Source organism: Corynebacterium afermentans subsp. lipophilum (genome assembly GCF_030408375.1).
GTDB lineage: Bacteria > Actinomycetota > Actinomycetes > Mycobacteriales > Mycobacteriaceae > Corynebacterium > Corynebacterium lipophilum.
In genome coordinates, this window is record NZ_CP046530.1 from 1,063,919 (window position 1) to 1,121,589 (window position 57,671).

The window sequence follows — 57,671 nt, forward strand, 5'->3', positions numbered from 1 at the left end:
AAACCGATCAGGAGCGTGGTCTTGACACCGATGCGCGAGGAAATGAATGCGCTGAAGAACATCGCCAGCGCGGTAATAAGCAGGTAGCTGGTAAACAGCAGCATCGTTTGAGTCGGGGAGGCGTCAAGCTCCCGGCTAATCGCCGGCAGGATCGGGTCCACCAACCCGATGCCCATGAATGACACCGCGCAGGCGAAGGCCAGGGCCCACACAGCGACGGGCTGTTTAAGGATTGAATGGTTTTCCGGTGTGTGCGGCGAGTCTGTCACGCGCGACCTCCTTCTCGTTGTTTCAACTCTGCGGTTAGCTCCGGCAGAAGCTCCGCCGCGCGCTTGAGCGTCGCGACGTCCTCCGGCTTCAACGGCTCGAACACAGGGGCTACCGCCTCGGCTGCTGCTGCCCTGTAGCTGCGTAGAACCTCGCGGCCGGCGTCGGTGATGGTCAGCGCTGTTGCGCGGGCATCGTCGTCGGCGGTGTGTCTGGCGGCGTAACCGTCGTTCACAAGCCGCTTCATGGCCTGGCTCATGGAGGGCTGGCGGATGCCTTCCCGTGCTGCAAGCTCTCCAATCCGGAGCCCCGGCTCGCGCTCGAGGGCCGCAAGCGCGCGCATGGAAACGTTTGAAAGCTCCATGCCCGACGCCTGGTACGCGGCGCGGGCAAAGTGGCTGCCGGCCGCGACAAGGTCGACGGCGAGGAGGGACAGGTCGGCGGCGGACTGCATAGACGCACTATATACCAGTTCTATATAGGTTGCGAATATAGGCAGGCTATATACGTGTTCGCCGACGTGGGGAGTCCGGCGGGCGGTGACGGTAGACTGTCACGTAATGCGGTTGCTTGCTAGTAAAGGCCCAAAGTTGGGTTGCAAAGTATGTAAACCGCACTCGACCCGTTTTCGCCGTGGAATGCAGGAGGCCTGCACTGTGCCGTTTAGCATGTTCGATAATCCAATTACCAGCAGCGGGTACATCACCCCCGCGATGGCCGAGGCCTGGTCGGTCCGCGCCAGCGTCCGCGCCTGGTACGAGGTGGAGGCGGCGCTGGCCGCAGCCGAGGCCGACGCGGGCATGATCCCCCGCGAGGCCGCGGAGGCGATCGGCGCCGCCGTCGAGCCGAGCGACGAGGTCATCGCCGCGATCAGCGCGGGCGCCTCGGGCAACCCGTTCACCCGCGGCCTCGACGCGCTGCGCGGCAGCCTGCCCGAGCACGCGAGCCGCTGGGTGCACTACGGCGCCACGACCCAGGACATCATGGACACCGCGCGTGCCCTGCAGATCCGCGAGAGCCTCGGGCTGGTGCAGGATGAGCTCGGGGAGCTTGAGCGCGCCCTCGTCCACGGCGCGCATGAGCAGGCCGGCACCGTGATGGTGGCGCGTACCAACGGGCAGTTCGCGCTGCCCACCACACTGGGCTACCGCTACGCGCGCTGGGCCGAGAGCGTGCGTCGCTCCCGCCGGCGGCTCGACGAGACCACGCCGCGGGCAACCGTCGCCCAGTTCTCCGGCGCCGCTGGCACCTACGCCTCGATGGGCGAGCGGGGCTCGCAGGTCGCCCGTGGAGTGGCGGCGGAGCTCGGCCTGCCGTTCGCAGAGGTGGCGTGGCACGCGGAGCGCGACACCATCACCGAGCTGTGCGCCACCCTGGCGATCGCGGGTCAGACGCTGGCCAAGATCGCGGAGGACCTCTTCGACATGCAGCGTTCCGACTTCGCCGAGGCGGCGGAGGAGATGGACGTGCACTTCTCGGGGTCATCGACAATGCCGCAGAAGCGCAACCCGTTCGACACGATGAAGATCTCCGTCGCGGCACGCGTGGCCGCCGGCAGCGCCGCCACCGTGCTCACCCAGCCGCCGAGCTCGCTCGAGCGTGATCACCGTGCCCTCGAGGTCGACCGCGACGCTGTGCCGCGGATCTTCGCGGCGGTGCACGGTGCCGCAGCGAAGCTGGTGCACCTGCTCGCCGCCCTGCGCTTCGACACCGAACGGCTCTACGCCAACGCGGCGGCGGAGGGCGTGCTCACCGTGACCGAGGGGATCATGATGGCGTTCGCGCCGCGGATCGGGCACGGGCGCGCGCACGACGTGGTGCAGGAGTTTGCCACCGAGCACCGCCGCAGCGGCGTCGGACTCGAGGAGTTCGTGGCGAACTACGGCCCGTTCGGCGGCGACGGCGCCATGGGACAGGAGACGTTGGCCGAGCAGCTCGCGGGCATCGACCTCGAGGCGATCCAGCGCCCCGAGTCGTATACCGGCCAGGCCGAGCGGATCGCGCGCGAGATCTAGCGCGCACCACAGCTGTGGCGAGACCGAGCCGAGACCGGCGTCGGGCTACCGCGAGCCCCCGCCGGCACCCTGGGCGGGGGAGATGAACACGTCGAGCTCGTCGAGGATCTGCTCGACGGAGCACACGGTCGCCTTCTCCTCGTCGACGCTGCCGGGGGCGCAAGCAGCGACCAGCGCTTCGAGGAGCGCGACGAGCCCTGCGCGGGACTTGAACGTGCCGGAGCGGTGCGAGCCTGAGATCAGCACGTGGGTGGCGAAGCGGCGCAGCGGGGTCGCGGGCCGGTTGGTGATTAGGACGACGGGGTGCCCGTCATCGCGAAAGATCCGCATTGCGGTTTGTACTGCCTTCGAGTGGCGGTCGAACGCCGAGGCAAGCAGTACTGCGTCTTCGGGCAGGTGGGCGAGCTCGTGGGCGAGCGTGGGGCCGTCGTGAAGCAATGTGATCCCGCCGCGGTAGTAGCGCAGCAGGAGGCCGAAGTACTCCAAAAGCGGGTGGCCGGTCGCGGCGGCGAGCAGGTAGAGCGGTCGCTGTGGGGCGCCGATGAGCTCCACGACCTGTGCGAAGACGGCGCGGTCAAGCACCTGCTCGGCGTTAGTCAGCGCGGCCGCGGCGGGAGCGAAGACTGACTCGCCCGCGTCGGTGTGGGCGGAACCCACGCGCTGCGAGGGGACGTCGAAGTTGGCGGCGACCTCCGCCTTCAGCTGCCGGCTGAAGGCGCGGAAGTCGCTGTAGCCGAGCTTGCGCACGAAGCGGGTGACCGACGAGGGCGAGACACCCGTAGCCTGGGCGATGTCGTCGAGGTCGAGCATGGCTAAGTGCGGAAACGTCTCCTCGAAATAGCGGTGGAGCACCTGCTCGGTGGGGGTGAGGTCGCCGGCCAGCGCCAGGCTGGACAGAAGCGTCTCCGGTTGCTGCGACGGCGCCATGCGCTCAAAACCCTCCCACCCGTGCCCCCCCTGACTGGAAGGGCCGCTACAAGGTAACTACGTTGCTCGCGATCATCATAACTACCGTGCCTACCGCCATCGGCACCGCGGTGCGGCGCACCAGCTCGAAGGGGCTGACCTTCGCGGCGCTGGCGGCGGTGATCACCACGCCGGCGATCGGAGAGACCGCACGGAACAGCCCGCCTGCGAGCTGCATGGGCACCAGCAGCGAGAGTGAGGAACCGCCGAGCCCCTCGGCCACGCCCGGCGACAGTGGTGCGAACGCGGAGAACGAGCCCACGCCCGAGCCGGTAAGCACGGTGACCACGCCGACGATCAGGGTGAACAGGATCGCCGTGAGCCACAGCGGCACGCCAACGGACTTCGCACCGTTGACCAGTGCGTCCATCGCGCCGGTGGACATCAGGCCCTCGGCGAAGAACTCCGCGCCGATGATGAGCGCGACGACGGTACCGAACATGCGCCCCATGCTCTTGAACATCTCGGTCGCGGTCGCGAAGGCCTCCTTGCTGCCACGCTGGCGGATCAGCTCGACGAGGACGGCCAGCAGCCAGACCAGGATGAACACGCTCACGGTGGAGATTTCCACGCCGAGCGAGGAGATGGGGCTGAGCACGATAAGCAGCACCACCGGCAACAGCAGGAAGATGGCGTACCACCGGGGGGCGTTCACGCGGGCGGTTTCGTCGTGGGTGGCCACGCTGCCGTTGGGGATCGCCTCACGGGCGTCGTAACGCTGTTGCAGGTAGAAGTGCGCGATCACAACGGCGATGATGCCCGGCAGCGCGACCGGCAGCTGGTAGTGGAGGAAGTATTCCACCGGCGTGATTTCGGCCGTCTTCGCGGCGAGGATCTCGGTGCCGGTCGCAGGCCCGATGGGAAACGCCGTGGTGGTCACGATCGCGGCCACGCCCGCGGCGGGGCTGACCCCGGCGGCGACCATGATCGGCAGGATCGTCACGATGAGCAGCATCGCCAGGCCGGCGGCGCTCGGGACGACGATGATCAGCGCCTGACCGAGGAGGTAGCCGAGGACGAGGACTAGGTAGGGGTTGCGGATTTTTTGCATCGGCTTGGCGGCGATGTCCACGAGCGCGTGAGTCGCGCCAATCCTGTCCATGTAGGCGGAAAAGCCGGCGGCCGTCATGATGATCAGCCCGACGGAAGAAAGCTGCTTCTTTGCGATGGCCTCGAAGAGCGCGAAAATGTCGAGCCAGGAGTTTCCGGTGGCGGCCTCGCCCTCCACCAACTGCGTGTCGGGGGTTACTGCCACGGTGGCGGTGAGCAGGATGAGCCCGGCGGCGATGAGCGTCATGACGGGGCTATACCCCTTGATCATCAGCGTGCCGGCCGCAACGGTCACCACGATGGCCAGAATTATGAGTGCGACGTGCATCAATTACTTCCTCGTCTGCATCTGGGCGGCGCGCGGTGGGCCGCCCCATTGGGGGTGACACAATTCTTTCATATAGCGCCATAAATGACAGGTTTCTATCATGAAATGATCAAGTGAGCTGCGCCACTGGCAGCACCTGGCAGCGCACAACGACAAACGTGTAAGGGAGAACCGCAATGTCAACAGCCGTCGCCCACCACGGGCAGCATGTCCCGCCTGGCGAGTGCCCGCCGGATTGCGAACGCGACAACGCCCCGGAAACCGTGGCCAAGCAGCGAAAGCTTTCCGACGCCTGGCGGATCTTCATCTGCCTGGTCCTCATCTTCGTCGGCGCGGGCGGGGCCTCCGCAGTGCAGACCGGGGGAGGATCGATCGAGGTCACGGGGCTGAAGATCGCCGGCAAATCGGGGGCGACCGTCACGGCGGACTTGTTCCGGCCGAAAGCGGCGACCGAAGACAACAAGGCCCCGATGGTGGTAGTCTCCCCGGGTTTCCAGCGCACGAAGGAAACACAGATCTCTAACTCGCTCGAGCTCGCCCGGCGGGGCTTCGTCACGCTCGTGGTGGACCCGTACAACCAGGGCGAGTCCAGCGCGCAGGCCCCCGACGATGACGACTCCGCGCTGATCACCGCGGTCGACTACGTCACCCACAACCTGGGTACCTTCAACTACGTCGACGCGGACCGCGTGGGCATCACCGGCCACTCCGCTGGCGGCAGCGCGGTACGTACGGCCGCGAATCACTACGGCCAGCTGATGGACGACGCGCTTGACGCGGCGAAGGATCCGGCCAGCGACGGCGGGGAGACAATCACCGATGCGGAGCGCGAGTACGCCCAAAGGCAGAACCCCATCGCGGCGGCTTTCATCTCGGGGTGGCTGCGGAACCTCGACGACAAGAAGTTCGCGCACGTGCATTCCAACCTGGGGCTTGGCTACGCGCTTTACGACGAAGGCGCCTACCGCAACGTCAATGGCGATGGCGACCTGCGCAACGCCCCCGAGGCCATTGCCATGGTCAACTCCGGGATGGACAAGGACCACAAGGTCGACTCGGTGGAGATCGGCCGCGGCTATGGCAGCGTGGAGGACAAGACGTACCGCGTGGCGTACAACGATGAGACCCTGCACCCGCTGCAGCCGCTGACGCCGAGCGCGATCGCCAGCCTGCTCGACTTCTTCGACACGACCCTGGGCGCGCCCGTCTCCCTCGACAGCCACAACCAGACCTGGTGGGTCAAGGAGCTGTTCAACCTGCTCTCGCTGGTGGCCGCGTTCGCCATGCTGTTCCCGCTGACGCGGGCGCTGCTGCGCACCGACTTCTTCGCTCCCGTGGCCCAGCGCCTGCCGCAGGCGCCGTTGCGGCCGCGGGGCAAGGGCGCGATGCGGTTCTGGGTGGTGTTCTTTGTCACCGCGGTGATTGCCTACGTGACCTTCATGCCGCTCGCCGACCTTTCCCAGCACCTCTTCTCGGACGCGGCGAACAAGGTGAGTACGTGGTTCTTCCCAGCGCGCATGGTGAACGCGGTACTTTTGTGGGCCGTGGTCAACGGGCTTATCGGGCTGCTGATCTTTTACCTGACCCGGGACAAGACCACCTACCCAGAGGGCGAGCGCGCCCGCGCCTGGGGCATCACCATGTCGTGGCGGGACTTCGGAAAGACGGTCCTGCTGGCGATCACCGTGCTCTTTGTCTACTTCTCCGTCCTCGCCGTGGTCTATGCCGCTTTCCACACCGACTACCGCTTCCTGGTCATCGCGTCGCGCCCCCTGAGCATGCGATGGTTCCTTATCGCCTGCGAGTACGTACCGGTGATGTTCGTGTTCTACTTCGCCAACTCGCTGCGCGCCGGCGTTGGCACCCGCTACCGCGACGTGCCGGCGTGGCAGACCTACGTCATCGCAGTGATCGCGAACTCGCTCGGACTGGCGGCGATCTTCGTGGTGCAGTACGTGGTCTTTGCCGCCACCGGCACGGTGCACTGGACCGAAGACTGGCTGTACGTGAACATGCTGCAATCGATCCTGCCGATGATGATTCTGCTACCGATTATGAACAAGCAGTTTTACTCGCTCACCGGGCGCGCGTGGCTGGGCCCGCTGGTGCTCACGCCGCTGTTTATCACTATGTCGCTCGGCGGCAGCGTCGCCTACATCCCGGGCCTTGCCTAGCGGTAGGGACCCTGTCTGTATAAGGAATATGGTTGTACTGAATTACTGACGTACTGAATCGCTGAATGCCACGCTAGGTAAGGAGAACCCCATGACCCGTGCACTCAAGACCTCCGCCCTCGCGGTCGCGTCCTTGGCCACCGCCGTGACGCTCAGCGCGTGCGGCAGCTCGCACAACGGGACTTACACCGGCGATGTGACCAACATTGAGACCGGCCAGAAGGAGGGCACCGCGACCCTCGAGCTCGGCAACAAGTGCCACTGGAGCTTTACGGACAACGACGGCAACACCGACGACGCTCGCTGCGAGTCGTCCAAGGGTGGCAAAGAGCTCAAGCTTGCCGACGTCAAGACTGGCAAGGACCGCAAGTACGACGGCCAGTTCAACGGCGAGACGCTGATCCTGCAGCCCACCGACGACAACAAGCAGATGATGGTGCTGACCAAGACCGGCAAGTAGGCGGCGAATAGCCCGAGCCGCGATTCACGCCGAAGCTCGCTCCTGCGATATAATTTCGGCGACGCAATCGCGACACCGCCCCAGTAGCCCAATTGGCAGAGGCAACGGATTCAAAACCCGTCCAGTGTGAGTTCGAGTCTCACCTGGGGCACAACTTTTTCCGCCACCGAACCGTCTAAGCTTGGTTCGCGTGACTGCAAAGAAACGCTTGTTGCTTATCGACGGCCACTCGATGGCCTTCCGCGCCTTCTACGCGCTGCCCGCGGAGAACTTCTCCACCTCCGGCGGCCAGCACACGAATGCGGTCTACGGGTTTTTATCCATGTTCGCCAACATCCTGGCGGACGAGAAACCGACGCACGCCGCCGTCGCCTTCGATGTGGGCCGTAAGACGTTCCGCACGGAGCGTTTCCCGGAGTACAAGGCGCAGCGCGAGTCCGCGCCGCCGGAGTTCAAAGGGCAGGTGCCGATCATCGAGGACGTGCTGGGCGACCTCGGCATCACCACCTTGAGCAAGGAGAACTTCGAAGCGGACGACATCGTCGCCACGCTGGTGACCCAGGCGCGCGCGGAGGGCGACTTCGAGATCGTGCTGGTCAGCGGCGACCGCGACTACATCCAGCTTGTGGACGGCACCACAACCCTGATGTATCCCACCCGCGGCGTGTCCACTATGACCCGGTTTACGCCTGAGGAAGTGGAGAAAAAGTACGGGCTCACGCCGGCGCAGTACCCGGACTTCGCGGCGCTGCGCGGGGATCCGTCGGACAACCTGCCCAGTGTGCCGAAAGTGGGGGAGAAGACCGCCACCAAGTGGATCACGCAGTACGGCAGCCTGGAAGGGCTCATCGAAAGCGCCGACGAGCTCAAGGGCGTGGCCGCGAATAACTTCCGCGAGCGCATCGACCAGGTGCGCCTCAACCGCGAGCTCACGCAGATGGTCACCGACGTCGAGCTGCCGGTCGCCCCGAACGATCTGGAGCTCAAGCCGGCGGACGTCACCCAAGTCGCCTCCCGCTTCGACGACCTCGAGTTCGGCGTCAACCTCCGCGAGCGTGTTCTCGCCGCCGTGCCTACCGACGGCGCCGCGCCCGAGACAGAGACTGTCGAGCTTGAAGACGTCACCATCGACGACGAGCCGCTGGACACCTGGCTCAATAGCCGTCAAGCCGACGGTCTTGCCGTCTATGTCTCCGGCAATGCCACGCCCGGGCAGGGTGATGTGGTGGCGTTGGCGATCGTCGATAAGCAAAGGCACGGTGTGTCTAAGCTCGCCGCGGATTTGAGCGCCGAGGAGGACGCCGCGGTAAAGCGGTGGCTCGAGTCGGACGCGCCGAAGTACATGCACGAGGCGAAGGCGGCGTACCACATGCTGCGCGGTCGCGGCATCGAGCTCGCAGGCATCGCGCACGACACCGCGATTGCCGCCTACCTGCTGAGACCCGGACAGCGCACCTACGCGCTGGAGGACATCTACCAGCGCCATCTGCAGCGCCAGCTCAACGTCGGCTCGGATCAGATGAGCCTGCTCGGCGATACCGCGGACGTGGATGCGGCCGCGGCGATCTTGGAGCTGTCCGCGGAGCTGACGAAGGAGCTGCGCGAGATCGACTCCTACGAGCTCTACGCGGACCTGGAGCTGCCGCTTGTCACCGTGCTCGCCGAGATGGAGCACACCGGCATCGCGGTGGATCTGGACGTGCTGGAAAACCAGTGCAAGGAGCTCACGCTGAAGGTGGAGCAGATTGAGCAGGAGGCGCGCCAGCTTGTGGACGAGCCTTCGCTGAACCTGTCTTCGCCGAAGCAGCTGTCGGCAGTGCTCTTTGACAAACTGGAGCTGCCGAAGACGAAGAAGACCAAGACCGGGTACTCAACCGCCGCAGGTGAGATCGAGGCACTGGCGGAGAAGAACCCGCACCCGTTTTTGGACCATCTGCTGGCGCACCGCGAGCACCAGAAACTCAAGTCCACTATCGAGGGCCTGATTAAGACGGTGCAGCCGGATGAGCGCATCCACACCACGTTCAACCAGACGGTGGCGTCCACAGGCCGGCTCAGCTCCGCGGAGCCGAACCTGCAGAACATCCCGGTGCGCACCGAGGCGGGCCGCGCGATCCGTTCCGCGTTTGTGGTGGGCGAAGGCTACGAGTGCCTGCTCACCGCGGACTACTCGCAGATTGAGATGCGCGTGATGGCGCACTTAAGCCAGGACGAGGGCCTGATCGAGGCGTATAGGGCAGGGGAGGACCTGCACAACTTTGTCGGCTCGCGCGTGTTCGACGTGCCCATCGACCAGGTCACCCCGGAGCTGCGCCGCCGCGTCAAAGCGATGTCCTACGGTCTGGTCTATGGCTTGTCGGCGTACGGGTTGTCCAACCAGTTGTCTATCTCCGCCGGCGAGGCGAAAGACATTATGGCCAGCTACTTCGAGCGCTTCGGCGGCGTGAAGCGCTACCTGGATGAGGTAGTGGAGCAAGCGCGTCGCGACGGCTACACGTCCACCGTGTTCGGCCGCCGCCGCTACCTGCCGGAACTGAACAGCGACAACCGGGTAGCACGCGAGAACGCCGAGCGGGCCGCCCTGAACGCGCCGATCCAGGGCACGGCCGCCGACATCATCAAGGTGGCCATGCTGCGCGTGGACGCGGCGTTGGAAGGCAAAGAGTCCCGCGTGCTGCTCCAGGTCCACGACGAGCTTGTTGTCGAAATCGCCCCGGGCGAGCTGGACGAGGTGCGCGGGATTGTGGAGCGCGAGATGGACGACGCTATCGAGCTGCTCGTCCCGCTGGAGGTCTCCGCGGGCACCGGCGCCAACTGGGACGCGGCCGCGCACTAGTCAGTTGGCTCCACAAACGCCAAGGCGGGTAGGAACGATATCGATTCCTACCCGCCTCGCGCACGGCACCCCTCCCACGGCCGTGGTCCCCTCCGTGGAGCTTCCCCCTGCAGCTCCGAGTGCATATTCAGTTGTGAACCTCCCCTCGGGGGAAGGGGCCACCGGGGGCGGCCATGACCCGGCTGGGGCTTAGATTTCACCCCTGGCCAGGTCGTTCCCCGAAAGCCAAGCGCGACCTTACCGTTGGGTAAGGAAAGGCTCAACGGACGTACAGGATAAGCCCAGAATCGAACATTCCGTTAACTGGATCACATGAATAGTTGGACGGCTGGCCAGCAACAAAAAGCGCTCAGTTACGCGGCGTTTACTTCCGTGTAACTGAGCGTTTCGCCCCCGGTTTGTACCCCCGTTTTGCTATAGCAGGTCGTTGAGTGACCGCCGCTTGTTGTCGTCTTCGGAGGACTCGACTTCCTCCTGGAGTGCGTCCTTGAATTCGTCGTCCTCCAGGTTCGATTCGGTGGCTAGTTCGTCGACCTCTGGGCCGTCCTCGGCTTCGACTGCGTCGGCGCGGCGCTCGCCCTCGTCCTTCAACTCGCTGCGGTGGCGCAGATAGGTCACCGTCATCACTGCCATCACGAACAAGCCGAGGTAGCCCAGGATCGGATACAAGCTGCTCACCAGCGGCTGGAAGCCGGCGAAGGAAAGACCGAAGCCGACGATGCAGGCGATGGCGTACACGGGGTAGAAGCGCTCCGGCTTCTTGCGGGTGAGGCGCTTTGCCAACGCGTAGAACATGCCCAGGCAGGTGTTGAAGACCATGAGGAAGATCACCCAGGTCATGATGAAACCGAGTACGGGGTTCACGTTTTCGATCACGGCGAGCAGCGGCATGTCGTTGCCGTTGACGGATTCCACCTGGATCAGCAGCGATGCCACGAGCAGGGCCAGCATCACCGCGTAGATCACCCCGCCGAGGATGCCGCCAAGCCGGCTGCTCTTCGTGTCGAACTCGTCGCCGGCCATGACCAGCGCCATGGACACGCCGCACAGGGCGTTCAGGCCGGTGTGGTTGAGCGCTCCCAGCCACCAGTACGGGGTGCCGTCGGCGCGGGAGACCTCCTGCTGGGCGTAGTTGCCCACCTCGCTCCAGCTCACGTCCACCTGGGTGAACGAGTAGATGCTGCCAATCAGCACGAACACCACGAGTAGTGGGGTGGCCCAGCCGATGACGGAGGAGACCTTGTCCACGTCGAACCGGCCGACGATCAGCATGAGTGCGAGCATGGCTACCGCACCCACCCAGATAGGCCACCCAAACGACTGTCTCAGGTTCGACCCGGCGCCGGCGAACATGACAAACCCGACGGAGAACATGCACGCCACCGCGGACCAGTCCATGATGAAGGCCGCGGGCTTCGAGGTGACGTTGTAGAAGACCTCGTTGTGCTCGCGCGCCAGGAAATATGAGCCGAAGGTCATGAACGCCGTTGCGGCGAACAGCATGGTCACACTTGCGAGAATCACGCCGTAGAACCCGTCGGTGCCGTAGGCGACAAAGTACTGCAGCGCCTCCATGCCGGAGGCGAAGCCGGCACCGACGACGATGCCGACGAATGAGGCAGCGACTGCGAGGCTGCGTTTCCACATAAAAGTTTGCTCCAATTGCGTTACTGGTGGCATGTATTGGTGTCTGCTAATGCTAGCGGTTAGGGCAAACCGGAGGGGCGTCGGAAAGCACCTGCGAATCATTTGCTCTAGCTGGGCAAAGTGTCTACACTCGTGCGGGCGTGTCTACGCGCGAGCGCGGTGCCCACCGTAATAGGAGGGTGAGGTGGCCGTTGCGGCGCGAGATCGGCGCACGCGAGCTTACGGCTTCTAGCAGCGGGTTTACGTGGCCGAGAGAGACGCTCCTGTCCAATCACGATCTCCTATTTTTTCGGAGCACATAGAACTTATGCGCACTTCCAACGCACCCCAGGTAGCCATCAACGACATCGGTGGCCCTGAGGAATTCCTCGCCGCAGTCGACGAGACCATCAAGTACTTCAACGATGGCGACATCGTCACCGGCACCGTGGTCAAGGTCGACCACGACGAGGTCCTGCTCGACATCGGCTACAAGACCGAGGGCATCATCCTCACCCGCGAGCTGTCCATCAAGCACGACGTCGACCCGGAAGACGTGGTCGAGGTCGGCGATGAGATCGACGCACTTGTCCTGACCAAGGAGGACAAGGAAGGCCGCCTGATGCTGTCCAAGAAGCGCGCTCAGTACGAGCGTGCTTGGGGCACCATCGAGGAGCTGCAGGCCAACGACCAGCCGGTTACCGGTACCGTCATCGAGGTTGTCAAGGGCGGCCTCATCCTCGACATCGGCCTGCGCGGCTTCCTGCCGGCATCGCTGGTCGAGATGCGTCGCGTCCGCGACCTGGATCCGTACATCGGCCAGGAGCTCGAGGCGAAGATCATCGAGCTGGACAAGCACCGCAACAACGTGGTCCTGTCCCGCCGCGCTTACCTGGAGGAGACCCAGTCCGCGGTCCGCTCCGACTTCCTGCACCAGCTGCAGAAGGGCCAGGTCCGCAAGGGTGTCGTGTCCTCCATCGTCAACTTCGGTGCGTTCGTCGATCTCGGCGGCGTCGACGGCCTGGTGCACGTCTCTGAGCTGTCCTGGAAGCACATCGACCACCCGTCCGAGGTTGTCGCCGTGGGCGACGAGGTCACTGTCGAGGTGCTCGACGTCGATCTCGACCGCGAGCGTGTTTCCCTGTCGCTGAAGGCGACCCAGGAGGATCCGTGGCGCGTCTTCGCCCGCACCCACGCTGTGGGCCAGATCGTCCCGGGCAAGGTCACCAAGCTCGTCCCGTTCGGCGCGTTCGTCCGCGTCGAGGAGGGCATCGAGGGCCTCGTCCACATCTCCGAGCTGGCTCAGCGCCACGTGGAGGTCCCGGACCAGGTCGTCAACGTCGGCGAAGAGGTCATGGTCAAGGTCATCGACATCGACCTGGACCGTCGCCGCATCTCCCTGTCCCTCAAGCAGGCTGACGAGGACTACGTCGAGGAGTTCGATCCGTCCCGCTACGGCATGGCCGACTCCTACGACGAGCAGGGCAACTACATCTTCCCGGAGGGCTTCGACCCGGAGACCAACGAGTGGATGGAAGGCTACGACGAGGCTCGTCAGGCATGGGAGGCACGCTACGCCGAGGCAGAGCGTCGCCACCAGGCCCACACCGCCCAGATCGAGCGTCACCGCGCCGCTGCCGCCGAGGCCGCGGAGCAGGAGGGCGAGCAGGCCAACTACTCCTCCGAGTCTGCAGCTGCAGCTCCGGCAGCTGACCAGGCTGAGGAGAACATCGGCTCCCTCGCCTCCGACGAGCAGCTCGCGGCTCTGCGCGACAAGCTCGCTGGCAACTAGTCGCTCACAAGTTCGCGACTAGGGGTTCCGATCAACCCGTTGCCTAAGCACGAGCTTGCGAGTGCTTAGCATCTCGCTTAGCGACGAGCGCCCCGCACACCACATCGGTGAGCGGGGCGCTTTGCTATGTTCGGCCCCATGAAGAAAGTTGGCCTGACAGGCGGTATCGGCAGCGGTAAATCCACGGTGGCGCGAATGCTTGGCGGCACCGGCTTTGCCGTGGTTGACGCCGACCAAATCGCGCGCGACATCATGGCCCCCGGCTCACCGGTACTGGACGAGGTCGCCGCTGCGTTCGGCGCAGACCTCATCGGCGACGACGGTGCACTGGACCGTGGGGAGCTCGCGCGGCGCGCGTTCGCCACCACGGAGGACACGCAGCGCCTCAACGCTATTACGCACCCTGCCATCCGTGCTGAGTCCGAACGTCGCTTCGCTGCCGCCGAAGAAGCGGGGGAGCAGGCCGTCATCTACGACATGCCGCTCCTCGTGGACCTCGGGCTGAATCAGGACATGGACCTCACCGTTGTCGTGGATGTGGACAAGGAGGAGAGGATCCGAAGGCTCGTCGATAAGCGAGGGCTCGACCAGGCCGACGCGAGGGCCCGCATGGCGCAGCAGATCGACGATGCGGCACGGCTCGCGGCAGCAGACGTCGTGATCGACAACAACGGGCCGCTTGAGGCGCTCGAACCGCAGGTGGATGCACTTATTAAGAAAATCAAAGATTAGTGAATTGTACTGTCGCATTTAACCGGTGTGACACGTTTCATTTACCTTGCTGTTTTAGCTTTCTGTGCATGGGAACGTGGAACACGGGGCCGTTCGACAACGACTCTGCTCATGATGCCGTTAACGCACTGGTCAACGGCACGTTCTGCATGGCCCAGTTCCGCTTCGAATGCGGGCTCGGATCCTTGGATACGGACGAGGCGGAATCCGTGATCGCGCTCGCCGCCCTCATCAACGGCCATTTGCCGGAGGGGCTCGAGGGGACGATCGACTACACGTTTACCCTGGATGACAAGCAGTGGATCCGCCGCCGCGCGCAAGCGGTGTTACGGCCCGGCGGATCCGCGTTGTACTCCATGTGGGAAGAAGCCGGCGAGCTGCAGGAGTGGCTGGAGACCTCCCGCAAGTACGCCGCCTAGGCTCTCGGGAGCCCTTGCCTATCGACGAGCAATGCCTCGCCCGACGCACTTGGCGATAGACTGGCCGGCATGGCTTTTGCTGCTGAACATCCCGTCCTCGCGCAGTCCGAGTTCCGCCCAGTGGGGGAGATTGAGCGTCGCGAAAAACCCTTCGAGGTCGTCTCCGAGTTCGAACCCTCCGGCGACCAGCCAACGGCGATTGCACAGCTGGATGAACGGCTCAACCGTGGCGAGCGCGACGTCGTGCTCATGGGCGCGACCGGTACCGGTAAGTCAGCCACCGCCGCGTGGCTCATTGAGAAGCAGCAGCGACCCACGCTAGTCATGGCGCCGAACAAGACGCTGGCGGCGCAGCTGGCCAACGAGCTGCGCCAGCTGCTGCCGAACAACGCGGTGGAGTACTTCGTGTCGTACTACGACTACTACCAACCGGAGGCCTACATCGCGCAGACGGACACCTACATCGAGAAGGATTCGTCCATCAACGACGATGTGGAGCGTTTGCGCCACTCCGCTACTTCCGCGCTGCTGAGCCGGCGCGACGTGGTTGTGGTCTCCTCGGTGTCCTGCATCTACGGCCTCGGCACACCGCAGTCCTACCTGGACCGCTCCATTGTGCTGCGTGTGGGCGAGGAGGTGGAGCGCGACCGGTTCCTGCGCCTGCTAGTGGACGTGCAGTACGAGCGCAACGACATCGACTTCAAGCGCGGCACTTTCCGTGTCAAGGGCGACACCGTGGACATCATCCCGGCCTACGAAGAGGTGGCGGTGCGCGTGGAGTTCTTCGGCGACGAGGTGGACTCGCTGTACTACATCCACCCGCTCACCGGCGACGTGATCAGCCAGGAAGATGAAGTGCGCATCTTCCCGGCCACCCACTACGTGGCCACGGACGAGCGCATGGAAAAGGCTATCGAGGCCATCAAGGAAGAGCTCGCGGACAGGCTCGAGGAGCTGGAGAACAAGGGCAAGCTGCTCGAGGCGCAGCGCCTGCGCATGCGCACCGAATACGACCTGGAGATGATCCAGCAGGTTGGGTTCTGCTCCGGCATCGAAAACTACTCGCGGCACATGGACGGCCGCCCGGCGGGCTCCGCGCCAGCGACGTTGATCGACTACTTCCCGGAAGATTTCCTCACCATCATCGATGAGTCCCACGTCACCGTGCCCCAGATCGGCGGCATGTTTGAAGGCGACATGTCGCGAAAGCGCAACCTGGTGGAGTTCGGTTTCCGCTTGCCGTCCGCGGTGGACAACCGCCCGCTGACGTTCGACGAGTTCGAGGCCCGCGTGGGGCAGACCGTGTACATGTCCGCCACGCCCGGCGACTACGAGCTCGAGGCCGCCCAGGGCGAGTTTGTGGAGCAGGTGATTCGCCCGACCGGCCTGGTGGACCCGAAGGTCACCGTCAAACCCACGAAGGGCCAGATCGACGACCTGATCGACGAGATCCGCACCCGCACCGCCAAAGACGAGCGTGTCCTTGTGACCACCCTGACCAAGCGCATGGCCGAGGACCTCACGGATTACCTGCTGGACAACGGCGTCAAGGTGCGCTACCTGCACTCGGACATCGACACCCTGCAGCGCGTGGAGCTGCTGCGCCAGCTGCGTTTGGGCGAGTACGACGTGCTCGTGGGCATCAACCTGCTGCGCGAGGGACTGGACCTGCCGGAAGTCTCCCTCGTTGCGATCCTGGACGCGGATAAGGAGGGCTTCTTGCGCTCGACCAAGTCGCTGATCCAGACGATCGGCCGCGCGGCGCGAAACGTCTCCGGCGAAGTGATTATGTACGCCGACCAGGTCACCGAATCCATGCAGGAGGCCATCGACGAAACTGAGCGCCGACGCGAGAAGCAGATCGCCTACAACGAAAAACACGGCATCGACCCGCAGCCGCTGCGCAAGGCGATCGCGGACATTTTGGACCAGGTGTACGAAGATGCGGACACGGATGCGTCGGCAAGCTTGAGCTCCGATACGGCCGTTGCGGAGCGCGCGGACGTGTCCAACATGGCCTCCGACGAGGTGCAAAAGCTTATCGACGACCTGACGGTCCAAATGCGCGACGCCGCCGGCGAACTCAAATTTGAACTTGCCGGAAGACTCAGGGACGAGATTGCGGATCTCAAACGAGAGCTGCGTGGTATTAAAGACACAGGAAATTAGCGAAAGGAACCTGCTTTGCACACCTACAAGTCGATCGCTGTCGGCACCGACGGCTCCGCCACCTCCATGGTCGCAGTGCGTGCCGCAGCCAGCCTCGCCCGCGTCTACGGCGCTGAACTAACCATCATCTGCGCCCACTACACCGCCTCCGGCTCGATGCTGAACTCCACGAACGCGGAATTGTCCCGCGTGGACATCGTCACCGCCACCAACGCGCGCGAAATTCTGCGCAAGGCGGACGAGATTGCCAAGGAGGAGCAGGCCGGAAAGATCAACCTGGTGTCCAAGGGAGGACAGCCCGCAAACGTGCTGGTAGAGGCCGTCGGCGAGTACGGCGTCGACCTGCTCGTGGTGGGTAACAAGGGCATGCGCTCGATGGCCGGGCGCATTTTCGGCAACATCCCCGGCAACGTGGCCAAGAAGGCCCCGGTGGACGTCATGCTCGTGGATACCCGGGCAGAGGGACACGACTAAACCTCCAAGGGGTACACTGACCACGCTAACCGCGTCGCATTTTTGAAAGGTGATTTCACATGGCCGATTACTACAAGACCATCGTCGTCGGCTCCGACGGTTCCAAGTCCTCTCTGCTGGCCGTTGAGCGCGCCGCGAAGATTGCCGCCTCGTTCGGCTCCACCCTCGTCATCGGCACCGCTTACTACGAGAACGAGGAAGAGGCCGGGAAGACGCTGCGTCAGGATTCCGTGACCATTTTGGGCGACCAGAAGGCACTGGAGAACCTCGAGAGTGCAGCTGAGCACGCCCGCGCCGCTGGCGCCCCGGACGTGCAGACCGCGACCCGCCCGGGCACCCCGGTGCAGGCGCTGATGGCCATCGTCAACGACAACAATGCTGACTTGCTCGTGGTGGGCAACCGCGGCATCAACTCCCTGACCGGCCGCCTGCTGGGTTCCGTGCCGGCGGACGTCGCGCGTCAGTCCGACTGCGACGTCATGATCGTTCACACGGTCAAGTAAATTTATTCGCCGACCACCGTCAGCGTCTGCGTGGCGCGGGTGACGGCGACGTAGAGGTCTTGCCACCCTTGTGGCGAGGCCTCTTTAATTTTGCTCGGATGCACCACCACAACGTTGTCGAACTCCAGGCCCTTCATCTCGCCGACGTTGTCCGCGTCAATGACGGCGGTCAAGCCTTCGCGCCTTACGACGTCCTCCGGTCTGCCCACAAACTGCACCGGCACACCGGATTCGCGGATCGCCTCCGGTACGGCGGCGTCCGGGTCGATCTCGGCCAACAGCTCGGCGGCGTAGTCCGCGATCTCCTTCGGCGTTCGGTAGTTCACTGTGAGCTCGTGGAGGCGGAACCGGTTGCCCACGAAGGGCGCCAGCGCGTTCGTCCAATCGTCCACGCCGGCGGGGGAGGACGTCTGGGCGGTGTCGCCCACGAGCGTCATCCACCGCGACGGGCAGCGGCGGAACACCATGCGCCACTCCATGGGGGACAACTCCTGCGCCTCGTCGACGATGACGTGTCCGTACGCCCACGTCTGGTCCGCTCGTGCGCGCTGTGCGGTTGAGCGGGTGTCAGTCTCCCGCTGGCGGCTGGCGAGTGTCTCCGCGTCGATGACGTCTGCGGCGGAGAGGATCTCGGCTTCGAACTGGTCGTCGTCGTTGTCCGTGGATTCGGACGAGGACAGCACATCGAGCGCGCCCTCAGCTTCGGCGACGAGCTCGCGCCATTCCTCTTCTTCCTTCCGGCGCTGCTCTTCGGGGTCGACGGTGCCGATGAGCACGGCCAGCTCGTCCACAAGCGCGGTGTCCGCGCGGGTAAACGGGGAGCCCGGCGCACGGTACAAGGCGTCGCGGGTGTAGTCGTCGTAATCGTGCGCTACCTCGGCGATGGCGTCCTTGTCGGTCAGTAGCGTGCCCAGCACCTCGACGGGGTCCAGTTCCGGGAAATGCGTGTCGATGAGTTGCTCTACCTGGGGGTCGTCCGCGAGGTCGTCGTGAAGCTGGTCCACATCCGCGTCCGAGAGCAAGTTCGCACCGCCGAGTGGGTCCTCGCCGATGCGCTTCGCCAGCGCCTCCGCGAGTAACTGCGTTAGGTGCTCAGCGAAGTAGGCGCGCGCCTGGTTATGGGGGCGACGGGAGCGCCGCGCCCTCGTGCGGGCGGCCTTGACCATCTGTGGGGTGGCGTTGACCGGCACAGAGTCGAAGGTGAGGCGCACCGGCTCCTCCGGCACCGTCTCGTAGGCCTGCACAGCTCGCTTCAGGATGGTCACCATCTCCTCGGAGCCCTTCACCTCGCGCGCGGCGATGGAGTCCTCTCCGGTGGGGGCGAAACCCGGCACGAGCTGGTCGGCGGTGGCCAGCACCACACCCGTCTCGCCGAGCTCCGGCAACACGCGGGAGATGTATTCGAGGAACGTCGGGTTCGGGCCGACCACCAGCACACCGGTGCGGGTGAGCTGCTCGCGCCATGTGTAGAGCAAATACGCGATCCGGTGCAGCGCCACCGCCGTCTTTCCGGTGCCCGGTCCGCCCTGGACCACCATGACGCCGCGGGTGGTGTCACGGATGATCTCGTCCTGCTCGCGCTGGATCGTTTCCACAATGGAGCGCATGTGGCCGGTGCGGGCTTCGTTCATCGCGCGGCGCAGCGCCGCCTCGGAGCCGACGCCCGCATTGGAGGTTTCCGCGCCGTCGCCGGAGAGCACCTCGTCGTCAACCGCAGTGACTGTGCGCCCCCGCATGCGGATGTTGCGGCGCGTCTCCACGCCCTCCGGGTGCGCGGTGGTCGCCAGGTAGAACGGGCGGGCGAGGGGAGCGCGCCAGTCCAACAGGAGGGTGCGGTAGTTGTCCTCCCTGTCGTCGATGCCCATGCGCCCGATGTAGCGCCGCTCCAGGTCCGGCCGGCCCGGCACCGGGTTTTCCGGGTCGTCGTCGGCGACGTCGATACGGCCGAAGACTAAGCCGGTCTCGGCCACGTTGAGCGCATCCAGCTTTGCGTTGAGCCCGTGGTACTCCGTTTCGCGGCGCACCAGGGCGTCCGAGTCCGGGTTGTCCGGGTCCACGTCGCGCTGCACTTCTTCAAGGCGCGCTTGAGCTCGCGCCACCTCGCTATCCAAGTGCGCGAAAAGCTGATCCACGTACGTTTGTTCTGTTTCCTGCATCCTCACAACAAACGGCCCCGGGACTGGGAATATTCCCAGCCCCAGGGCCGCCAAGTAGCTGAAGTAGTTGCGGCTCTTAGGCGAACTTCTTCTGCGCCTTCTTCACCAGCTTCTGAGCCTTCTTCTCGGCCTTCTTCGCCTTGCGCTTCCACTTGAGCTTGGTGATCCAGGACGGGTTAGCGTCCAGCTTGTCCCAAGCGTCCTGCAGGGCGTCGACCGCGTTCTGCGCCTTGTCCTGGGCCTTGGCGGAAGCCTTGTTCACCTTGCGCTTCGCCTTGAACTTGTCCAGGGCGGACGGCTGCAGGTCGTCCAGCTGGTCCTGGAGGTCGCCGACGACGCTGTTGACCTTGCGCTTCGCCTTGAACTGCTGGATCTTGGACGGCTTGATGTCGCCGTACGCGTCCTCGGCGGTGTCGGTGGCCTTCTCAGCAGCGTCGTCCAGCCAATCGCCCGCGTCGGACAGGAAGCTGGACGCCTGCTTCTTGGCGTCGCCGAGCCAGTCGTTGGCAGCGTCGCCGGCCTTGGAGGCCTTCTTCTTCCAGTCGCCCTTGTTGTCGTCGACGTAGTCGGTGACCTGGTCGGTCGCGTCGGAGAACCAGTCGGACGCCTTGTCCCAAGCCTTCTCGGTCTCAGACTTGGTCGGCAGCGCCTGCTTGACGTTCTTCTGCGCGGCCTGGGCAGCGTGCTGGGCGCGCCACTTCAGGTCCGGCTTGCCGTTGTTGTCCACGGTGGCCAGCAGTACACCGCCGGCGAGGCCGAGGTCCGTCAGGGCACCGGTGCGGCGGCGTGCCTTCTCGTCATCGTCCTCAGCCTCCCAGAATGCGTGGCGGCCCATAACGGTCGGCAGCGCAGTGGCGGCGAGCAGGGTGGCGGACAGGCGCGGGAACTTGCCGATGGCGAAGGACGCGCCAGCGCCAGCCTTGGTGGCACCGACGATCTGCGCGGCAGTCTCCGGGCTCTTCGGCAGGAAGCCGCGGTACTCGCGCGGGGTGAGGGCGCGCAGCTTCTTCAATACGCTGTCCGCGCTGTCCTTGTGGCCAGCCGGGTTCAGCAGGGTCTCGACACCGTCGATCACGTAGACCGAAGCCAGCATCGGGCGTGCGATTTTACGGATCATACTTTTACCCAATCCTTACTTTTTGTAGCTGAATGTGCTCCCGTCGAGTGTAGCGATTTTGCGCCACCCCGGTAGCGGGTTTTGTCCTTACCAGCGGCGATCCCACCAGTCGTCCAGGTGCGGACGCTCTTCGCCGAGCGTGGTGGGTTTACCGTGGCCCGGCCAAACGACGGCCTCGTCCGGGTAGACGTCGAAGACCTTTTCTTTGACGTCGTTGAACAGGCGGACAAAGTCGCCCTCGGACTGGGTTTTGCCCAGCCCGCCGGGAAACAGCGAGTCGCCGACGAACAGGTTGACGGTGCCGTCGATCTCCGCCGCCAGGCAGGCGCCGCCCGGGGTGTGACCGCGCAGGATGGTCACGGGCAGGCGGTGGCCGGTGAACTCGATTGTGTCGCCGTCGTTGAGCTCCACATCCGCCGGGGCAGGAATCGCCGGGGCGTCCAAAAACGGCGCGTAGTGCTTCGCGCCAGTGGCCTCGAGCACCTCCTTGAGGGCCCGGGTGTGGTCGTGGTGGCGGTGCGTGGTTAACACGGCGGTGACCTTCACGCCGGCGTCGTCGGCCATCGCCTGAAGTTCGGGGGCGTTCGCAGCTGCGTCGATAAGCAACCCCTGCCCCTCGCTGCAGAGGAGATAGCAGTTGTTGTCCATGTCGGAGACAGAAATATGGCGAAGAGAAAGCATGCGGCCAAGACTAGTGAGGAATGTTTGTCCGCACCGCTGCGTTGGTAGCGTCTTGGGAGTACTAATCGACGAAAGCGAGAGTGACGTGGCCGAAAAGCTGACAGTGCGCGGCGCGCGCGAACACAACCTCAAGGGCGTGGACATTGAGCTGCCCCGCGACAAGATGGCGGTGTTTACCGGCCTGTCCGGCTCCGGCAAGTCCTCGCTCGCCTTCGACACAATCTTCGCCGAAGGGCAGCGCCGGTACGTGGAGTCGCTGTCCTCCTACGCCCGCATGTTCCTGGGGCAGATGGACAAGCCGGACGTGGACTACATCGACGGGTTGAGCCCCGCGGTGTCCATCGATCAGAAGTCCACCAACCGCAACCCGCGCTCCACCGTGGGCACCATCACGGAGATCTACGATTACCTGCGCCTTTTGTACTCGCGCGCCGGCACTCCGCACTGCCCGGTGTGCGACGCGGTGATTGAGCGCCAGACCCCGCAGCAAATCGTGGACCGCGTGCTCGAGCTGGAAGAGCGCACCAAGTTCCAGGTGCTCGCGCCGATTGTGCGAAAGCGCAAGGGCGAGTTCCAGGATCTTTTCGCCGATCTGTCCTCCCAGGGCTACTCGCGTGTGAACGTGGACGGGGAGACCTACCAGCTTTCGGACCCGCCGAAGCTGGAAAAACAGATCAAGCACAACATCGACGTGGTGGTGGACCGCCTCACCGTCAAGGCCAGCCAGAAGCAACGCCTGACGGATTCCGTGGAGACGGCGCTCAAGCTTGCCGACGGCCTTGTCGGCTTCGACTTTGTCGAACTGGACGCCGACGACCCGGACCGCGTGCAGATCTTCTCTGAGAAGATGGCCTGCCCGAACGGCCACAAGCTCAACGTGGAGGAGTACGAGCCGCGCGCGTTTTCCTTCAACTCGCCGTTCGGTGCCTGCCCGGCCTGCGACGGCCTGGGCGTGCGCAAAGAGATCGACGTGGACCTGGTCATCCCGGACCCGGACGCACCCGCGGTAGATGCGTTCCAGCCGTGGAACTCCAGCCCGAACAAGAAGTACTTCACCAAACTCATTGAGGCGTTGGCGAAAGAAGAGAAGTTCGACGCCAATGCGCCACTGAGCTCGCTGACCAAGACGCAGCAGAAGCACCTGATCCACGGCTCGTCCACGAAAGTGAATGTGCGCTACAAGAACCGCTACGGGCGCCAGCGCTCCTACACCGCGGCCTACGAGGGCATCGTGGGCTACCTGGAGCGCAAACTGGAGCAGACCGAGTCCGAAACGCAAAAGGAACGCCTGCTCGCCTACACCCGCGAGGTGCCGTGCCCGACCTGTAACGGCGCGCGCTTGAAGCCGGAGATCCTGGCGGTGCGCCTGGCATCGACCACGCACGGGGAGCGCTCTATCGCGGGCCTGACTGAACTGTCGATCGAGGACGCCTCCGAATATCTGGACAACCTGGTGCTGGGGTACCGCGAGGAGATGATCGCCGGTGCCGTGCTGCGCGAAATCCAGGCACGCCTGCATTTCCTTTTGGACGTGGGGCTGAACTACCTCACCCTGGCCCGCTCCGCCGGCACGCTGTCCGGCGGCGAGGCGCAGCGCATCCGCCTGGCCACCCAGATCGGCTCCGGCCTGGCTGGTGTGCTCTACGTGCTGGACGAGCCGTCCATCGGCCTGCACCAGCGCGACAACCAGCGCTTGATCACTACCTTGAAGAAGCTGCGCGACCTAGGCAACACGCTGGTCGTGGTCGAGCACGACGAGGACACCATCCGCGAGGCCGACTGGCTCATCGACATCGGCCCGCGCGCCGGCGAGTACGGCGGGGAAGTGGTCTACCAAGGCAAGCCGGAGGGCATCCTCAAGGCCAAAGACTCCATCACGGGCGACTACCTGTCCGGCCGCAAGGTTATTGAGGTACCGGAGCGCCGGAGGGACGTCGATAAGCAAAGGCAACTGAAGATCATCGGCGCACGCGAGAACAACCTCGATAACGTCAGCGTGGACATCCCGCTCGGCGTACTCGTGGCCGTGACCGGCGTGTCCGGCTCCGGCAAGTCCACGCTGGTCAACCAGATTCTGGCGAAGACGTTGCAGAACCAGCTCAACGGCGCGCGCCAGGTTCCCGGCCGCGTGAAGAAGGTCGAGGGGCTGGAGCACCTGGACAAACTCGTGCAGGTGGACCAAAGCCCGATCGGGCGCACCCCGCGCTCCAACCCGGCGACGTACACCGGCGTGTTTGACAAGATCCGCAACCTGTTCGCCGAAACCCAGGAGGCGAAGGTGCGCGGCTACAAGGCCGGGCGCTTCTCCTTCAACGTCAAGGGCGGGCGTTGCGAAGCCTGCCACGGCGACGGCACCATCAAAATCGAGATGAACTTCCTGCCGGACGTGTACGTGCCGTGCGAGGTGTGCGAAGGCGCGCGCTACAACCGCGAGACGCTCGAAGTGCGCTACAAGGGCAAGAACATCGCTGAGGTGCTGGAGATGCCCATCTCGGAGGCCGCTGAGTTCTTCGAGCCGATCAACTCCATCCACCGCTACCTACAGACGCTTGTGGACGTCGGGCTGGGCTACGTCCGGCTCGGCCAGAGCGCGACCACACTGTCCGGCGGCGAGGCGCAGCGCGTGAAGCTCGCCGCGGAGCTGCAGAAGCGCTCCAACGGGCGCACGATCTACATCTTGGACGAGCCGACGACGGGTCTGCACTTCGAAGACATCCGCAAGCTCATGCTCGTGCTCAACGGCCTGGTGGAGAAGGGCAACACGGTGCTGGTCATCGAGCACAACCTGGACGTGATTAAGTCCGCGGACTGGATCGTGGACATGGGGCCCGAAGGCGGCTCCGGCGGCGGCACTGTGGTCGCGCAGGGTACACCGGAGGACGTCGCAAAGGTGCAAGGCTCCTTCACCGGACAGTTCCTGCAGGACGTTTTAGTCAAGGGGTAGCGTGCCCGATTTGGTTTGTGCAGGTATAAACATGTATATTGCTGCCTACACCGCCCAGCGCGCCCGTGTTATGCGGGTGCGGGGGCCGCAAGAGGAGTGAATCCCACCCCAAGCCGCTCAGGCAACTGAGTTGGATACGGGTCAAAGGGTGCGTCAGGCAAGACAACTGTCTTGGCGTGCCTTGGACGAACTCCCGCCACCCGTCAGGGTGAGCGGGTTTTTCGCGTGGGATGAGTCTGATTGCGGTTCAAGTGCGGCACGCATTGTTTCTTTAAGTCTCTAGGAGTTCTCATCAGCGCTGAAGCTCGGATCAATGAACGAATCCGCGTCCCTGAAGTTCGCCTCGTCGGCCCGTCCGGCGAGCAGGTGGGCATCGTCCGCACGGACGACGCCCGCAAACTGGCGTACGAGGCGGACCTCGACCTGGTTGAGGTAGCCCCGAAGGCCAAGCCGCCCGTGGCCAAGATCATGGACTACGGCAAGTTCAAGTACGAGCAGGATCAGAAGGCCCGCGAGGCCCGCAAGAACCAGCAGCAGACCGTGGTCAAGGAACAGAAGTTCCGCCCCAAGATCGATGAGCACGACTACCAGACCAAGAAGGGCAATGTTGAGCGCTTCCTGGAGAAGGGCAACAAGGTCAAGGTCACCATCATGTTCCGCGGCCGCGAGCAGGCTCGCCCCGAGCTGGGCTACCGCCTGCTGGAGCGTCTGGCTGAGGACATCGGGGAGCTCGGCGTTGTCGAGTCCCGTCCGAAGCAGGATGGCCGAAACATGACGATGGTCTTCGGACCGGCTCGCAAGGGCAAAAAGTAGTTCCAACAATCGACACTCTGAAGGGCTTTCACCATGAAGCAGAAGACCCACAAGGGCACCGCAAAGCGCATCAAGGTCAACGGCAAGGGCAAGCTGCGCCGCGAGCAGGCTGGTAAGCGCCACCTGAACGAGAAGCTCTCGTCGAAGCGCCGCCGCAAGCTGTCCGGCTCCACCGACGTCGCGAAGGCTGACGTCAAGCGCGCAAAGCGCCTCCTCGGCATGTCCTAAGCACTGCCCGATCAATCAACCGATTACGAGAAAAAGAAAAGGAAGTTTGACTCATGGCACGTGTGAAGCGTTCAGTCAATGCTAAGAAGAAGCGCCGCGCAATCCTCAAGTCCGCGAAGGGCTACCGCGGCCAGCGCTCCCGCCTGTACCGCAAGGCGAAGGAGCAGTGGTTGCACTCCCAGACCTACGCGTACCGCGACCGCCGCAAGCGCAAGAGCGAGTTCCGCAAGCTGTGGATCCAGCGCATCAACGCCGCTGCCCGCATGAACGACATCACCTACAACCGCCTCATCCACGGCCTGAAGCTGGCCGAGGTCGAGGTCGACCGCAAGATCCTGGCCGAGCTGGCTGTCAGCGACTTCGCTGCCTTCTCCGCTCTGTGCGAGGTTGCGAAGAACGCTCTGCCGGAGGACGTCAACGCTCCGAAGGCTGCGTAAAGCACTTTCGCTTAACGACGAAGCTCCCGCCCATCCCCGAACAGTCGGGAAGGGCGGGAGCTTTTTCGTGGTGGAGCTGTTTTAGAAGATGCCCTCGTTCTCGCGGCCGAAGTCGTCGAGCGTGACGTCGCGGGAGTCGACATCCTGGTCGTTGTACTCGGAGTCGTCACCGTCGAGACGGCCAGTCTGGGTGACGGTGATGTAGTTGGTCAGACGGCCTTCCTTGGTGTTGCCGTCGCCGAAGGAAAAGGACACGAGGTCTGCTTCCTCACCCGGGTTGATGGGGTTGGAAAGGGTGACCTCGAAAATGCGAGCCTGCTCATCCTCGTCCCAACCCAGGTCGTGGGCGTAGCCGCCCTCGCGGGTGGTGGTGGTGATCAGACGGTCAACGCCCTCCGGGCCGTCCTCGGTGCGGACTGCGACGCGGAAGGTCACAGCCGGGAACTCGCCCCAGTAGCGTTCGTTGCCGACGTTCTTCACGCGCAGCGCGGTGGAACCGGCGAAGCCCTTCGCCTTCGCGGAGGAGACAGTGAAGTACGGCTCGAGGTCCAGGTCGTGCTCGGTGTTGTCGGTGGTGCTTTCGTCAGCCTTTTCGGACTCCTCCTTGGCCGCGTTTTCGTTGTCGGCGGCGAGGTTGACGTCCTCGTTGCTGACGTCGGCGGTCTTGTTGTCGTCGACCTTCTCCACGTCGTCGATGTTGTCGCCCTTGTTCAGGGCGTCAACGTCCTTGTCGTACTCAGCGTTCGGCTCGTCCTTGACCTCGGTGGTCTGCGCACCCTTGTTGGGAGCCCAGGAATCAGCCGGGGTGTCGAAGTTCTTCACGCGCACCTCGTTCTTTACCGGCATGTTGGCAACCCAGGCGGTCGGGGTTGCCCAGGTGCCGTTCGGGCGGCAGCGCTGCTGGGTACCGGTCATGGTGACGGTGCGGAAGCCGTAAGTTGCCTCGCCGGTGTTGCCGGCCGGCACGTCGTACGGGCCGACGGTCTGGCCGACGTTCCAGGACAGCTCAGCGGAGACGTCCCAGCCCAGGGACTTCGCCAGGGAGTAGCCGATGTTGCCCTCGATGCCCTTCTTGGAGCCGGAGCCGCCGAGATCCAAAGTCTCGGTCTTGGAGCCGTTCACGGAAGCGGAGACCGTCTGGGTGCGGGAGAGATCCTGCTGCAGCGGGATTGCCTCGTCGGAAAGGTTCGTGGTGGAGATGGTGCCCACCGGCAGGAAGTTGTCCTTCACCTTGTACACGACGGTGCGGTAATCCTCGGTCGAGTTGCACACCGGGCGCGGGTTAAGCACGTTGGCCTTCAGGTGGTCGGAACCACGGTAGGTGTGAACGATCGGGAGCTTGTCGTTGTTCGCCGGGGTCTCGGGAGCGGACTCCTCGAGGGTGGTTGCGTTCGCGGGAGCGATGGCAGCGCCGGCCATCAGAGCGCCGAGAAGCGCGGTAGTGATGCGTCGGGTCTTACGGGTCATACGTTGTCCTTTCCTGTGAAGCTACCGCCAGCGTCGCTAGCAGTCGGGTTGATCGCTTACAGGAGACAACGTAGGGATGTCGCAGTCGTGTGACAAGGAAAATTTGGGGTATCGGCACCTCCGTTCCCGATGCCGATACGTTCGTTCAGAACCGAGGGAGGGACTATTGCGCCTGCGGTCCTCGGCCGTTAAGCACGGTAACGACTAGATCGAGTCTGGAGGAAACGCCGTACGCCGAGAGCAGCTTCGAGACCATTTTCTTCACGGTGGACTCGGAGTAGTTCAGGTGTTTCGCGATGTCGGCGTTGCTCAAGCCGTCGCAAAGCAGCTCAAGCACGCTTTGCTCGGTATCGGAAACACCGGCAGGGACACTGATGGCGGCCTTTGGGCGCGCTCCGCGATCACTTTGTGGAACGTGCGGCTCCCGCTGCGAAAGGTAGGGAAGCAGCTTGTTCATCGCTGCAGGCGAGATAACGGTGCCACCTGCGACGGCCTGCCGTACCGAAAGGATGATTTCTTCGCGCGGCTGGCTTTTCAAAATGTAGCCCCGCCCGCCGTGGTCGAGGATGTCGAGCATCGCGGCGTCATTGTCCAACGAGCTGATCGCCAGAAACGCGGGGGCGGACCCGCGGGTAGCGAGGTTGCGCAGCAGCTCCGCGCCACCCATGTGCTGCATGTAGACATCGGAGAGCACAACATCCACGTCTAATTCGGGGATGCGCTCTAAAGCTTCGGTCCCGTCCGAAGCCGTCTCGACGACGGTGATGCCCTCGGCGCTGTCGAGGTAGCTTTTCAGCACCTCGCGAACCAGCGGATCATCGTCGACGAGGAAAACCCGGATGGGCTGATCAGGTGAGGTCATTTCGGTGCGATTAGCACCACAGACGGCCGAGCATGCCGCCGCACTCGAAGGTGTCGCCGATGGCGCCAGCCGCGTAGGGGGTTGCCACTGTCTGCGCATCCGCAGACGCAGGTGCAACGGCGATAAGGCCGGTTGCAACTAGGGCGGAGGCCGCGAGGCGAGCAAACTTGCGCATTTGCTTATCCTTTCGTGAGCTAAAGCTGCTAAATCGCTACATCGAATTATGAATGCCCACGGTAACAGTGCGCAATTATTTTGGTTGCGTAGGGGAGAAGTCGGTACGAAAGTATCCTCCGGGCGTTCGGCAGACCTACTTTCGTTCCTTCGGCACGGTGAGGTGATAGCGGAAAGCCTCGCCGTGGTATCCAGCGTCGAGCGTGGCGCCGTCCTCCTTGAGCAGCGAAGACACCTCACCCAGGCCAACGCCGGTACTCATTTCAACCGCCTGCGCCTCTAAAGCCCCGATATTTTGCACCAGGATTTGCACGTCGTTGTCGTCCTCGACTGCGGCGACGATGACTGGTCGGTGCTTATCCGCGTACTTAATCACGTTAGTTTGAATCTCTCGGAACGCGCTCGGAGCGTGACGCAGCGAGATTGAATTCAGGCCCTCGCCCTGCAGACCACTTTCCGCCACCGTGTAGCCGTGGCTGCGCAAGGTATCCGAAAAGGACCTTAAGGCTTCACCCAATGCGGGAGTGTGAGTTGCTGTGTCCTCATTGAACGCAGCGGGATCGTCAGAACGCATGAAGCGGATGAGCTGGCGGACCTCTTGCATTGATCGCCTGGCGTCCTCTGCGATGAGCTTTGCCGCCTTAGCAGTTTGCTCATCACCGGACATCGCCAAGGCCTCACTTCGGAGCACTACCGAGGTGAGGGAGGACGCCACGGATCCGTGCAATGCCTTCACAGTGCGTTCCCGTTCGCGTTCCAGCTCCGCCTTTAGCCGATCTGCTTGGCGTTCTCGGGTGATGAGGAACGCGCGCAGAATCCAGCCAACTGCCCACGCGACAAGGAGCAGCACGAACAAAAAGATTGCCGTTTCAAAGGAAATGGGGAAATAGACGCCGGAGGGAAAGTCTGTCTGTGCGAGATACCAGAGATAGGCCAGTAGCGGCAGGCTATAGCGCGCAGGAATACGCAGCCCCAAAACAGTGGCGATCGCGAACATGCCGATGATGATGATCGCGCTGCGGTACTCCGGTGCAACGTTGGAAAATTGCAGCAGAAAGCCGTAGCCCAACCCGGCGGTGACCGGGGCAAAGAACGCGGCGACGATGAGAAATGCCGCGTAGAGCGCCACCGCGAACCGGGACCACTCAACGGCAATTGGAGCCCCGGGCAGTGCCAGCAGTCCAAGAGCGAAAAGAAGAGCTGCGAGCGCAAAGCCAATGCGCCAAGGGCGCGCCGCCGATGAAAGAAGGCGGGCGCGCACGAGCTCCGAAAACGTAGGCACGGACAACAGCGTAGTGCCTGCAACGTAGTCTGGAGCTATGCCATTGGATTTCCAGCAGCCGTTTACAGAGCGCACTCCGCGTGTGGTTAATGCGGGGAAGTTGAAGAGGGCGCAAGCTCGTCGTAAAGCAAAGGCTTTCTTGGCGGAAGGTGAAAACGCTGTGGAAGCCGCTGTGGCAACGGGGGCGGCGACCGACCTTTTTGTCACCGAAGCTGCCGCAGAGCGCTTCGAGGAAATCGTGCGGGCGGCGGGCTACATGGACGTCTACACGCACGCGATCACGGACAAGGCGGCGGATTCGCTCGCGGACGCGGTGACGTCCACAGGCATTTTCGCGGTGTGCCGCCCTGTGCTGTGGACCGTGCCGAAGATTCTCAAGGGCCGCCCGAAGCTGGTGGCTGTGTGCGTGGAGACCAACGACCCCGGCAACGCCGGCACGATCATCCGCATTGCAGACGCCGTAGGTGCGGACGCGGTGATTTTCGCGGGCGACACCGTGGACCCGGAGTCGCCGAAGGTGGTGCGCTCGACAGCTGGTTCGCTGTTTCACATCCCCGTGGCGCGCGACCGCGACGTGCGTCGCGTCATCGGACAGCTCGAAGACGCCGGGCTGTCCACCTTCGCCACCACAATGGACGGCGAGGTGAACCTGGCGGCCCCCGGGGAGACGCTCGCGCAGCCAACTGCGTGGCTGTTCGGCAACGAGGCGCATGGGCTTAGCGACGACATCCTCGCGGCCGCCGACCACCGCGCCTCCATTCCGATTCAGGGCGGGGCGGAGTCGCTGAACCTGGCGACTGCGGCGAGTATCTGCCTGTGGGAGTCGTCGAAGGCGCTCGCTGAGGAATAGTTGCGCTTGATGGATTTTGCGCGCCCGCCCTCGCGCGGGCGCTGTGTCGAGCGATAGGTAAAGTGGTGGACGCTTTTGAACCGACACCGCTGCGGTCTGTATGAACAGCGCAGCGCACTTGTGGAAAGGTGCGGGTGAACACAAGCGTGGCCGACAACGCAAACCCAACTCCGGAAATTGAACTGACCGAGGACGCCCTGAACAAGGCGGCGGACGAGGCGATCGCTGCCTTTGAGGCGGCCGAGGACCTCGCTGCGCTGGAGGAGGCGCACCGCGCGCACCTGGGGGAGAAGGCCCCGATCCTGCAGGCCCGCCGTGCACTCGGGACGCTGCCGAAGGATCAGCGCAAAGATGCCGGCCGGTTCGTGAACATGGCCCGCGGCCGCGCAGAAAAGGCGTACGCCCAGCTGCGCGTGCAGCGCGAGGCGGAGCACCGCGAGCGTCAGCTGCGCGCGGAGAAGGTGGACGTGACCCTGCCCACCTCCCGCACGCAGGCTGGCGCGATGCACCCGATCACCACGCTGTCCGAGCACATCGCGGACATCTTCATCGGCATGGGCTGGGAAGTCGCGGAAGGCCCGGAGGTGGAGGCGGAATACTTCAACTTCGACGCGCTGAACTTCATCCCGGACCACCCGGCCCGCACGCTGCAGGACACCTTCTACATCGGCGAGGAAGGCTCCAAGCAGGTCATGCGCACCCACACCTCGCCGGTGCAGGTGCGCACCATGCTTGAGCGCGACGTGCCCATCTACATCGCATGTCCGGGCCGTGTGTTCCGCACTGACGAGCTAGACGCCACCCACACCCCGGTGTTCCACCAGGTGGAGGGCCTGGCCGTGGATAAGGGCCTGACCATGGCGCACCTGCGCGGCACCCTCGACCACCTGGCCAAGGTGCTGTTCGGCCCGGAGACGAAGACGCGCATGCGCACGAACTACTTCCCGTTCACCGAGCCGTCTGCAGAAGTGGACGTGTGGTTCCCCAACAAGAAGGGCGGAGCCGGCTGGATCGAGTGGGGCGGCTGCGGCATGGTCAACCCGAACGTGCTGCGTGCCGTCGGCATCGACCCGGAGGTCTACTCCGGCTTCGCATTCGGCATGGGCTTGGAGCGCACCCTGCAGTTCCGCAATGGTCTGTCGGACATGCGCGACATGGTCGAAGGCGACGTCCGTTTCACCATCCCGTTCGGCGTGCAGGCGTAAAGGAGACACTGATAATGCTCATTTCCAAAAATTGGATCGTCCGCCTGCTGCAGAACGCAGGTAATAAGGACTTCAACCCCACCGACGAGGAGCTCGACGCGGGCTTCGTGCGCGTCGGCTTCGAAACGGAAGGCTACGAGCCTCTGCCGGAGATCACCGGCCCGCTGGTCATCGGCCGTGTCGCCGAGATCGAGGAGCTGACCGGCTTTAAAAAGCCGATCCGCTACTGCCAGGTGGACGTGGGCCAGGCCAATGGCACCGGCGAGCCGCAGGGCATCATCTGCGGCGCCCGCAACTTCAAGCAGGGTGACCTGGTCGTGGTGTCGCTTCCGGGCGCGGTCCTGCCGGGCGGATTTGAGATCTCGGCGCGTAAGACCTACGACCACATCTCTGCCGGCATGATGGCGTCTGCGGCTGAGCTTGGGCTCACCGCAAAGAGCGAGGGCATCATTACGCTTCACGACGGCTCCGCCACCCCCGGCCAGGACGCCCGCGAGATTCTGTGCTCGGACGACACCGTCTTCGAGGTCAACGTCACCCCGGACCGCGGCTACGCCCTGTCCGCCCGCGGCTTAACCCGCGAGATCGCCTCCGCCTTCGACCTCGAGTTCGCAGACGTGGCGCAGGATCCCGCAATCGCCGGCATCGACATTGCTGGCGTTCCAGTCCCGGCAGGCGAGACCATCCCGGTGACCGTGGAGGAATCCACCAAGGCGAGGCGTTTCGGCGTGCGCACTGTCGAAGGCATCGATGCAAACGCGGTTGCGCCGTTCTGGATGCAGCGAGAGCTCATGCTCGCCGGCGTGCGCACGGTCAACGCCGCGACGGACGTGACCAACTACGTCATGCTGCTCACCGGCCAGCCGATGCACGCCTTCGACGCCGACAAGATCGCCGGCGGCCTGCGTGTGCACAATGCCTCCGACGGCGAGAAGTTTGAAACGCTCGACCACGTCGAGCGCACGCTGAGCGCTGAAGACGTGGTGATCAGCGACGACAATGGCATTCAGTCCCTCGCCGGCGTCATGGGTGGGACCACCTCGGAGATCTCGGACGAGACGGTCAACGTCCACTTCGAAGCCGCAACCTGGGATCCGCTGACCGTGGCGCGCACTGCACGCCGGCTGAAGCTGAGCTCGGAGGCGTCGCGCCGGTTCGAGCGTGGCGTGGACCCGCAGCTGGTGGAAAACGCCCTGGACATTGCGTGCGCGCTGCTGGTGGAGATCGCTGGCGGCACGATTCAAGCGGGCAGGACGCTGGTCGGTGACGTGGAAAAGCGTGATGCGATTGCGATGCGCGCCACGCGGCCGGCTGAGCTGATCGGTGTGGATTACGCGCGTGAGACCGTGGTCCGCCGCCTGCAGGAGGTCGGCTGCGAGGTCGCTGGGGACGGCGACGAGCTTCAGGTCACTCCGCCGACTTGGCGCACCGACATCACCGTGCCGGTGGAGCTGGTCGAGGAGGTCGTGCGCCTGGAGGGGCTGGACGACATCCCGTCGATCCTGCCCACGCCCCGCGGTGGCCGCGGTTTGAGCCCGTTGCAGCGCCGCCGCCGTGCGGTGACCCACGCGCTGGCGTACTCCGGCTACGCGGAGATCATCCCCACGCCGTTTATCGCCAACGACACCTTCGACACCTGGGGCCTGGACGCCGAGGATCCGCGCCGCAACATCGTCAAGGTGCAGAACCCGCTGGATGCGGACTACGGCATCCTGGGCACCACATTGCTGCCGCCGATGCTGGAGGCCGCGGGCCGAAACGTCGCGCGCGGCCGCGGTGATGTGGCGATCTACTCCGTGGCGCAGACCTCGGAAAAGCGCGCGGACGTCTCGCCACTGCCGGACGTGTCCGAGCGCCCGGAGGACGAGGTCGTCGCGGAGCTCGTTGAGTCGCTGCCGAAGCAGCACCTCCACGCCGCGACCGTGGCACTGGGCAACACGGAGCTGGAAGGCCCGTGGGGCACCGGCCGCGCTTACGAGTGGTCGGACGCCATCGAGGCAGCCCAGCTCGTTGCCCGTGTCTGCGGCGTTGAACTGGACGTTCAGGCGGCCGAGTACCTGCCGTGGCACCCCGGCCGCTGCGCCGAGCTGCAAGTCGACGGCGAGGTGGTCGGCCACGCCGGCGAGCTGCACCCGCAGATCCTTGAGAAGCTGAACCTGCCCGCGCGCACCTGCGCGATGGAGATCGATCTGACCGCGATCCCGCTGGCAGAGCGCCTGCCGGCACCGCAGCTGTCGGCGTTCCCGCTGCTCAACCAGGACATCGCCCTGGTCGTCGACGAGACGGTGGCAGCCGAGGATGTGCGCCGCGCCGTCGAGGAAGGTGCGGGCGAGCTCGTCGAGGCAGTCACGCTTTTCGATGTCTACCGTTCCGAGAGCCTCGGCGAAGGCAAGAAGTCACTCGCATTCGGCCTGGCGTTCCGCGCCCCGGACCGCACGCTGACCGAGGAGGAAGCCTCCGAGGCACGCCTGAAGGCGGCCGAGTTGGCCAAGGAGCGCTTCGGCGCAGAAATGCGCGGCTAAATAAATTTTCCGTGAATAACTTCCACGCGACTGCATAACTGATACACTGGCGACCATGTCACAAGGCAAGGTTGTCAAAGTAGCGGTCGCGGGGGCCACGGGCTATGCGGGCGGTGAGATTCTCCGCCTGCTGCTGGGCCACCCGGCGTATCTCGCGGGGAAGCTAAAGATCGGCGCGCTCACTGGTGCGTCCAACGCCGGCCAGAGCGTCGGTGAGCTCATGCCACATCTGCCGGAGCTTGCAGACCGGGTCATCGAAGAGACGACCGTCGAGGTGCTCACCGGCCACGACGTGGTCTTTCTCGGACTTCCGCACGGCCACTCCGCAGCCATCGGCGCCGCACTGGGCGAAGACGTGATGGTCATCGACTGCGCGGCCGACTTCCGCCTGCGCGACGCTAGGGCGTGGCACGCCTATTACGGCTCGGAACACGCGGGCTCCTGGCCCTACGGGCTGCCGGAGTTGCCGGGGCACCGTGAAGACGTTGCAAAGGCAACCCGCATCGCTGTCCCTGGGTGCTTTCCCACGGGTGCCACGCTCGCCGCATGGCCGGCAGTGCAGGCTGGATTGGTCGAGCCGGACCTGACAGTTGTGGCCGTCACCGGCGTTTCCGGGGCCGGCAAAAAGGCCAAGGTGGACATGCTCGGCGCCGAGACGATGGGCTCGCTGAAGGCCTACAGCGTCGCAGGCGCACACAGGCACACTCCAGAAATCGCGCAAAACCTCGAGGAAGTTGCGGACGGCCAGATCGCGGTAAGTTTCACCCCCTTGCTCGCGCCGCTGCCGCGCGGCATCCTCACCACCGTCACCGCGCCGCTGGTGCAGGGCGCGGACGTGGATGCGGTGCGCGCGGCCTACGAAAGCGCCTACGCCGAGGAACCGTTCGTGCACCTGCTGCCCGCCGGCCAGCAGCCGCAAACGCAGCACGTGGTGGGTTCCAACATGTGCCACGTCCAAGTTGAGGTGGACCAGGCAGCCAGCAAGCTTGTTGTCACCAGCGCCATAGACAACCTAACCAAGGGCACCGGGGGAGCGGCGGTGCAGTGCATGAATCTTGCGCTTGGCTTCGAGGAGGGGGCGGGTCTGCCGCGAGCCGCGGTGGCTCCGTAACCGCCGGCAGGACCCTCAAACCATCTTCCTCTTTTCCCGAAAGGACCCCTCCATCATGAGCTCTCTTGGAGTCACCGCACCTCAAGGCTTTTCCGCCGCCGCCACAAGCGCGGGCCTGAAAGCATCCGGCAACCCGGATATGGCCGTAGTTGTCAATGAAGGCCCCGAGTTCGCTGCCGCCGCCGTATTCACCCGAAATAAGGTCTTTGCCGCGCCCGTGAAGGTCAGCCGCGCAGCCGTGGCCGCAGGCGAGCTGAAAGCGGTGGTGTTCAACTCCGGCAACGCCAACGCCTGCACCGGAGAGCAGGGGCTGAATGACGCGCAAATTATGCAGCGGCTCACGGCCGAAGGCGTCGGCGCCGAGCCGCACCAGGTGGCTGTCTGCTCCACCGGCATCATCGGCGATCTGTTGCCGATGGAAAAGGTGGAACGCGGCATCGCAGCCGTCGTCACGCAGCTCGGCGACCACGGGACAGACGCCGCCGATGCCATCCGCACCACCGACACCATCGCCAAAGAGGTGTTGGTCAAGGGCGACGGCTGGACTGTCGGTGGCATGGGTAAAGGTGCCGGCATGATGGCGCCGTCGCTGGCGACGATGCTGGTGTGCCTGACCACCGACGCGAAGGTGGATGCCCAGGCGCTGCAGACCGCGTTGGAGCGCGCCACCTCCACCACCTTCAACACCCTGGACATCGACGGCTCCACCTCAACCAACGACACCGTCGTCGCGATGGCTAACGGCGCAAGCGGGGTGACCCCGGAGCAGGACGAGCTGGACGCCGCGGTATACGAAGCTTGCTCGCAGCTGGCCGGGATGATGCAGTCCGACGCCGAGGGCGTGACCAAGCGGGTGAGCATCACCGTCGAAGGCGCCGCAGACGACGAGCAGGCGCTGAATGCCGCGCGCACCATCGGCCGCGACAGCCTGGTCAAAACGGCGATGTTCGGCTCCGACCCGAACTGGGGTCGCGTGCTCGCCGCCGTGGGCATGGCGGACGCGGAGATGGACGTGGACAACATCTCGGTGACCTTCAACGGGCACACCGTCTGCGAGTACTCCGGTGCAGTGCCCGGCGCGCGGGACGTGGATCTGAGCGGGTCGGACATCGCGGTCGTGGTGGACCTGGGCACTGGCGGTGAGGGCCGCGCGACGGTGCGCACGACGGACTTGTCGCACGCCTACGTTGAAATCAACTCGGCCTACACCAGCTAAGGAGTGCGCGAGATGATGCCGAATTTGTCCAGCGAGCAACGCGCCACCGTGTTGGCGGAGGCGCTGCCGTGGCTGCAGCACTACCGCGACAAGATTGTGGTGGTCAAGTACGGCGGCAACGCCATGATCGATGAGGACTTAAAGGCCGCGTTCGCCGCCGACATGGTGTTCCTGCGCACTGTGGGCGCGAAACCCGTGGTGGTGCACGGAGGCGGTCCGCAGATCACCCAGATGCTCGCGCGCCTGGGCTTGGACGGCGGGGAGTTCATCGGCGGGTTCCGCGTGACTACCCCGGAGATCCTGGATGTGGTGCGCATGGTGCTTTTCGGCCAGGTGGGCCGGGACCTGTTGGGCAAGATCAACTCGCACGGGCCCTATGCGGTAGGCACTTCGGGCGAGGATGCCGGGTTGTTTACGGCGAAGCAGCGCAAGGTGGTCGTCGACGGCGAGCCGCAGGACATTGGCCTGGTGGGCACGATCACGGATGTGAACCCCGAGGCGGTGATGGACATCATCGAGGCCGGCCGCATCCCGGTGGTCTCCGGAATCGCCCCGGGGGAAAACGGCGAGGTCTACAACATCAACGCCGACGAAGCCGCCGGTGCGCTGGCCGCCGCAATCGGTGCCGAGCGCCTCGTAGTGCTCACCAACGTTGAGGGGCTCTACACGGACTGGCCGAACAAGGACTCGCTGCTGTCCAAGATCGAGGCGGGCGAGCTGGCCAAGATGCTGCCCGGCTTAGACACCGGCATGATCCCCAAGATGGAGGCCTGCCTCACCGCGGTCCAAGGCGGGGTGAAGGCAGCACACGTCATCGACGGCCGCGTGGCCCACTCCGTGCTGCTGGAGCTATTGACCATGGGAGGCGTTGGCACCATGGTGCTGCCGGACGATTACGACCGAGCGCACTACCCGGACGGCACGATCTTTAGAAAGGACGACGCATGAGCGAGTTTTCTTCGCGCTGGACTTCCGCGCTACTAGATACCTACCCGGCGCCGCCGGTGGAGCTTGTCTCCGGCGAAGGCGCCACCGTCACTGACGCGGACGGCAACACCTACATCGACATGCTCGCAGGCATCGCCGTCAACGCGCTCGGCCACGCGCATCCGGCGGTAGTGGACGCCGTTAGCGCGCAGGTGGCGCGATTGGGGCACGTGTCCAACCTCTTCGGCTCCCAGCCGGTGGTGGAGGTCGCCGAAGCGCTGCGTGCCCGGGTTGGCGACGACACCGCGCGGGTGTTTTTCTCTAACTCCGGCGCCGAGGCAAACGAGGCCGCCTTCAAACTGGCGCGCCTGACCGGCCGCCGCCGCATCCTTGCCGCGGAGCGCGGCTTCCACGGCCGCACCATGGGCTCGCTCGCGCTGACCGGCCAGCCGGATAAACGCGCCCCGTTCGAGCCGATGCCGGCAGGCGTGGAATTCTTCACCTACGGCGACACCGAGTCGCTGGAAGCACTGGTGCAGCAGGACCCGGGCAACACCGCCGCGATCATCCTGGAGCCCATCCAGGGTGAAACGGGAGTCATCCCCGCGCCGGAGGGCTTTCTCACGAAGGTGCGCGAGATGTGCGACGCCCACGGGATCCTCTTCATCACCGACGAGGTCCAAACTGGCGTCGGCCGCACCGGCGACTTCTTCGCGTTCCAGCACGAAGGCGTCCTCCCCGACGTGATCACCATGGCTAAAGGCTTGGGCGGGGGACTGCCCATCGGCGCAACCATCGCCCGCGGCAAGGCAGCGAAGCTGTTCACCCCGGGCTCGCACGGCACCACCTTCGGCGGCAACCCCGTCGCCTGCGCCGCAGCAAACGCAGTACTAGGGGTCGTCGACGAGGCCTTCCTCGCGGAAGTGCGCCGCAAGGGGCAACTGCTTACCAGCACTGCTTCGCAGATCCCCGGTGTCAGAAGCGTCCGCGGGCGCGGGCTGATGCTCGGGGTGGTGCTGGATGAGGCGGTGGCGAAGCTCGTCGTCAAGCAGGGGCTCGAAGAAGGCCTGATTTTGAACGCACCGGGCGAAGACGTCATCCGCCTGACACCGCCCCTGGTGATTACCGACGATGAGATTGTTGAGGCGATGCAGCGCTTCGCCCGCGCAATCGATGCAGCGAAAGATAGGAGCTAGAACGATGGTCAGACACTTCCTGGCAGACGACGACCTGACCCCCAAGGAGCAAGCCGAGGTGCTCGCACTTGCCGCGGAGCTGAAGCGCGAACCATTCTCGCGCCGGCCGCTGGAGGGGCCGAAGTCCGTCGCCGTGCTGTTTGACAAGACCTCCACCCGCACCCGCTACTCCTTCGACGCCGGCATCGCGCAGCTCGGCGGGCACGCGATTGTCACCGAAAGCGGCAACTCGCAGATGGGCACGAAAGAGAGTTACCAGGACACCGGCGCGGTGCTGTCGCGGTTTGTCGAGGCGATTGTGTGGCGCACCTACGCCCACGACAACCTGCTGGAAATGGCGGAAACGGCCACCGTGCCGATCATCAACGCCCTGTCCGACGACCTGCACCCGTGCCAGATCCTCGCCGACCTGCAAACGGTGGTCGAAAACTTCTGCCCGGACGAGGGCCCGGCGGGGCTGAAGGGGTTGAAGGCCGTCTACCTGGGAGACGGCGACAACAACATGGCTAACTCCTACCTCATCGGCTTTGCCACTGCCGGCGTGGACATCACCGTCATCGCGCCGGACGGCTTCCAGCCGCGCGACGAGTTCGTTGCGCGCGCACGGCGCCGCGGTGAGGAAACCGGTGCTGCAGTGGCAGTGACCTCCGATATTGCCGCTGCGGAGGGCGCGAATGTGGTCATCACGGACACGTGGGTTTCCATGGGCATGGAGGAGGACGGCAAGGACCGCCGCACCCCGTTTTTGCCGTACCAGGTGGATGCTGCCCTGATGTCGCGCGCGGCCGAGGATGCAATATTCTTGCATTGCCTTCCCGCGTACCGCGGGAGCGAAGTCGCCGCGGAAGTCATCGACGGGCCGCAATCGCGCGTCTTCGATGAAGCTGAAAACCGCCTGCACGCCCAGAAGGCGCTGCTGGCCTGGCTTTTGGAGCACCAAGTATGACCCAACCTGTATCCCGCACCGCGCGGCAGGCGAGAATCCTCGAACTGCTCGAATCAACCCGCGTGTCCTCCCAGGTGCAGCTGTCTGAGCTGTTGCTGGACGAGGGCATCGACATCACCCAAGCCACCCTCTCGCGCGACCTGGACGAGCTCGGCGCGAAGAAGGTCCGTCCCCGTGCGGGCGGCCGCGCCTACTACACCGTGGGTTCGGAGGCGGACTCGCTGGAGACGGCGCACTCCGGCCCGCGCGAAAAGCTGCGCCGCATGATCGAGGAGCTGGTCGTCTCCGTCGACTACTCCGGGCAGATCGCCGTGGTGCGCACGCCTCCCGGGGCGGCCCAGTACCTGGCCAGCTACATCGACCGCGTGGGGCTCGACCAAGTGGTCGGCTCCATCGCAGGCGACGACACGGTCTTCGTGGTCGCCCGCGAGCCGCTCACTGGCAAAGAGCTGGCGCAGCAGCTGTTCGGGCTGAAGGAAAGCGTCGGCGAGTAGACATTGCGGCGCCGATCGCATAATTTTACTTACACTGAATAATTCTGAATCATCCTGGACTTCGAAGGAGATCTTTCACTATGACTAACCGCGTTGTGCTCGCGTACTCGGGCGGCCTGGACACGTCCGTAGCAATCCCGTACCTGGGTGAGATGACGGACGGCGAGGTCATCGCCGTCTCCCTGGACCTGGGGCAGGGCGGCGAGGACATGGAGTCCGTGCGCCAGCGCGCGCTGGACTGCGGCGCCGTGGAGTCCATCGTGGTGGACGCCAAGGACGAGTTCGCTGAGGAATACTGCCTGCCCACCATTAAGGCCAACGGCATGTACCAGGGCGAATACCCGCTGGTCTCCGCCATTTCCCGCCCGCTGATTGTCAAGCACTTGGTGGAGGCCGGCCACAAGTACGGTGGCACTCACGTCGCCCACGGCTGCACCGGCAAGGGTAACGACCAGGTCCGTTTCGAGGTCGGCTTCCTCAACCAGGACCCGGACTTGGAGATCATCGCCCCGGCCCGCGACTACGCCTGGACCCGCGACAAGGCCATCGAGTACGCCGAGGGCAAGGACCTGCCCATCGAGCAGTCCGCCGCGTCTCCGTTCTCCATCGACCAGAACGTCTGGGGCCGTGCAGTCGAGACCGGCTTCCTGGAGGACCTGTGGAACCCGCCGACAAAGGACCTCTACGCCTACACCGAGGATCCGGCGCTGGGCAACGCCCCGGACGAGGTGATCATCTCCTTCGAGGCCGGTAAGCCGGTGGCTATCGACGGCCGCAAGGTCACCGTCCTCGAGGCCATCGAAGAGATGAACCGTCGCGCCGGCGCCCAGGGCATCGGCCGCCTGGACATGGTGGAGGACCGCCTGGTGGGCATCAAGTCCCGCGAGGTCTACGAAGCCCCGGGTGCTGTTGCGCTGATCACCGCGCACAAGGCGCTTGAAGACGTCACCGTCGAGCGCGAGCTGGCCCGCTACAAGCGCCTCATCGACGCCCGCTGGTCTGAGGAAGTCTACGACGGCCTCTGGTTCGGCCCGCTGAAGCGTTCCCTGGACGCGTTCATCGAGTCCACCCAGGAGCACGTCACGGGCGACATCCGCATGGTGCTGCACGCCGGCACCTGCACCGTCAACGGCCGCCGCTCCAACCACTCCCTGTACGACTTCAACCTGGCCACCTACGACACCGGCGATTCCTTCGACCAGACCCTGGCCAAGGGCTTTGTGCGCCTGCACGGTCTGTCCTCCCAGATCGCCAACAAGCGCGATCGTGCCGCTGGCGCCGACCAGGAGAAGTAGTCGATGCAGCAGCACAAGACCAATGAGGGCGCACTGTGGGGCGGCCGTTTCTCCGGCGGCCCCTCTGAGGCGATGTTCGCCCTGTCTGTGTCCACCCACTTCGACTGGGTCCTCGCACCGTACGACGTGCTCGCGTCGAAGGCGCACGCGAAGGTGCTCAACAAGGCAGGTTTGCTTAGCGACGACAACCTCGCGGTCATGCTCGACGGTCTCGACCAGCTTGGGCGCGACGTCGCCGACGGCTCGTTCGGCCCGCTGCCCACGGACGAAGATGTGCACGGCGCGATGGAGCGGGGCCTGATCGACCGCGTGGGACCCGAGATCGGCGGCCGCCTACGCGCGGGCCGGTCCCGCAACGACCAGGTTGCGGCGATGTTCCGCATGTGGTTGCGCGACGCACTGCGTGGTGTTGCCCAGGACGTCAACGATCTGATCGACGCGATTGTCCAGCAGGCCGAGGCCCACCCGGACGCGATCATGCCCGGCAAGACGCACTTCCAGGCCGCGCAGCCGATCCTGCTGGCGCACTCGCTCTTAGCGCATGCCCAGCCGCTGCTTCGCGACTTAGAGCGCATCCAGGACGCGGACAAGCGCCTGGCGGTCTCGCCGTACGGCTCGGGTGCGCTGGCGGGTTCCTCGCTGCACCTGGATCCGGAGGCGATTGCCGCAGAGCTCGGCTTCGACTCCGCCACGGACAACTCGCTCGACGGCACCGCCTCGCGCGACTTCGCCGCCGAGTCCGCCTACGTGCTCGCGCAGATCGCCATCGACGTCTCCCGCTTCGCCGAGGAGATCATCGCCTGGTCCACCCCGGAGTTCGGCTACGTCACGCTGCATGACGCGTGGTCCACGGGCTCATCGATCATGCCGCAGAAGAAGAACCCGGACGTGCCGGAACTCGCCCGCGGCAAGGCTGGACGCTTGATTGGCAACCTCACCGGCCTTTTGTCCACGCTGAAAGCGATGCCGCTGGCGTACAACCGCGACCTGCAGGAGGACAAGGAGCCGCTGGTGGACTCGGTGACCCAGCTGTCCATTCTCTTGCCGGCGTTTACCGGGCTGGTGTCCACGTTGACCTTCCACGAGGACCGTATGCGCGAGCTGGCCCCGGCAGGGTTCACGCTGGCGACGGATCTGGCCGAGTGGATGGTGCGCCAGGGCGTGCCGTTCCGCGAGGCCCACGAGGCGTCCGGCGCCTGCGTGCGCATCGCGGAATCCCGCGGCGTGGATCTGGTCGATCTGACGGATGAGGAACTGCAAAGCGTAGATAAGCGTCTGCTGCCTGAGGTCCGGGAGGTGCTCACCGTTGACGGTGCGGTGGCATCCCGCGACACCCGCGGCGGCACCGCGCGCCCGCGAGTGGAGGAGCAGCGCGAGCGTGTGCGCGAGGCGAACAACGCGGCGCGCGAGTGGGCGAAGACACCGGTGCGCTCGCAATAGTTGTTCGATTGCGGCGCGCATCTCGGCCCGGCCATTTAGCATGTGAGATATGAATGTGCCGAGCAGCCATGACGCCAAGCCCCGGGGACGGAAAGTTTCCGTGGTGCTTGGCGTCATTTTAGTTGGGGTGGTCATCGCCGCCATTGCGCTGGGTCGGGGGCTGCTGCCCTTCGGCGACGGGGATGAAGGGGGAACAACCGGCGGGTCCGGCGGTAAGCTGACGCAGCTGCACGGCGTGATCGGCTCGGAAAAGCGGGCCTACTTCGAAGACCCCGACGTGGTGGCCCGGCTGGAGGAGCTGGGGTATAGCGTCAGCGTCACAACCGCCGGCTCGCGCCAGATCGCCACCACCACGGACATTGCCGAGCAAGACTTCGTCTTCCCCTCCTCGGCGCCGGCGACGCAGAAGGTGCGCGAGCAGGGCAGCGGCTACTCCGTGGACTTCCCGTTCTTCACGCCGATGGCGGTGGCGAGCTGGAAGCCGATCGCTGACCTCCTCGTGGCAGAAGGCGTGGTCAGCGAGCAAAACGGCGCGTACACCCTGGACGTGAACAAGTACATGGACCTGGCGCGCTCCGGCAAGCGTTGGCGGGACCTGGGCGAGGCGTACCCGTCGCCACGCAATGTGCAGATCCGCTCCACGGACATCCGCACCTCCAACTCCGCGGCGATGTACCTGTCGCTTCTGGCGTGGGAGGTGGCCGAGCGTGACCCCGAGCGCAGGGACGACGTCGGCTTCCTCATCGACGAGATCGCACCGTTTTTCACCGCGCAAGGGTATAGCGAAGCGTCCTCGTCCGGGCCGTTCACGGACTACCTGAGCCAGGGTATGGGTGCCGCGCCCATGGTGATGGTGTACGAGGCGCAGTTCTTGGGCGAGCAGATGCGGCCGAACTCGCGCATCCGGGACGACATGGTGCTGCTGCACTTGAGCCCCACCGTGCTCGCGAATCACGGCATCGTCGGAGTCTCGGCAGGCGGCAAGGAGCTGGGGCGTCTGCTGTCTAACGACCCGCAGCTGCAGCAGCTCGCGGCGCGCCACGGTTTCCGGCCCGCTAACTCCGGCAGCTTGGCGGACGAGCTCGCGGACCGCGGCTTCGACGCCCCATCCGATTACGTCAATTCCATCGACCCGCCCTCCTACGACAGGCTCGAGCAGCTCATCGACGGAGTGGGACAACGCTACGCCGGAGCGCCAGTGCCGGCGAAGGAGGACGACCAGTGAAACGCCTACTCGCGGCCATCGCCGCCCTGATGTCGCTCATGCTCGCCTCGTGCGTCTCGCTCGGCGGCGACACCTCTGGCTCCGGCTCCGGCGCAGACTCCGGGTCGGGTTCTGGCAGCCCGGCGGATCTGACCATCGTCGCCGCGACAGAACTGAAAGACCTCCAAGGGCTGGTCGACCAGGCGGCTCAAGACCTCGGCTTCTCCATCGATATGCAGTTCCCCGGCGGCACCCTCGACAACTCGCAGACGCTCAAGCGCGGCGACTTCGACGGGGAAGTGGACGCCACCTGGTTCGCCACCAACCGCTACGTCAATCTCATCGGCGCCACCGACAAGCTGGACGGCGAGACGAAGATCGCCACCAGCCCCGTCGCGTTCGGCGTGTGGGAGGACAGCGCCAAGCGCCTCGGCTGGGACACTACGCAGCCCACGTGGGCGGAGTTCGCCCAGGCCGCAGAGGCTGGCGAGTTCAGCTTCGGCATGACCAACCCGCAGGCGTCCAACTCCGGGTTTTCCGCCCTGGTCGCCGTGGCCACCGCGTTGGCGGACACCGGCGACGCCATCGCGCCGGCCGATCTGGAGCGCGTCGGCCCGCGCCTCAAGCAGCTGTTCCAGGCCCAATCCATGGTTTCCGGGTCATCCGGCTGGTTGGCGGATGCGTTCGTCGACGACCCGGAGCGCGCGGACGCGATCGTCAATTACGAGGCCACGCTCCACCAGATGCGTCAGCAGGGCCAGCCCATCGAGGTTGTTGTTCCAGCGGATGGTGTGATCTCCGCGGATTACCCGCTGTCCGCGCTTTCGCAGCCGAAGAATGCGGACGCACGGGAGCGCGTCGAAAAGCTTGCGAATTGGCTCCTCGAGCACCAGCCCGACATCGCGGATACCTTCCGCAGGCCGGTGACGCAGGTGGACAACATGCCCGCGGAGATCGCGGACCAGCAGGTCATTGAGCTGCCGTTCCCCGCGAACGAAGGCGTGGTGGATGAGCTGCTTTACGCCTACGACAACTCCTACCGCCAGCCCGGCACCACCACCTTCGTGCTGGACACCTCGGGCTCGATGGAAGGCGAGCGCATCGCTTCGCTCAAGGACATCATGCATTCGCTTATCGACGGCTCCGCTTCCACCCTCACCGGCGACGTTTCCCTGCGCGACCGGGAGAACGTCACACTGCAGTCCTTCGACAGCAGGCCGAATGAGCCTGTCACGGCGCGGTTCTCCCACGAGGACCCGGCTTCGGCCACGAAGTTGACCGAGTACGTGGACGGGCTCCGCGCCAGCGGCTCCACCGCGATGTACCAGACGCTGCTGGAAGCGCTGCGCGAGACGGATCCGGCCGGCGGTATCCCGTCGATAGTCTTGCTCAGCGACGGCGAAGACACCGTGGGCCCGCGCTTCTCCGAGTTCAAGGAACAGTACGAGCAACTGCCGGCGGCGCAGCGGTCCGTGCCGGTGTTTGTGATTCTCTACGGCGACGCCAGCGAGGCGGAGATGCGCGAACTAGCGGAGCTGACCGGCGGTGAAGTGTTCGACGCGCTCGGCGGCGATCTCGCGGCGGCGTTTAAGGAGATCCGTGGCTTCCAATAATTCTTCTGGAAACGCAGCCGCCCGCTACTTCGCCTCGGCGAAGAACCAGGTCGGGCTGGTGCTTGCCATCCTGGTGATCGTGCTGCACCTGGTGGTGGGCATCGGCATGTACTGGCCGGTGGCGGCTCTGGCGGCCTACGGCGCAGGCGCAGCGCTGACGCCGTCGCGCAAACCCAAGGAGTTGCCGCCCGCGCCGGCGGAGCCCACACCGGTGGTGCTGGACCGATCGCTGCGGGAGACGTCCAGGCGCCTCGGCGGTGCCCGTCCGCCGCGACAGGTGATGGCGCAGGCACGTGCGCTCGAGGACACTGTCCGGTTTGTGCTCTCCGAGTGGGAGCATTTGGAACCCACCCCGGAGCACCGCCAAACGATATGGAATGTGGTGAAGGTGTACTACCCGGAGGTCGTCGATACGTATCTCGATGCCCCGCAGTACCGCGACGCCTCCGCGGTGCGGGTGGTTGTGGACTCTTTGACCACGCTCACGCGCGCGGCAGGACGGGTGCGGCAGGGCATATTGGACGACAACCTGCGGGCGATGGACTCCCAGGCGCATTTTTTGAGGGAGGAGCTCGGGGAGTTGCCCGGACTCGACGACAGCTACCGCGGCGGCGACGGGTACGATCCGAAACCATGAGTCTGGATCCGAAGCTTCTCAGCGTCCTCGCGTGCCCCAAGGACAAGGGCCCGCTGGAGTACAACCAAGAGCAGCAGCTCTTGGTCAACGAACGCCTCGGAATTGCCTATCGCATTGACGACGGCATCCCGGTTCTGCTCATCGACGAGGCAGAGCCCTACACCCCAGCGAACTAGAAGAAAGCGACCATGACTTCCACCAACATCATTGATGAACTGACCTGGCGCGGCCTGATCAACCAGTCCACCGACCTGGATAACTTGCGCGAGGCAACCGAAACACCGATCACTCTGTACTGCGGCTTCGACCCGACGGGTCCGTCGCTGCACGCCGGCCACCTAGTGCCGCTGTTGATGCTGCGGCGCTTCCAGGAGGCCGGCCACACCCCAATCGTGCTCGCCGGCGGCGCCACCGGCATGATTGGCGATCCGCGCGACGTGGGGGAGCGCTCCATGAACTCCGCGGACACCGTTAAAGACTGGGCGGATCGCATTTCCGGGCAGCTTCAGCGCTTCGTGCATTTCGACGGCGAAAACGCCGCGAAGCTGGTCAACAACAACGACTGGATCAAGGACCTCGGCGTGATCGAGTTCCTGCGCGACATCGGCAAGCACTTCTCCCTGTCCACAATGCTGGGACGCGAGACGGTGAAGCGCCGCCTGGAAAACGACGGCATCTCCTACACCGAGTTCTCCTACATGTTGCTCCAGGCCAACGACTTTGTGCAGCTGCGCCGCGAGCACGATTGCATCCTGCAGATCGGCGGCGGCGACCAGTGGGGCAACTTGGTTGCCGGCGTAGACCTGAACCGCCGCATCGACGGCGCACAAACCCACGCGTTGACCGTTCCGCTGGTCACCGACTCCGAGGGCAAGAAGTTTGGCAAGTCCACAGGCGGCGGGGCGCTGTGGCTCGACCCGGAGATGACCAGCCCGTACACCTGGTACCAGTACTTCGTTAATACCGCGGATGCCGACGTGATCCGTTACCTGCGCTGGTTCACCTTCCTGGACCAGGAGGAACTCGCCCGCCTGGAGGTGGAGGTTGCGGAGCGCCCGTTCAAGCGCGAGGCGCAGCGCCGCCTTGCCCAGGAAATGACGGATCTGGTCCACGGCGTGGAAGCCCGCGAGGCCGTCGAGCTCGCGTCCCAGGCACTTTTCGGTCGCGCGGAACTTTCGGATCTGGACGAGGCAACCCTCGCCGCGTCCGTCTCCGAGACCGACGTTTTCGAGTTCTCCGGCGAAACCACCATCGTGGACCTGCTCGTCGGTGCCGGGCTGGCGGATTCCAAGGGCGCCGCCCGCCGCTCCATCAAGGAAGGTGGCGCGTACGTGAACAATGTCCGCATCGAAGACGAGGCGTGGGCGCCCACCGAGGACGACTTCCTCCACGGTTCCTGGCTTGTGCTGCGGCGCGGCAAGAAGAATTTCGCGGGAGCGAAGCGCGTGTAGCACCCAGCTTTACGACGAGCTATCGCCCAGGCCAGTTTTACCCTCTGGCCTGGGCGTTTTGTGTTGTGTTTGGGTTCGTGGTTATATTTCCATCCGTTGCTTCCGAGCGGTTCGGCCGGTTGGGAGGGACGAGTTAATTTGAATAGGGGTTACGTTCTGGTTAACCGGGGTTTAACGTGAGTTTGACTTTTGGTTGGTTGGTTGTGTAGCTTCTGACGAAGCCGCTTTTTCTGGCTGGGATCGTGTGGTTCTGGTTGGTGGGTGTGCTGGTGTTGTTTGAGAACTCGATAGTGTGCCAATGTACTTTTGTTGCGTGGGTGTGTTTGCCTGCCCTTGTTTTGTGCACTGTGTGGTGGACGCTCTTTTTGGGTGTGTGCCGGTGGTGGCGTGGTTGAATTCCAATGACTAATCGCGTCATCGTTTGGTTCATGGTGTGCGTGGGGTGTGGTTGAACATGTTTCACGTATGTTTTTGGCTGACCCCTGTTTATGACCCCGTCGGGTTGGGGGTTGGTTGTTGAACCTTTGTAATTTTTGGATTTTTGCCAGTCACTGATGCTCATGTTTGTGGGTGTTGGTGGTTGGTTTGTTTTTGGTTGGGTATTGGGCTTTTCACGGCCTGTTTCTGCTGAAACGTTTTTTGTGGAGAGTTTGATCCTGGCTCAGGATGAACGCTGGCGGCGTGCTTAACACATGCAAGTCGAACGGAAAGGCCCAAGCTTGCTTGGGTACTCGAGTGGCGAACGGGTGAGTAACACGTGGGTGATCTGCCCTGCACTTCGGGATAAGCCTGGGAAACTGGGTCTAATACCGGATAGGACCACATTTTGGATGGTGTGGTGGAAAGTTTTTCGGTGTGGGATGAGCTCGCGGCCTATCAGCTTGTTGGTGGGGTAATGGCCTACCAAGGCGTCGACGGGTAGCCGGCCTGAGAGGGTGTACGGCCACATTGGGACTGAGATACGGCCCAGACTCCTACGGGAGGCAGCAGTGGGGAATATTGCACAATGGGCGCAAGCCTGATGCAGCGACGCCGCGTGGGGGATGACGGCCTTCGGGTTGTAAACTCCTTTCGCTAGGGACGAAGCGTTTTTGTGACGGTACCTGGAGAAGAAGCACCGGCTAACTACGTGCCAGCAGCCGCGGTAATACGTAGGGTGCGAGCGTTGTCCGGAATTACTGGGCGTAAAGAGCTCGTAGGTGGTTTGTCGCGTCGTTTGTGTAAGCCCGCAGCTTAACTGCGGGACTGCAGGCGATACGGGCATAACTTGAGTGCTGTAGGGGAGACTGGAATTCCTGGTGTAGCGGTGGAATGCGCAGATATCAGGAGGAACACCGATGGCGAAGGCAGGTCTCTGGGCAGTAACTGACGCTGAGGAGCGAAAGCATGGGTAGCGAACAGGATTAGATACCCTGGTAGTCCATGCCGTAAACGGTGGGCGCTAGGTGTGAGTCCCTTCCACGGGGTTCGTGCCGTAGCTAACGCATTAAGCGCCCCGCCTGGGGAGTACGGCCGCAAGGCTAAAACTCAAAGGAATTGACGGGGGCCCGCACAAGCGGCGGAGCATGTGGATTAATTCGATGCAACGCGAAGAACCTTACCTGGGCTTGACATACACCAGATCGCCGTAGAGATACGGTTTCCCTTCGTGGTTGGTGTACAGGTGGTGCATGGTTGTCGTCAGCTCGTGTCGTGAGATGTTGGGTTAAGTCCCGCAACGAGCGCAACCCTTGTCTTATGTTGCCAGCAATTCGGTTGGGGACTCGTGAGAGACTGCCGGGGTTAACTCGGAGGAAGGTGGGGATGACGTCAAATCATCATGCCCCTTATGTCCAGGGCTTCACACATGCTACAATGGTCGGTACAACGCGTCTGCGAGCCTGTGAGGGTGAGCTAATCGCTGTAAAGCCGGTCGTAGTTCGGATTGGGGTCTGCAACTCGACCCCATGAAGTCGGAGTCGCTAGTAATCGCAGATCAGCAACGCTGCGGTGAATACGTTCCCGGGCCTTGTACACACCGCCCGTCACGTCATGAAAGTTGGTAACACCCGAAGCCAGTGGCCTGTCAAAAGGAGCTGTCGAAGGTGGGATCGGCGATTGGGACGAAGTCGTAACAAGGTAGCCGTACCGGAAGGTGCGGCTGGATCACCTCCTTTCTAAGGAGCTTGTATTGTTGGCCCACAGTTGTGGGTGTTGTGTGGTTGAGTCGCCGAGTGTGTGACTGCCACTATTTTGTTTGCCGGGTGGAGGCATACCCGCAGGCGCTGATGCTGCTTCGATGGTGGTGTTGGTGGCTGATGTTGGGGTGTGTGCTGCGTGGTGTGTGGGGTTGGTGGATACACCGGTTTTGCGTGACAAAAGGGTTTTGCGTTGGTGCACTGTTGGGTGTCTGGGGCAGCACAATGTTGTTCCTGTTGGGCCCTATGTACACGAATGGCCTGTTGTGGTTGTTTGTGTGTGGGGTTGTGTTGTGTGAGAACTGTATAGTGGACGCGAGTATCTTTCTTTTTTGTGTTTTGGTGTTTGTACCTGTTTGTTTGTGTGTCCGTGTGTTTTGTTACGGGCGTATGGTGGATGCCTTGGCATGCTGAGCCGATGAAGGACGTGTGAGGCTGCGTTATGCCTCGGGGAGTTGCCAACAAAGCGTTGATCCGAGGATGTCCGAATGGGGAAACCCAGCACCGGTTGTGTGGTGTTACCCGCAGGTGAATTCATAGTCTGTGTGGGGGTTGACGCGGGGAAGTGAAACATCTCAGTACCCGTAGGAGAAGAAAACAATTGTGATTCCGTGTGTAGTGGCGAGCGATAGCGGATGAGGCTAAACCGTGTGCGTGTGATACCTGGCAGGGGTTGCGTGTGCGGTGTTGTGGGGCGTAAATGTTGCAGGCTGCCGACTGCAAGCGCAATGCATATGCATCAGCGGAAGCATCTGGGATGGTGCACCGGAGTAGGTGATGAGTCCTGTACGTGAAGGTGTGTGTGGTTGTGTTGTTTGTGTTTTTCCCCGAGTAGCAGCGGGCTCGTGGAATCTGCTGTGAATCTGCCGGGACCACCCGGTAAGCCTAAATACTCAGTGTGACCGATAGTGGAGAAGTACCGTGAGGGAATGGTGAAAAGTACCCCGGGAGGGGAGTGAAAGAGTTCCTGAAACCATGCGCTTACAATCCGTCAGAGCACCTGTTTGTGTGTGATGGCGTGCCTTTTGAAGAATGAGCCTGCGAGTCAGCGGCATGTCGCGAGGTTAACCCGTTTTTGTGGGGTAGTCGTAGCGAAAGCGAATCCGAATAGGGTGGCAAGTGGCATGTCCTGGACCCGAAGCGGGGTGATCTACCCATGGCCAGTGTGAAGCAGCTGTAAGAGGTTGTGGAGGCGCGAACCCACTTAGGTTGAAAACTGAGGGGATGAGCTGTGGGTAGGGGTGAAAGGCCAATCAAACTCCGTGATAGCTGGTTCTCCCCGAAATGCATTTAGGTGCAGCGTGATGTGAGCTTGCCGGAGGTAGAGCTACTGGTTGGTTGAGCGGGACTATCATCTTAGCGACGTCAGCCAAACTCCGAATACCGGTTGAAGTGGTGCATTGCAGTGAGACTGTGGGGGATAAGCTTCATAGTCGAGAGGGAAACAGCCCAGATCGCCGGTTAAGGCCCCTAAGGGTGTGCTAAGTGGAAAAGGATGTGGGATCGCGAAGACAGCCAGGAGGTTGGCTTAGAAGCAGCCATCCTTGAAAGAGTGCGTAATAGCTCACTGGTCGAGTGGTTCCGCGCCGACAATTCAGTGGGGCTCAAGCACACCGCCGAAGCCGCGGCAAACATTTGTTGTTTGGGTAGGGGAGCGTCGTGTGTGGGGTGAAGCCGTATCGGAAGGAGCGGTGGACTGCATGCGAGTGAGAATGCAGGCATGAGTAACGAATGGCAAGTGAGAATCTTGCCCGCCGGATGACTAAGGGTTCCTGGGTCAAGTTCGTCTTCCCAGGGTGAGTCGGGTCCTAAGGCGAGGCCGACAGGCGTAGTCGATGGTTAACGGGTTGATATTCCCGTACCCGTGTATGCGCGCCCAGTATCGAAGCGGTGAGACTAACCACCCTGATCCGCCGATCGTTGCCGTCCTTTGGGACGGTTGGTTGGTGGTGATGCGTGGGGCCTGATCCGTGGTAGGTCAGTGATGGGGTGACGCAGTGAGGTAGCTAAGCCGCTTATTGGATTGCGGTGCAAGCGTGTGGCACGGCAACATTGGTCAAATCCGGTTGCCATTAAGTGTGAGGCGTGATGCGTAGCCCATGTGTGGGTGATGTTGGTGATCCTGTACTGCCGAGAAAAGCCTCTAGCGATGTGCATGTACGGCCCGTACCCATAACCGACACAGGTGGTCAGGTAGAAAATACTAAGGCGAGCGGGTGAACTGTGGTTAAGGAACTCGGCAAAATGCCCCCGTAACTTCGGGAGAAGGGGGACCACAACCGGTGACACATGTTCGTGTTGAGCTGGTTGGGGTCGCAGAGAAGAGAGGGGAGCGACTGTTTATCAAAAACACAGGTCCGTGCGAAGACGATGAAGTTGATGTATACGGACTGACGCCTGCCCGGTGCTGGAAGGTTAAGAGGACCCGTTAGGCCGTTGTGGTCGAAGCGGAGAATTTAAGCCCCAGTAAACGGCGGTGGTAACTATAACCATCCTAAGGTAGCGAAATTCCTTGTCGGGTAAGTTCCGACCTGCACGAATGGCGTAACGACTCCCCTGCTGTCTCAACCACAGGCCCGGTGAAATTGCAGTACGAGTAAAGATGCTCGTTTCGCGCGGCAGGACGAAAAGACCCCGGGACCTTCACTATAGCTTGGTATTGGCATTCGGTGCGGTTTGTGTAGGATAGGTGGGAGATGTGGAAGCATGCACGCTAGTGTGTGTGGAGTCGTTGTTGAAATACCACTCTGACCGTAGTGGATATCTAACCTTGGCCCATGATCTGGGTTGGGGACAGTGCCTGGTGGGTAGTTTAACTGGGGCGGTTGCCTCCCAAAATGTAACGGAGGCGCCCAAAGGTTCCCTCAGCCTGGTTGGCAATCAGGTGTTTAGAGTGTAAGTGCACAAGGGAGCTTGACTGCGAGACTTACTAGTCGAGCAGGGACGAAAGTCGGGACTAGTGATCCGGCACCTACTTGTGGATGTGGTGTCGCTCAACGGATAAAAGGTACCCCGGGGATAACAGGCTGATCTTCCCCAAGAGTCCATATCGACGGGATGGTTTGGCACCTCGATGTCGGCTCGTCGCATCCTGGGGCTGGAGTAGGTCCCAAGGGTTGGGCTGTTCGCCCATTAAAGCGGCACGCGAGCTGGGTTCAGAACGTCGTGAGACAGTTCGGTCTCTATCCGCCGCGCGCGTTGAAACTTGAAGAAGGCTGTCCCTAGTACGAGAGGACCGGGACGGACGTACCTCTAGTGTGCCAGTTGTTCCGCCAGGAGCACGGCTGGTTGGCTACGTACGGGAGGGATAACCGCTGAAAGCATCTAAGCGGGAAGCCTGTTTTAAGATGAGGTTTCATTTGAGGTTCCCAGGAGACTACTGGGTTGATAGGCCGGACCTGGAAGCACAGTAATGTGTGGAGGCGACCGGTACTAATACACCAATAAACACCATTCACACACACTAAGAGGTTGTGAACACCGCGAAGAAACACAACAAAGCATGTTGCTTGCGTCCACTGTGCAGTCACTGACACAACACACCACCCGGCATCCACCGGATGGCCGACACGTAAATTGCATATCGCTGATTGTTGATCAGCCGACCATGCCCCTTATAGGTGTGTCGGTGGTTGATGGCGGCGGGGAAACGCCCGGTCCCATTCCGAACCCGGAAGCTAAGCCCGCCCGCGCCGATGGTACTGCCCCCGGGAGGGAGTGGGAGAGTAGGTTACCGCCGACCCAACAACTTCACACACGGCACCCGCTGTAAGCACACACTTACAGCGGGTGCTTTTTCATGTTTAGGGTCCGTGCCTGGATGATGTCCCGGGTTCCCGCATTGCGGACAACACCAGGTGTGCCAATTATTGGTGTACGCCAAATTATTCGGCGCCTGGGCCAGATTCCGCATTGCGGACAACACCAGATACACCAACTATGGGGGTGCACCCACGGACCACGTGGCCGTCGGGCTCGTAAACGTTGACACATGAGACTCGCTACCTGTGCTAACAGCGGCCGAAAACGGCCTGCTCGTCAACTGCTATAAGAACCCCTGATGGCAAACTGGCCCCGCCAGACTCCGCATTGCGGACAACCAGACCATCGCCCATCATTGGTGCAGACCCATGAAATCGCGGTTCCGGGCCACACTCCGCATTGCGGACAACACGAGATACACCAATTATGGGTGCCCACACATAAAGCCCCGGGGCGAAACCACACGGCGGGGCGCGATCTGTCACAGGCCCCATAAATCGCGGGGCCAGCACACGCAGCCACGATGACGCCTACTGTGGGAAAGTCGAGTACCGGACGTCGAGTACGCCCGCATACACCGATGGACTCGACCTCCACTACTCGACCAACAACGTACCCACGAGAAAACCTCGCCGCATGGCCAGGCAGGCCCCGGAAACGTTGACAACCACGATTCAACAGCCGCAGCGACAGCACGCGAAAACGGCCCGCTTTTCAACTTGTACGAAACCACCGCGCGAGACTCCGCACTGCGGACAACCACACCAACACCCATCATTGGTGCACGCCCACCAATTCGGCGGTCGGACCAAAGTCCGCGTTGCGGACAACTACGCCTGCACCAACTATGGGTGCTTATCAACCGAAGCGTCATCCCACCAACCGAGAACTCTCCAGGGCGAACACGGTGCCACGTATACGGTCTGTGCGATAGCCCGCAGGTAGGTTCTGGTTACGGGGGCTGCGAGCGCGAGAGCGCGCGGCGGAACCTGCAGGTGGTGGGAGCCGTATGTGCCCGAGTGCCTAGCTTTCCTATAATGGTCGAGATTAGAAACGGAGGTCCCCTATGGCAGATGTGCACGAGGGAAGAGAGCGGGAGCGCTCTTTCGGCGATAACGGTCGCAAGGACGGCTCGCGCGGGGAGCGCGGCGGCCGCGATGCCCGTAACCGTGAAGGTCAGGGCGGATCCCGTGGTGGTGGATCCCATCGGGGCGAAGGCCGTGGTCGAGACGGTGATCGTCGCCGAGACGGAGGACGCGGCCGCGGAGAGGGCCGGAACGGCCGCCGTGGCGACGGCCGACGTGGAGAAGGTCGCGGACGCGATGGGGACCGCCGCCGGGGTCGTGGCGGCGTGCGCCACGACCGATCCAACCCGCGCCGTGAAGGCTTCCGCGAGGACCGCATGGCGCAGAAGGAGCAGGAGCCCGATCTGCCGCAGGGCCTGGAAATCTCCGACCTGGATCCTTCTGTCCTGCAGGATTTGAAGGTGCTGTCCAAGGATAATGCGGAGCGCGTCGCAAAGCATATGCTCATGGCGACCGACCTGCTTTACGACGACCCGAAGCTCGCGCTTCAGCACGCGCGCGCGGCGAAGAACCGCGCGGGGCGCGTCGGTGTGGTGCGCGAGACCAACGGTGTGGTCGCGTACCACGCCGGTGAGTGGAAGGAGGCGCTGTCTGAGCTGCGCGCCGCCCGTCGTATTTCCGGTGGTCCTGGCTTGCTGGCCGTGATGGCGGACGCTGAGCGCGGTCTTGGGCGCCCGGAGAAGGCGTTGGAGCTGGGCCGCAGCCCGGAGGCGCGCGAGTTGGACGAGGCCGGCCAGATTGAGCTGGCAATCGTCTTGGCTGGTGCTCGTCATGATCTCGGCCAGCATGAGTCTGCCGTTGCGCAGCTGCAGCGGTTGAACCCGTCGCTGGATTCCCAGGGCTTTGAGCAGGCCCGCCTGAGCTACGCCTACGCTGATGCGCTTCTGGCTACCGGTGAAAAGGCTGAGGCGAAGCGGTGGTTCGAGCACGTGGCCAAGATTGACGTGGACGGCATGACTGACGCGTCCGAACGTGTGGCGGAACTGGGCTAAGTCTATGACGCTTGCGGCGAACCATGACGGCCTGCTGCTGGACCTCGATGGCACCGTCTGGTCTGGCGGTGAGGCGATTGAGCATGCTGTCGAGGCGATTAACGCCTCGGGCCTGCCAGCGATGTACGTGACCAACAACGCCTCTCGCAGCGCCAAGGATGTCGCGGAGATGCTCCGGGCCATTGACCTTCGTGTGGTTGAGGGGGACGTGCTCACGTCCGCGATGGCGGCGGTGACCATGGCGGCGCGCTATCTCGATCAGGGTGATGCGGTTTACGTCGTGGGCGCGCCGTCGCTGCGTCAGCTCGTTCAAGAGGCCGGCTACCGGATCGTGGACAGCGCCGACGATGCGCCAAAGGTGGTGCTGCACGGCCATAACCCGGACACCGGGTGGCGCCAGCTGTCGGAGGCGGCACTGAGCCTGCAGCGAGGGGCGAAGTACCTGGCGACGAACCTGGACACCTCGTTGCCGATGGAGCGTGGCTTCATGGTGGGCAACGGGTCCATGGTCGCGGCTGTGACCTCGGCGACCGGGGTTGTGCCGGAGGCGGCAGGCAAGCCGGAGCCGGCGATGTTCACCCAGGCTGCGAAGTCGCGCGGTATGAACAAGCCGCTCGCTGTGGGCGACAGGCTGGACACGGACATCGCCGGCGGCGTCGCCGCGGGCATGCCCGCGCTGCACGTGCTCACGGGCGTTTCCGGCCCGCACGCGCTGCTGCAGGCGCCGCCGGAGCACCGCCCGACCTACATCGCGGCGGACATGCGCGGTCTTAGCGAGTCGCCCGAGAAACTCTCCCCGGGTGCGCAGGAGGGCTTCGAGGCGCGTATCGACGGCTCCGCCATCGTCCTCACCGGCGGCAACGCCGACGCCTCCAGCTTGGCCGCCCTCCGCACCGCGCTCGACGTGGCGTGGCAGCAGCCTGACCCGCCGGTTGAGGTTCGCGGGGAGTCTGACGCTGCTGAGGCGGCGCTCGCAGAGTGGTGGTGACGCCGATGAGCCCCGCTCCGATTCCCCGCGACCCGCGGGCACCGAAAGTCAGCGCTGACGAGGTGACACAGCGCGTTGAGTCGATCCTTGCCGAGCCGACCGATGGCCTCGCTGCGGAGGTGGACGCGCTGACTCGGGCGCACGCGGTGCTGCACGAGGCGCTGTCCGAGAGTTAAGCCCGACAGTTAAAGCAACGAAAGGGGGCCGCTACCGTGGCACCGAAACGCACCCGGCTCGACGCGGAACTGGTCCGCCGCAAGATCGCGCGCTCGCGTGAGCAGGCGCAGAACTGGATCAAGGAAGGTCGCGTCCAGGTCGGCGGTTTTACCGCCACGAAGCCGGCGACGGTGGTGGAGCCGGATGCTTCCATCAAGGTCAACACCGACGATGTGGACGATTGGGCGTCGCGCGGTGCGCACAAGCTGCTTGGCGCGCTTGAGGTGTTTGGCGGGGGCGGGCTTGTCGTCGAGAAGCGAAAGGCGTTGGACGCTGGCGCCTCGACCGGCGGGTTTACTGATGTGCTGCTGTCGCGTGGCGTGAGCGAGGTCGTCGCGGTGGATGTGGGCTACGGCCAGCTGGTGTGGCGGC

The 57,671-nt window shown here is 63.8% G+C and carries 47 protein-coding genes, 1 tRNA gene and 3 rRNA genes (2 of these 51 running past the window's edge); 39 read left to right on the forward strand and 12 right to left on the reverse strand.

Annotation, left to right across the window (positions count from 1 at the left end; all coding sequences use genetic code 11):
• Nucleotides 1-269: the 5' portion of an MFS transporter gene (locus tag CAFEL_RS05110; protein ID WP_290172334.1), read on the reverse strand. It extends 940 nt beyond the left edge of the window; 269 of the gene's 1,209 nt are visible here — the first part of the coding sequence; it begins with the start codon at nucleotides 267-269; its stop codon lies beyond the left edge, outside the window.
• A complete protein-coding gene (locus CAFEL_RS05115) occupies nucleotides 266-631 on the reverse strand; it encodes a MarR family winged helix-turn-helix transcriptional regulator (RefSeq protein WP_194560984.1) in 366 nt (121 codons plus the stop codon). The genes CAFEL_RS05110 and CAFEL_RS05115 overlap by 4 nt, the downstream gene beginning before the upstream one ends.
• A gap of 304 nt (nucleotides 632-935) precedes the next feature.
• Between CAFEL_RS05115 and CAFEL_RS05120 the strand changes: the two genes are divergently transcribed.
• The gene (locus tag CAFEL_RS05120; RefSeq protein ID WP_228496526.1) at nucleotides 936-2,282 is read left to right on the forward strand and encodes a lyase family protein; all 1,347 of its coding nucleotides are present in this window, start codon (nucleotides 936-938) and stop codon (nucleotides 2,280-2,282) included.
• A 45-nt stretch (nucleotides 2,283-2,327) separates the two neighbouring features.
• Here the strand turns inward: CAFEL_RS05120 and CAFEL_RS05125 are convergent, their stop codons facing one another.
• Together CAFEL_RS05125 and dcuC are read right to left on the reverse strand one after the other, a co-directional pair.
• A complete protein-coding gene (locus CAFEL_RS05125; RefSeq protein ID WP_194560986.1) occupies nucleotides 2,328-3,209 on the reverse strand; it encodes a MurR/RpiR family transcriptional regulator in 882 nt (293 codons plus the stop codon).
• Between the two features lie 46 nt (nucleotides 3,210-3,255).
• A complete protein-coding gene (gene dcuC / locus CAFEL_RS05130; protein WP_194560987.1) occupies nucleotides 3,256-4,626 on the reverse strand; it encodes a C4-dicarboxylate transporter DcuC in 1,371 nt (456 codons plus the stop codon).
• Nucleotides 4,627-4,802: 176 nt separating this feature from the next.
• On the opposite strand from dcuC, the gene CAFEL_RS05135 reads away from it, so the two are divergent.
• From CAFEL_RS05135 to polA, 4 genes are all read left to right on the forward strand, one after another.
• Entirely contained in the window at nucleotides 4,803-6,800 is a 1,998-nt protein-coding gene (locus CAFEL_RS05135; RefSeq protein WP_194560988.1) for an alpha/beta hydrolase, read from the forward strand.
• A 91-nt stretch (nucleotides 6,801-6,891) separates the two neighbouring features.
• Complete coding sequence (locus CAFEL_RS05140) at nucleotides 6,892-7,260, forward strand: YfaZ family protein (RefSeq protein ID WP_194560989.1); 369 nt, start codon at nucleotides 6,892-6,894, stop codon at nucleotides 7,258-7,260.
• A gap of 77 nt (nucleotides 7,261-7,337) precedes the next feature.
• Nucleotides 7,338-7,411 (forward strand) — tRNA-Leu (locus CAFEL_RS05145).
• Between the two features lie 81 nt (nucleotides 7,412-7,492).
• A complete protein-coding gene (gene polA, locus CAFEL_RS05150; protein ID WP_394354807.1) occupies nucleotides 7,493-10,096 on the forward strand; it encodes a DNA polymerase I in 2,604 nt (867 codons plus the stop codon).
• Between the two features lie 414 nt (nucleotides 10,097-10,510).
• On the opposite strand, the gene CAFEL_RS05155 is transcribed toward polA, so the two are convergent.
• On the reverse strand, nucleotides 10,511-11,743 hold the full coding sequence (locus CAFEL_RS05155) for a YkvI family membrane protein (protein WP_194560991.1): 1,233 nt from the start codon (nucleotides 11,741-11,743) through the stop codon (nucleotides 10,511-10,513).
• A gap of 307 nt (nucleotides 11,744-12,050) precedes the next feature.
• Between CAFEL_RS05155 and rpsA the strand changes: the two genes are divergently transcribed.
• The 6 genes from rpsA (at nucleotide 12,051) to CAFEL_RS05185 (ending at nucleotide 17,811) form a co-directional block, all read left to right on the forward strand.
• Nucleotides 12,051-13,514 carry a 30S ribosomal protein S1 gene (gene rpsA / locus CAFEL_RS05160; RefSeq protein ID WP_034999903.1) on the forward strand — a complete coding sequence of 488 codons (1,464 nt, stop codon included), beginning with the start codon at nucleotides 12,051-12,053 and terminating at the stop codon, nucleotides 13,512-13,514.
• Nucleotides 13,515-13,652: 138 nt separating this feature from the next.
• Entirely contained in the window at nucleotides 13,653-14,246 is a 594-nt protein-coding gene (gene coaE / locus CAFEL_RS05165) for a dephospho-CoA kinase (RefSeq protein ID WP_194560992.1), read from the forward strand.
• Between the two features lie 68 nt (nucleotides 14,247-14,314).
• The gene (locus CAFEL_RS05170) at nucleotides 14,315-14,665 is read left to right on the forward strand and encodes a DUF4259 domain-containing protein (protein WP_194560993.1); all 351 of its coding nucleotides are present in this window, start codon (nucleotides 14,315-14,317) and stop codon (nucleotides 14,663-14,665) included.
• Between the two features lie 69 nt (nucleotides 14,666-14,734).
• A complete protein-coding gene (uvrB, locus tag CAFEL_RS05175; protein ID WP_194560994.1) occupies nucleotides 14,735-16,834 on the forward strand; it encodes an excinuclease ABC subunit UvrB in 2,100 nt (699 codons plus the stop codon).
• A gap of 15 nt (nucleotides 16,835-16,849) precedes the next feature.
• A complete protein-coding gene (locus CAFEL_RS05180) occupies nucleotides 16,850-17,308 on the forward strand; it encodes a universal stress protein (RefSeq protein WP_194560995.1) in 459 nt (152 codons plus the stop codon).
• Nucleotides 17,309-17,367: 59 nt separating this feature from the next.
• Nucleotides 17,368-17,811, forward strand: coding sequence for a universal stress protein (locus CAFEL_RS05185; protein WP_194560996.1), 444 nt, complete (start codon nucleotides 17,368-17,370; stop codon nucleotides 17,809-17,811).
• A gap of 2 nt (nucleotides 17,812-17,813) precedes the next feature.
• Here CAFEL_RS05185 and CAFEL_RS05190 read toward each other — a convergent pair whose 3' ends face one another.
• The 3 genes from CAFEL_RS05190 to CAFEL_RS05200 all read right to left on the reverse strand — a co-directional run bounded on the left by CAFEL_RS05190 (nucleotide 17,814) and on the right by CAFEL_RS05200 (nucleotide 21,765).
• The gene (locus CAFEL_RS05190) at nucleotides 17,814-19,967 is read right to left on the reverse strand and encodes a HelD family protein (RefSeq protein ID WP_194560997.1); all 2,154 of its coding nucleotides are present in this window, start codon (nucleotides 19,965-19,967) and stop codon (nucleotides 17,814-17,816) included.
• 76 nt (nucleotides 19,968-20,043) lie between these two features.
• A complete protein-coding gene (locus CAFEL_RS05195) occupies nucleotides 20,044-21,084 on the reverse strand; it encodes a DoxX family protein (RefSeq protein ID WP_194560998.1) in 1,041 nt (346 codons plus the stop codon).
• An 87-nt stretch (nucleotides 21,085-21,171) separates the two neighbouring features.
• Nucleotides 21,172-21,765: an MBL fold metallo-hydrolase gene (locus CAFEL_RS05200; RefSeq protein ID WP_194560999.1), complete on the reverse strand. Its 594-nt coding sequence runs from the start codon at nucleotides 21,763-21,765 to the stop codon at nucleotides 21,172-21,174.
• Nucleotides 21,766-21,850: 85 nt separating this feature from the next.
• On the opposite strand from CAFEL_RS05200, the gene uvrA reads away from it, so the two are divergent.
• The 4 genes from uvrA to rplT all read left to right on the forward strand — a co-directional run bounded on the left by uvrA (nucleotide 21,851) and on the right by rplT (nucleotide 26,187).
• Entirely contained in the window at nucleotides 21,851-24,709 is a 2,859-nt protein-coding gene (gene uvrA / locus CAFEL_RS05205; protein ID WP_194561000.1) for an excinuclease ABC subunit UvrA, read from the forward strand.
• 240 nt (nucleotides 24,710-24,949) lie between these two features.
• Nucleotides 24,950-25,522 carry a translation initiation factor IF-3 gene (gene infC, locus CAFEL_RS05210; protein WP_082855650.1) on the forward strand — a complete coding sequence of 191 codons (573 nt, stop codon included), beginning with the start codon at nucleotides 24,950-24,952 and terminating at the stop codon, nucleotides 25,520-25,522.
• 33 nt (nucleotides 25,523-25,555) lie between these two features.
• Entirely contained in the window at nucleotides 25,556-25,750 is a 195-nt protein-coding gene (gene rpmI / locus CAFEL_RS05215) for a 50S ribosomal protein L35 (RefSeq protein WP_034999913.1), read from the forward strand.
• A 53-nt stretch (nucleotides 25,751-25,803) separates the two neighbouring features.
• Complete coding sequence (gene rplT, locus CAFEL_RS05220; RefSeq protein WP_034999914.1) at nucleotides 25,804-26,187, forward strand: 50S ribosomal protein L20; 384 nt, start codon at nucleotides 25,804-25,806, stop codon at nucleotides 26,185-26,187.
• An 81-nt stretch (nucleotides 26,188-26,268) separates the two neighbouring features.
• Here rplT and CAFEL_RS05225 read toward each other — a convergent pair whose 3' ends face one another.
• The 4 genes from CAFEL_RS05225 to CAFEL_RS05240 form a co-directional block, all read right to left on the reverse strand.
• Nucleotides 26,269-27,654, reverse strand: a complete 1,386-nt coding sequence (locus CAFEL_RS05225) for a hypothetical protein (RefSeq protein WP_194561001.1) — start codon at nucleotides 27,652-27,654, stop codon at nucleotides 26,269-26,271.
• A gap of 163 nt (nucleotides 27,655-27,817) precedes the next feature.
• On the reverse strand, nucleotides 27,818-28,516 hold the full coding sequence (locus CAFEL_RS05230) for a response regulator (protein ID WP_194561002.1): 699 nt from the start codon (nucleotides 28,514-28,516) through the stop codon (nucleotides 27,818-27,820).
• A 10-nt stretch (nucleotides 28,517-28,526) separates the two neighbouring features.
• Entirely contained in the window at nucleotides 28,527-28,691 is a 165-nt protein-coding gene (locus CAFEL_RS05235; RefSeq protein WP_194561003.1) for a hypothetical protein, read from the reverse strand.
• A gap of 135 nt (nucleotides 28,692-28,826) precedes the next feature.
• Nucleotides 28,827-29,972 carry a sensor histidine kinase gene (locus tag CAFEL_RS05240; protein ID WP_194561004.1) on the reverse strand — a complete coding sequence of 382 codons (1,146 nt, stop codon included), beginning with the start codon at nucleotides 29,970-29,972 and terminating at the stop codon, nucleotides 28,827-28,829.
• Nucleotides 29,973-30,009: 37 nt separating this feature from the next.
• On the opposite strand from CAFEL_RS05240, the gene CAFEL_RS05245 reads away from it, so the two are divergent.
• The 24 genes from CAFEL_RS05245 to CAFEL_RS05355 all read left to right on the forward strand — a co-directional run.
• Complete coding sequence (locus CAFEL_RS05245; RefSeq protein ID WP_194561005.1) at nucleotides 30,010-30,822, forward strand: TrmH family RNA methyltransferase; 813 nt, start codon at nucleotides 30,010-30,012, stop codon at nucleotides 30,820-30,822.
• A gap of 134 nt (nucleotides 30,823-30,956) precedes the next feature.
• On the forward strand, nucleotides 30,957-32,027 hold the full coding sequence (gene pheS / locus CAFEL_RS05250) for a phenylalanine--tRNA ligase subunit alpha (protein ID WP_290172343.1): 1,071 nt from the start codon (nucleotides 30,957-30,959) through the stop codon (nucleotides 32,025-32,027).
• Nucleotides 32,028-32,041: 14 nt separating this feature from the next.
• On the forward strand, nucleotides 32,042-34,549 hold the full coding sequence (pheT, locus tag CAFEL_RS05255) for a phenylalanine--tRNA ligase subunit beta (RefSeq protein ID WP_194561006.1): 2,508 nt from the start codon (nucleotides 32,042-32,044) through the stop codon (nucleotides 34,547-34,549).
• Nucleotides 34,550-34,604: 55 nt separating this feature from the next.
• Nucleotides 34,605-35,660: an N-acetyl-gamma-glutamyl-phosphate reductase gene (gene argC, locus CAFEL_RS05260; RefSeq protein WP_194561007.1), complete on the forward strand. Its 1,056-nt coding sequence runs from the start codon at nucleotides 34,605-34,607 to the stop codon at nucleotides 35,658-35,660.
• Between the two features lie 55 nt (nucleotides 35,661-35,715).
• A complete protein-coding gene (gene argJ, locus CAFEL_RS05265) occupies nucleotides 35,716-36,876 on the forward strand; it encodes a bifunctional glutamate N-acetyltransferase/amino-acid acetyltransferase ArgJ (RefSeq protein ID WP_194561008.1) in 1,161 nt (386 codons plus the stop codon).
• A gap of 12 nt (nucleotides 36,877-36,888) precedes the next feature.
• Nucleotides 36,889-37,824, forward strand: a complete 936-nt coding sequence (argB, locus tag CAFEL_RS05270; protein ID WP_228496527.1) for an acetylglutamate kinase — start codon at nucleotides 36,889-36,891, stop codon at nucleotides 37,822-37,824.
• Nucleotides 37,821-38,999: an acetylornithine transaminase gene (locus CAFEL_RS05275; protein ID WP_194561010.1), complete on the forward strand. Its 1,179-nt coding sequence runs from the start codon at nucleotides 37,821-37,823 to the stop codon at nucleotides 38,997-38,999. The genes argB and CAFEL_RS05275 overlap by 4 nt, the downstream gene beginning before the upstream one ends.
• A gap of 4 nt (nucleotides 39,000-39,003) precedes the next feature.
• Nucleotides 39,004-39,945, forward strand: a complete 942-nt coding sequence (gene argF / locus CAFEL_RS05280; protein ID WP_194561011.1) for an ornithine carbamoyltransferase — start codon at nucleotides 39,004-39,006, stop codon at nucleotides 39,943-39,945.
• Nucleotides 39,942-40,439, forward strand: coding sequence for an arginine repressor (locus tag CAFEL_RS05285; RefSeq protein ID WP_070473196.1), 498 nt, complete (start codon nucleotides 39,942-39,944; stop codon nucleotides 40,437-40,439). Before argF ends, CAFEL_RS05285 begins: the two co-directional genes overlap by 4 nt.
• Nucleotides 40,440-40,519: 80 nt before the next feature.
• On the forward strand, nucleotides 40,520-41,734 hold the full coding sequence (locus CAFEL_RS05290) for an argininosuccinate synthase (protein WP_194561012.1): 1,215 nt from the start codon (nucleotides 40,520-40,522) through the stop codon (nucleotides 41,732-41,734).
• 3 nt (nucleotides 41,735-41,737) lie between these two features.
• Nucleotides 41,738-43,174 carry an argininosuccinate lyase gene (argH, locus tag CAFEL_RS05295; protein WP_194561013.1) on the forward strand — a complete coding sequence of 479 codons (1,437 nt, stop codon included), beginning with the start codon at nucleotides 41,738-41,740 and terminating at the stop codon, nucleotides 43,172-43,174.
• Between the two features lie 49 nt (nucleotides 43,175-43,223).
• Nucleotides 43,224-44,399, forward strand: coding sequence for a hypothetical protein (locus tag CAFEL_RS05300; RefSeq protein ID WP_194561014.1), 1,176 nt, complete (start codon nucleotides 43,224-43,226; stop codon nucleotides 44,397-44,399).
• Nucleotides 44,396-45,991, forward strand: a complete 1,596-nt coding sequence (locus CAFEL_RS05305) for a VWA domain-containing protein (RefSeq protein ID WP_194561015.1) — start codon at nucleotides 44,396-44,398, stop codon at nucleotides 45,989-45,991. Before CAFEL_RS05300 ends, CAFEL_RS05305 begins: the two co-directional genes overlap by 4 nt.
• Nucleotides 45,978-46,628: a hypothetical protein gene (locus tag CAFEL_RS05310; RefSeq protein ID WP_194561016.1), complete on the forward strand. Its 651-nt coding sequence runs from the start codon at nucleotides 45,978-45,980 to the stop codon at nucleotides 46,626-46,628. Before CAFEL_RS05305 ends, CAFEL_RS05310 begins: the two co-directional genes overlap by 14 nt.
• On the forward strand, nucleotides 46,625-46,804 hold the full coding sequence (locus tag CAFEL_RS05315) for a Trm112 family protein (protein ID WP_063937290.1): 180 nt from the start codon (nucleotides 46,625-46,627) through the stop codon (nucleotides 46,802-46,804). Before CAFEL_RS05310 ends, CAFEL_RS05315 begins: the two co-directional genes overlap by 4 nt.
• 12 nt (nucleotides 46,805-46,816) lie before the next feature.
• Nucleotides 46,817-48,079: a tyrosine--tRNA ligase gene (gene tyrS, locus CAFEL_RS05320; protein WP_194561017.1), complete on the forward strand. Its 1,263-nt coding sequence runs from the start codon at nucleotides 46,817-46,819 to the stop codon at nucleotides 48,077-48,079.
• Between the two features lie 638 nt (nucleotides 48,080-48,717).
• Nucleotides 48,718-50,235: ribosomal RNA gene (locus tag CAFEL_RS05325) — 16S ribosomal RNA — on the forward strand.
• A gap of 391 nt (nucleotides 50,236-50,626) precedes the next feature.
• Nucleotides 50,627-53,711: ribosomal RNA gene (locus CAFEL_RS05330) — 23S ribosomal RNA — on the forward strand.
• A gap of 169 nt (nucleotides 53,712-53,880) precedes the next feature.
• Nucleotides 53,881-53,998, forward strand: a 5S ribosomal RNA gene (gene rrf, locus CAFEL_RS05335).
• The 16S, 23S and 5S rRNA genes sit together here, the layout of an rRNA operon.
• A gap of 1,057 nt (nucleotides 53,999-55,055) precedes the next feature.
• Entirely contained in the window at nucleotides 55,056-55,502 is a 447-nt protein-coding gene (locus CAFEL_RS11230; protein ID WP_194559207.1) for a hypothetical protein, read from the forward strand.
• On the forward strand, nucleotides 55,421-56,095 hold the full coding sequence (locus tag CAFEL_RS05340) for a tetratricopeptide repeat protein (RefSeq protein WP_194559208.1): 675 nt from the start codon (nucleotides 55,421-55,423) through the stop codon (nucleotides 56,093-56,095). The genes CAFEL_RS11230 and CAFEL_RS05340 overlap by 82 nt, the downstream gene beginning before the upstream one ends.
• 4 nt (nucleotides 56,096-56,099) lie before the next feature.
• Nucleotides 56,100-57,083, forward strand: a complete 984-nt coding sequence (locus CAFEL_RS05345) for an HAD-IIA family hydrolase (protein ID WP_194559209.1) — start codon at nucleotides 56,100-56,102, stop codon at nucleotides 57,081-57,083.
• A gap of 5 nt (nucleotides 57,084-57,088) precedes the next feature.
• Entirely contained in the window at nucleotides 57,089-57,259 is a 171-nt protein-coding gene (locus CAFEL_RS05350) for a hypothetical protein (RefSeq protein ID WP_194559210.1), read from the forward strand.
• A gap of 36 nt (nucleotides 57,260-57,295) precedes the next feature.
• Nucleotides 57,296-57,671, forward strand: partial view of a TlyA family RNA methyltransferase gene (locus CAFEL_RS05355; RefSeq protein ID WP_194559211.1) — the 5' portion only. Its footprint extends 449 nt past the window's final position; 376 of the gene's 825 nt are visible here — the first part of the coding sequence; it begins with the start codon at nucleotides 57,296-57,298; its stop codon lies beyond the right edge, outside the window.

Bases quoted from the DNA above. Each gene is read 5' to 3' on its own strand.
- CAFEL_RS05290 (WP_194561012.1), top strand. From the start codon at position 40,520: ATGACTAACCGCGTTGTGCTCGCGTACTCGGGCGGCCTGGACACGTCC.
- CAFEL_RS05230 (WP_194561002.1), bottom strand. From the start codon at position 28,516: ATGACCTCACCTGATCAGCCCATCCGGGTTTTCCTCGTCGACGATGAT.
- CAFEL_RS05245 (WP_194561005.1), top strand. From the start codon at position 30,010: ATGCCATTGGATTTCCAGCAGCCGTTTACAGAGCGCACTCCGCGTGTG.
- CAFEL_RS05140 (WP_194560989.1), top strand. From the start codon at position 6,892: ATGACCCGTGCACTCAAGACCTCCGCCCTCGCGGTCGCGTCCTTGGCC.
- CAFEL_RS05115 (WP_194560984.1), bottom strand. From the start codon at position 631: ATGGAGCTTTCAAACGTTTCCATGCGCGCGCTTGCGGCCCTCGAGCGC.
- CAFEL_RS05345 (WP_194559209.1), top strand. From the start codon at position 56,100: ATGACGCTTGCGGCGAACCATGACGGCCTGCTGCTGGACCTCGATGGC.
- CAFEL_RS05155 (WP_194560991.1), bottom strand. From the start codon at position 11,743: ATGTGGAAACGCAGCCTCGCAGTCGCTGCCTCATTCGTCGGCATCGTC.
- CAFEL_RS05340 (WP_194559208.1), top strand. From the start codon at position 55,421: ATGGCGCAGAAGGAGCAGGAGCCCGATCTGCCGCAGGGCCTGGAAATC.
- CAFEL_RS05235 (WP_194561003.1), bottom strand. From the start codon at position 28,691: ATGCGCAAGTTTGCTCGCCTCGCGGCCTCCGCCCTAGTTGCAACCGGC.
- rpmI (WP_034999913.1), top strand. From the start codon at position 25,556: ATGAAGCAGAAGACCCACAAGGGCACCGCAAAGCGCATCAAGGTCAAC.
- CAFEL_RS05125 (WP_194560986.1), bottom strand. From the start codon at position 3,209: ATGGCGCCGTCGCAGCAACCGGAGACGCTTCTGTCCAGCCTGGCGCTG.
- CAFEL_RS05350 (WP_194559210.1), top strand. From the start codon at position 57,089: ATGAGCCCCGCTCCGATTCCCCGCGACCCGCGGGCACCGAAAGTCAGC.
- argB (WP_228496527.1), top strand. From the start codon at position 36,889: ATGATGCCGAATTTGTCCAGCGAGCAACGCGCCACCGTGTTGGCGGAG.
- CAFEL_RS05120 (WP_228496526.1), top strand. From the start codon at position 936: ATGTTCGATAATCCAATTACCAGCAGCGGGTACATCACCCCCGCGATG.
- argH (WP_194561013.1), top strand. From the start codon at position 41,738: ATGCAGCAGCACAAGACCAATGAGGGCGCACTGTGGGGCGGCCGTTTC.
- coaE (WP_194560992.1), top strand. From the start codon at position 13,653: ATGAAGAAAGTTGGCCTGACAGGCGGTATCGGCAGCGGTAAATCCACG.
- CAFEL_RS05300 (WP_194561014.1), top strand. From the start codon at position 43,224: ATGAATGTGCCGAGCAGCCATGACGCCAAGCCCCGGGGACGGAAAGTT.
- CAFEL_RS05185 (WP_194560996.1), top strand. From the start codon at position 17,368: ATGGCCGATTACTACAAGACCATCGTCGTCGGCTCCGACGGTTCCAAG.
- CAFEL_RS05195 (WP_194560998.1), bottom strand. From the start codon at position 21,084: ATGATCCGTAAAATCGCACGCCCGATGCTGGCTTCGGTCTACGTGATC.
- CAFEL_RS05315 (WP_063937290.1), top strand. From the start codon at position 46,625: ATGAGTCTGGATCCGAAGCTTCTCAGCGTCCTCGCGTGCCCCAAGGAC.
- CAFEL_RS05285 (WP_070473196.1), top strand. From the start codon at position 39,942: ATGACCCAACCTGTATCCCGCACCGCGCGGCAGGCGAGAATCCTCGAA.
- CAFEL_RS05275 (WP_194561010.1), top strand. From the start codon at position 37,821: ATGAGCGAGTTTTCTTCGCGCTGGACTTCCGCGCTACTAGATACCTAC.
- CAFEL_RS05190 (WP_194560997.1), bottom strand. From the start codon at position 19,967: ATGCAGGAAACAGAACAAACGTACGTGGATCAGCTTTTCGCGCACTTG.
- CAFEL_RS05200 (WP_194560999.1), bottom strand. From the start codon at position 21,765: ATGCTTTCTCTTCGCCATATTTCTGTCTCCGACATGGACAACAACTGC.
- polA (WP_394354807.1), top strand. From the start codon at position 7,493: ATGGCCTTCCGCGCCTTCTACGCGCTGCCCGCGGAGAACTTCTCCACC.
- tyrS (WP_194561017.1), top strand. From the start codon at position 46,817: ATGACTTCCACCAACATCATTGATGAACTGACCTGGCGCGGCCTGATC.
- rpsA (WP_034999903.1), top strand. From the start codon at position 12,051: ATGCGCACTTCCAACGCACCCCAGGTAGCCATCAACGACATCGGTGGC.
- CAFEL_RS05225 (WP_194561001.1), bottom strand. From the start codon at position 27,654: ATGACCCGTAAGACCCGACGCATCACTACCGCGCTTCTCGGCGCTCTG.
- CAFEL_RS11230 (WP_194559207.1), top strand. From the start codon at position 55,056: ATGGTCGAGATTAGAAACGGAGGTCCCCTATGGCAGATGTGCACGAGG.
- rplT (WP_034999914.1), top strand. From the start codon at position 25,804: ATGGCACGTGTGAAGCGTTCAGTCAATGCTAAGAAGAAGCGCCGCGCA.
- uvrB (WP_194560994.1), top strand. From the start codon at position 14,735: ATGGCTTTTGCTGCTGAACATCCCGTCCTCGCGCAGTCCGAGTTCCGC.
- CAFEL_RS05170 (WP_194560993.1), top strand. From the start codon at position 14,315: ATGGGAACGTGGAACACGGGGCCGTTCGACAACGACTCTGCTCATGAT.
- pheT (WP_194561006.1), top strand. From the start codon at position 32,042: ATGCTCATTTCCAAAAATTGGATCGTCCGCCTGCTGCAGAACGCAGGT.
- dcuC (WP_194560987.1), bottom strand. From the start codon at position 4,626: ATGCACGTCGCACTCATAATTCTGGCCATCGTGGTGACCGTTGCGGCC.
- argC (WP_194561007.1), top strand. From the start codon at position 34,605: ATGTCACAAGGCAAGGTTGTCAAAGTAGCGGTCGCGGGGGCCACGGGC.
- CAFEL_RS05135 (WP_194560988.1), top strand. From the start codon at position 4,803: ATGTCAACAGCCGTCGCCCACCACGGGCAGCATGTCCCGCCTGGCGAG.
- argF (WP_194561011.1), top strand. From the start codon at position 39,004: ATGGTCAGACACTTCCTGGCAGACGACGACCTGACCCCCAAGGAGCAA.
- argJ (WP_194561008.1), top strand. From the start codon at position 35,716: ATGAGCTCTCTTGGAGTCACCGCACCTCAAGGCTTTTCCGCCGCCGCC.